The sequence below is a fragment of the Streptomyces sp. NPDC048507 genome (genome assembly GCF_043199995.1).
Classification (GTDB): Bacteria; Actinomycetota; Actinomycetes; order Streptomycetales; family Streptomycetaceae; genus Streptomyces.
Genome location: NZ_JBICWZ010000019.1, coordinates 55,417 through 111,599 on the forward strand (window position 1 = coordinate 55,417; position 56,183 = coordinate 111,599).

Annotated in this window: 44 protein-coding genes (1 of these 44 running past the window's edge); 21 read left to right on the forward strand and 23 right to left on the reverse strand. The window is 73.6% G+C overall.

Features of this window, described 5'->3' with window-relative positions; genetic code table 11:
• Positions 1 to 93: the beginning of a FecCD family ABC transporter permease gene (locus ACGFXC_RS32720; RefSeq protein WP_393718516.1), read on the reverse strand. It extends 1,074 nt beyond the left edge of the window; the window shows 93 of its 1,167 coding nt (coding positions 1-93); its start codon is at positions 91 to 93; its stop codon lies beyond the left edge, outside the window.
• Between the two features lies 1 nt (position 94).
• A complete protein-coding gene (locus tag ACGFXC_RS32725) occupies positions 95 to 1,123 on the reverse strand; it encodes an ABC transporter substrate-binding protein (protein ID WP_393718517.1) in 1,029 nt (342 codons plus the stop codon).
• 128 nt (positions 1,124 to 1,251) lie between these two features.
• Here ACGFXC_RS32725 and ACGFXC_RS32730 point away from each other — a divergent pair, with 128 nt between their 5' ends.
• The 3 genes from ACGFXC_RS32730 to ACGFXC_RS32740 all read left to right on the forward strand — a co-directional run bounded on the left by ACGFXC_RS32730 (position 1,252) and on the right by ACGFXC_RS32740 (position 4,903).
• The gene (locus ACGFXC_RS32730; protein WP_393718518.1) at positions 1,252 to 2,676 is read left to right on the forward strand and encodes an HtaA domain-containing protein; all 1,425 of its coding nucleotides are present in this window, start codon (positions 1,252 to 1,254) and stop codon (positions 2,674 to 2,676) included.
• Positions 2,677 to 2,739: 63 nt separating this feature from the next.
• On the forward strand, positions 2,740 to 4,233 hold the full coding sequence (locus tag ACGFXC_RS32735) for an HtaA domain-containing protein (RefSeq protein WP_393718519.1): 1,494 nt from the start codon (positions 2,740 to 2,742) through the stop codon (positions 4,231 to 4,233).
• Positions 4,234 to 4,252: 19 nt separating this feature from the next.
• Positions 4,253 to 4,903, forward strand: coding sequence for a PhzF family phenazine biosynthesis protein (locus tag ACGFXC_RS32740; RefSeq protein ID WP_393718520.1), 651 nt, complete (start codon positions 4,253 to 4,255; stop codon positions 4,901 to 4,903).
• 62 nt (positions 4,904 to 4,965) lie between these two features.
• Here the strand turns inward: ACGFXC_RS32740 and ACGFXC_RS32745 are convergent, their stop codons facing one another.
• Entirely contained in the window at positions 4,966 to 5,613 is a 648-nt protein-coding gene (locus ACGFXC_RS32745) for a heme oxygenase (biliverdin-producing) (protein WP_393718521.1), read from the reverse strand.
• A gap of 139 nt (positions 5,614 to 5,752) precedes the next feature.
• Positions 5,753 to 6,610, reverse strand: coding sequence for a type I methionyl aminopeptidase (map, locus tag ACGFXC_RS32750; protein ID WP_393718522.1), 858 nt, complete (start codon positions 6,608 to 6,610; stop codon positions 5,753 to 5,755).
• Between the two features lie 58 nt (positions 6,611 to 6,668).
• Here map and ACGFXC_RS32755 point away from each other — a divergent pair, with 58 nt between their 5' ends.
• Positions 6,669 to 6,905, forward strand: a complete 237-nt coding sequence (locus tag ACGFXC_RS32755) for a hypothetical protein (protein WP_393718523.1) — start codon at positions 6,669 to 6,671, stop codon at positions 6,903 to 6,905.
• A gap of 49 nt (positions 6,906 to 6,954) precedes the next feature.
• On the opposite strand, the gene ACGFXC_RS32760 is transcribed toward ACGFXC_RS32755, so the two are convergent.
• Entirely contained in the window at positions 6,955 to 7,560 is a 606-nt protein-coding gene (locus tag ACGFXC_RS32760) for a hypothetical protein (RefSeq protein WP_393718524.1), read from the reverse strand.
• A 107-nt stretch (positions 7,561 to 7,667) separates the two neighbouring features.
• Between ACGFXC_RS32760 and npdG the strand changes: the two genes are divergently transcribed.
• The gene (gene npdG / locus ACGFXC_RS32765) at positions 7,668 to 8,372 is read left to right on the forward strand and encodes an NADPH-dependent F420 reductase (protein WP_393718525.1); all 705 of its coding nucleotides are present in this window, start codon (positions 7,668 to 7,670) and stop codon (positions 8,370 to 8,372) included.
• Positions 8,373 to 8,441: 69 nt separating this feature from the next.
• Here the strand turns inward: npdG and ACGFXC_RS32770 are convergent, their stop codons facing one another.
• Positions 8,442 to 10,544, reverse strand: a complete 2,103-nt coding sequence (locus tag ACGFXC_RS32770; RefSeq protein WP_393718526.1) for a TerD family protein — start codon at positions 10,542 to 10,544, stop codon at positions 8,442 to 8,444.
• A gap of 207 nt (positions 10,545 to 10,751) precedes the next feature.
• Between ACGFXC_RS32770 and ACGFXC_RS32775 the strand changes: the two genes are divergently transcribed.
• Positions 10,752 to 10,937, forward strand: a complete 186-nt coding sequence (locus tag ACGFXC_RS32775; RefSeq protein WP_393718527.1) for a hypothetical protein — start codon at positions 10,752 to 10,754, stop codon at positions 10,935 to 10,937.
• 7 nt (positions 10,938 to 10,944) lie between these two features.
• Here ACGFXC_RS32775 and ACGFXC_RS32780 read toward each other — a convergent pair whose 3' ends face one another.
• Positions 10,945 to 11,745, reverse strand: coding sequence for a site-2 protease family protein (locus tag ACGFXC_RS32780; protein ID WP_393718528.1), 801 nt, complete (start codon positions 11,743 to 11,745; stop codon positions 10,945 to 10,947).
• On the opposite strand from ACGFXC_RS32780, the gene ACGFXC_RS32785 reads away from it, so the two are divergent.
• On the forward strand, positions 11,744 to 15,421 hold the full coding sequence (locus ACGFXC_RS32785; protein WP_393718529.1) for a BTAD domain-containing putative transcriptional regulator: 3,678 nt from the start codon (positions 11,744 to 11,746) through the stop codon (positions 15,419 to 15,421). The two genes, ACGFXC_RS32780 and ACGFXC_RS32785, sit on opposite strands and share 2 nt — an antisense overlap.
• A 63-nt stretch (positions 15,422 to 15,484) precedes the next feature.
• On the opposite strand, the gene ACGFXC_RS32790 is transcribed toward ACGFXC_RS32785, so the two are convergent.
• The 3 genes from ACGFXC_RS32790 to panB form a co-directional block, all read right to left on the reverse strand.
• Positions 15,485 to 16,336, reverse strand: a complete 852-nt coding sequence (locus ACGFXC_RS32790) for an ABC transporter permease (protein ID WP_393718530.1) — start codon at positions 16,334 to 16,336, stop codon at positions 15,485 to 15,487.
• On the reverse strand, positions 16,333 to 17,352 hold the full coding sequence (locus ACGFXC_RS32795; protein WP_393718531.1) for an ATP-binding cassette domain-containing protein: 1,020 nt from the start codon (positions 17,350 to 17,352) through the stop codon (positions 16,333 to 16,335). Before ACGFXC_RS32795 ends, ACGFXC_RS32790 begins: the two co-directional genes overlap by 4 nt.
• Positions 17,353 to 17,450: 98 nt before the next feature.
• Positions 17,451 to 18,311 carry a 3-methyl-2-oxobutanoate hydroxymethyltransferase gene (gene panB / locus ACGFXC_RS32800; RefSeq protein WP_393718532.1) on the reverse strand — a complete coding sequence of 287 codons (861 nt, stop codon included), beginning with the start codon at positions 18,309 to 18,311 and terminating at the stop codon, positions 17,451 to 17,453.
• Between the two features lie 306 nt (positions 18,312 to 18,617).
• Between panB and ACGFXC_RS32805 the strand changes: the two genes are divergently transcribed.
• Together ACGFXC_RS32805 and ACGFXC_RS32810 are read left to right on the forward strand one after the other, a co-directional pair.
• A complete protein-coding gene (locus ACGFXC_RS32805; RefSeq protein WP_393718533.1) occupies positions 18,618 to 19,646 on the forward strand; it encodes an endonuclease/exonuclease/phosphatase family protein in 1,029 nt (342 codons plus the stop codon).
• A gap of 246 nt (positions 19,647 to 19,892) precedes the next feature.
• Complete coding sequence (locus ACGFXC_RS32810; protein WP_393718534.1) at positions 19,893 to 22,169, forward strand: DPP IV N-terminal domain-containing protein; 2,277 nt, start codon at positions 19,893 to 19,895, stop codon at positions 22,167 to 22,169.
• 42 nt (positions 22,170 to 22,211) lie between these two features.
• On the opposite strand, the gene ACGFXC_RS32815 is transcribed toward ACGFXC_RS32810, so the two are convergent.
• Both ACGFXC_RS32815 and ACGFXC_RS32820 read right to left on the reverse strand, forming a co-directional pair.
• Positions 22,212 to 23,963: an NAD+ synthase gene (locus tag ACGFXC_RS32815; protein ID WP_393718535.1), complete on the reverse strand. Its 1,752-nt coding sequence runs from the start codon at positions 23,961 to 23,963 to the stop codon at positions 22,212 to 22,214.
• 127 nt (positions 23,964 to 24,090) lie between these two features.
• Complete coding sequence (locus tag ACGFXC_RS32820; protein ID WP_393718536.1) at positions 24,091 to 25,647, reverse strand: hypothetical protein; 1,557 nt, start codon at positions 25,645 to 25,647, stop codon at positions 24,091 to 24,093.
• A gap of 284 nt (positions 25,648 to 25,931) precedes the next feature.
• Here ACGFXC_RS32820 and ACGFXC_RS32825 point away from each other — a divergent pair, with 284 nt between their 5' ends.
• Together ACGFXC_RS32825 and ACGFXC_RS32830 are read left to right on the forward strand one after the other, a co-directional pair.
• Positions 25,932 to 26,642 (forward strand): DUF998 domain-containing protein, encoded by a 711-nt coding sequence (locus tag ACGFXC_RS32825; protein WP_393718537.1) that lies wholly within the window; start codon positions 25,932 to 25,934, stop codon positions 26,640 to 26,642.
• A gap of 59 nt (positions 26,643 to 26,701) precedes the next feature.
• A complete protein-coding gene (locus ACGFXC_RS32830; RefSeq protein ID WP_393718538.1) occupies positions 26,702 to 27,544 on the forward strand; it encodes an alpha/beta fold hydrolase in 843 nt (280 codons plus the stop codon).
• 9 nt (positions 27,545 to 27,553) lie between these two features.
• Here ACGFXC_RS32830 and ACGFXC_RS32835 read toward each other — a convergent pair whose 3' ends face one another.
• The 3 genes from ACGFXC_RS32835 to ACGFXC_RS32845 form a co-directional block, all read right to left on the reverse strand.
• On the reverse strand, positions 27,554 to 28,231 hold the full coding sequence (locus ACGFXC_RS32835; protein ID WP_393718539.1) for a DUF305 domain-containing protein: 678 nt from the start codon (positions 28,229 to 28,231) through the stop codon (positions 27,554 to 27,556).
• Entirely contained in the window at positions 28,228 to 28,878 is a 651-nt protein-coding gene (locus tag ACGFXC_RS32840) for a DUF3105 domain-containing protein (RefSeq protein WP_393718540.1), read from the reverse strand. Before ACGFXC_RS32840 ends, ACGFXC_RS32835 begins: the two co-directional genes overlap by 4 nt.
• Before the next feature lie 70 nt (positions 28,879 to 28,948).
• Positions 28,949 to 29,395, reverse strand: coding sequence for a hypothetical protein (locus ACGFXC_RS32845; protein ID WP_393718541.1), 447 nt, complete (start codon positions 29,393 to 29,395; stop codon positions 28,949 to 28,951).
• 176 nt (positions 29,396 to 29,571) lie between these two features.
• Here ACGFXC_RS32845 and ACGFXC_RS32850 point away from each other — a divergent pair, with 176 nt between their 5' ends.
• Complete coding sequence (locus ACGFXC_RS32850; RefSeq protein WP_393718542.1) at positions 29,572 to 30,933, forward strand: glutamine synthetase family protein; 1,362 nt, start codon at positions 29,572 to 29,574, stop codon at positions 30,931 to 30,933.
• A 68-nt stretch (positions 30,934 to 31,001) separates the two neighbouring features.
• On the opposite strand, the gene ACGFXC_RS32855 is transcribed toward ACGFXC_RS32850, so the two are convergent.
• On the reverse strand, positions 31,002 to 31,811 hold the full coding sequence (locus ACGFXC_RS32855; protein ID WP_393718543.1) for a DUF6551 family protein: 810 nt from the start codon (positions 31,809 to 31,811) through the stop codon (positions 31,002 to 31,004).
• A gap of 203 nt (positions 31,812 to 32,014) precedes the next feature.
• Here ACGFXC_RS32855 and ACGFXC_RS32860 point away from each other — a divergent pair, with 203 nt between their 5' ends.
• A complete protein-coding gene (locus ACGFXC_RS32860) occupies positions 32,015 to 33,025 on the forward strand; it encodes a hypothetical protein (RefSeq protein WP_393718544.1) in 1,011 nt (336 codons plus the stop codon).
• A 40-nt stretch (positions 33,026 to 33,065) separates the two neighbouring features.
• Here ACGFXC_RS32860 and ACGFXC_RS32865 read toward each other — a convergent pair whose 3' ends face one another.
• The 3 genes from ACGFXC_RS32865 to ACGFXC_RS32875 form a co-directional block, all read right to left on the reverse strand.
• Entirely contained in the window at positions 33,066 to 34,466 is a 1,401-nt protein-coding gene (locus tag ACGFXC_RS32865; RefSeq protein WP_393718545.1) for an HNH endonuclease, read from the reverse strand.
• Positions 34,467 to 34,536: 70 nt separating this feature from the next.
• Positions 34,537 to 36,621, reverse strand: a complete 2,085-nt coding sequence (locus ACGFXC_RS32870; RefSeq protein ID WP_393718546.1) for a PIG-L family deacetylase — start codon at positions 36,619 to 36,621, stop codon at positions 34,537 to 34,539.
• A 265-nt stretch (positions 36,622 to 36,886) separates the two neighbouring features.
• Complete coding sequence (locus tag ACGFXC_RS32875; RefSeq protein WP_393718547.1) at positions 36,887 to 39,250, reverse strand: PIG-L family deacetylase; 2,364 nt, start codon at positions 39,248 to 39,250, stop codon at positions 36,887 to 36,889.
• A 204-nt stretch (positions 39,251 to 39,454) separates the two neighbouring features.
• On the opposite strand from ACGFXC_RS32875, the gene ACGFXC_RS32880 reads away from it, so the two are divergent.
• Positions 39,455 to 42,442 (forward strand): bifunctional [glutamine synthetase] adenylyltransferase/[glutamine synthetase]-adenylyl-L-tyrosine phosphorylase, encoded by a 2,988-nt coding sequence (locus ACGFXC_RS32880; protein ID WP_393718548.1) that lies wholly within the window; start codon positions 39,455 to 39,457, stop codon positions 42,440 to 42,442.
• 20 nt (positions 42,443 to 42,462) lie between these two features.
• Here the strand turns inward: ACGFXC_RS32880 and ACGFXC_RS32885 are convergent, their stop codons facing one another.
• Entirely contained in the window at positions 42,463 to 43,089 is a 627-nt protein-coding gene (locus ACGFXC_RS32885; protein WP_393718549.1) for a TetR/AcrR family transcriptional regulator, read from the reverse strand.
• 120 nt (positions 43,090 to 43,209) lie between these two features.
• Here ACGFXC_RS32885 and ACGFXC_RS32890 point away from each other — a divergent pair, with 120 nt between their 5' ends.
• Together ACGFXC_RS32890 and ACGFXC_RS32895 are read left to right on the forward strand one after the other, a co-directional pair.
• Complete coding sequence (locus ACGFXC_RS32890; protein ID WP_393718550.1) at positions 43,210 to 44,799, forward strand: amino acid permease; 1,590 nt, start codon at positions 43,210 to 43,212, stop codon at positions 44,797 to 44,799.
• Positions 44,721 to 46,301 (forward strand): amidohydrolase, encoded by a 1,581-nt coding sequence (locus tag ACGFXC_RS32895; protein ID WP_393718551.1) that lies wholly within the window; start codon positions 44,721 to 44,723, stop codon positions 46,299 to 46,301. Before ACGFXC_RS32890 ends, ACGFXC_RS32895 begins: the two co-directional genes overlap by 79 nt.
• A gap of 9 nt (positions 46,302 to 46,310) precedes the next feature.
• Here ACGFXC_RS32895 and ACGFXC_RS32900 read toward each other — a convergent pair whose 3' ends face one another.
• The 3 genes from ACGFXC_RS32900 to ACGFXC_RS32910 form a co-directional block, all read right to left on the reverse strand.
• A complete protein-coding gene (locus ACGFXC_RS32900; protein WP_393718552.1) occupies positions 46,311 to 47,195 on the reverse strand; it encodes a phosphatase PAP2 family protein in 885 nt (294 codons plus the stop codon).
• 106 nt (positions 47,196 to 47,301) lie between these two features.
• Positions 47,302 to 48,333 (reverse strand): LacI family DNA-binding transcriptional regulator, encoded by a 1,032-nt coding sequence (locus ACGFXC_RS32905; RefSeq protein WP_393718553.1) that lies wholly within the window; start codon positions 48,331 to 48,333, stop codon positions 47,302 to 47,304.
• A gap of 26 nt (positions 48,334 to 48,359) precedes the next feature.
• Complete coding sequence (locus ACGFXC_RS32910; RefSeq protein ID WP_393718554.1) at positions 48,360 to 49,982, reverse strand: glycoside hydrolase family 13 protein; 1,623 nt, start codon at positions 49,980 to 49,982, stop codon at positions 48,360 to 48,362.
• Between the two features lie 222 nt (positions 49,983 to 50,204).
• On the opposite strand from ACGFXC_RS32910, the gene ACGFXC_RS32915 reads away from it, so the two are divergent.
• From ACGFXC_RS32915 to ACGFXC_RS32935, 5 genes are read left to right on the forward strand one after another with little or no spacing between them, the layout of a single operon-like run.
• Entirely contained in the window at positions 50,205 to 51,479 is a 1,275-nt protein-coding gene (locus tag ACGFXC_RS32915) for an extracellular solute-binding protein (RefSeq protein ID WP_393718555.1), read from the forward strand.
• Positions 51,480 to 51,487: 8 nt separating this feature from the next.
• Positions 51,488 to 52,528, forward strand: coding sequence for a carbohydrate ABC transporter permease (locus tag ACGFXC_RS32920; RefSeq protein WP_393718556.1), 1,041 nt, complete (start codon positions 51,488 to 51,490; stop codon positions 52,526 to 52,528).
• Positions 52,525 to 53,379: a sugar ABC transporter permease gene (locus ACGFXC_RS32925; protein WP_393718557.1), complete on the forward strand. Its 855-nt coding sequence runs from the start codon at positions 52,525 to 52,527 to the stop codon at positions 53,377 to 53,379. The genes ACGFXC_RS32920 and ACGFXC_RS32925 overlap by 4 nt, the downstream gene beginning before the upstream one ends.
• 53 nt (positions 53,380 to 53,432) lie before the next feature.
• On the forward strand, positions 53,433 to 55,037 hold the full coding sequence (locus tag ACGFXC_RS32930; RefSeq protein ID WP_393718558.1) for a glycoside hydrolase family 13 protein: 1,605 nt from the start codon (positions 53,433 to 53,435) through the stop codon (positions 55,035 to 55,037).
• Complete coding sequence (locus ACGFXC_RS32935; protein ID WP_393718559.1) at positions 55,025 to 56,044, forward strand: LacI family DNA-binding transcriptional regulator; 1,020 nt, start codon at positions 55,025 to 55,027, stop codon at positions 56,042 to 56,044. The genes ACGFXC_RS32930 and ACGFXC_RS32935 overlap by 13 nt, the downstream gene beginning before the upstream one ends.
• Positions 56,045 to 56,183 lie beyond the last annotated feature (139 nt).

The following is a 56,183-nucleotide window of genomic DNA, read 5'->3' on the forward strand; positions in this document are numbered from 1 at the left end:
CGGTGCCGTCGCCGGGGCGGCTCCGGGGGCCCGCGCGCCGGGGCCGGCCCCGGCGTCGGCGCCGCCGCGCGGGGGATCGTAGGAGAGGGTCACGTCAGGCACCCTTGCCGTAGAGCTGTGCGACCAGCGAGGACAGCACCTGGTCGGTGCGGGGGCCGTAGTTGAGCAGGACGCCGTCGTCGATGCTGACCACCCTGCGGTCCATCCCGGCCGGGGTCTGGGCCACGCCCGGGATCTTGACCAGGCCGTCGACGCCGCCGACCGATTCGAGGCCCTTCGACATCACGAGCAGCGCGTCGGGCGCGGCGGCGGCCAGGGCCTCGCTGGTGATCGGGGTGAAGTCCTTGCCGAGCCCGGACTCCTTGCCGGTGTCGACGGCTCCGGCCGCCTCCAGCAGCGAGGCGGCGCCGGAGTCGGAGCCGCCCAGCAGGTAGACGGAGGCGGTGCCGCGCAGGTAGAGGAAGGCGACCCGGGGCTTCTTCGCGGACGCCGGGGGGACGTGCGCGCGGGCGGCGGCGAGCCGCTGCGCCGTGCGCTGCGCCAGCTGCTCCCCGGCGTCCTTGACGCCCAGGGCGGCGGCGACCGCGCCGATCCGCCCGGGCACGTCCTCCAGGGACTTGGCGGGGGCGATCACCAGCACCGGGACGCCGGCGGCGCGGATCTGCTGCACGGCCTCGCCCGGACCGGTGGTGGTCTCGGCCAGCACCAGCGTCGGACGCAGCGACAGGACGCTCTCGGCGGAGACGTCGTGTCCACGTGTCACCACCGGCAGGGACGCGGCCTGTTCGAAGGTGGCGGTGATGTCGCGGGCGACGACCTGCCCGCCGAGGCCGAGGGTCTGCACGATCTCGTTGAGGCTGCCGCTCAGCGGGATGACCCGCTCGGCGGAGCCGATGGTGACCTGCGTCCCGTCGGCCGAGGGGACGGTCACCGGCAGGACGGGCCGGGGGACCGCCGCGAGGGGTTCCACCCGGTCCGGGGGCGCGGGGGCGCCGTGGGCGGGGGAAGAGCCTGCGGGAGCGGCCGTCCCCGCGCAGCCCGTCACGGCCAGTGCCAGTGCTGCCACGGCAAGGGCGAGACGGGAAATGCGGGGAACGCGGCGTGACGCGGCGGGCGTAGGCACGAAGGCACCGTCCTGATCGTCCGACTGGGAGCTGGGCTTGGAATTCCGTCGGCACCGGGGGTTCCCCGCTCGACCGGGATAGCTTAGGTTAGCCTAACTTTACTCGCTAGACCCTGGAGGGGACCTTCATGTCCGCAAGACCCGCCCGCGCTCTCGCCGTCGCCGTACTGACGGTCCTGCTCGGGGCCCTGCTCCCGGCCTCCGCCGCGGAGGCGGCGGGCCGCACCGTGCAGGGGGGTCGGCTCGACTGGGGCATCAAATCGTCCTTCCAGAGTTATGTCACGGGCCCCGTCGCGAAAGGCTCTTTCAAGCTGACCGGCGGCGCCGCCACGGCCGGCGGCAGCCTCTTCCGCTTCCACTCGGCGACCGGTTCCTACGACCCCGGCTCCGGGGCCTTCGACGCCGCCTTCTCCGGCGGCGTGACCTTCCAGGGCCACCAGAAGCCGGACGGCGCCTACGAGCTGGACATGACCGTCAGCCGGCCCACCGTCCGGATCTCCGGCGGCAGCGGCACCCTGTACGTGGACGTCTCCAGCAAGGCCAAGGACACCGGCGCCGTCACCACCGAAGCGCAGGTGCCGTTCGCCACGCTCGGCCTCGGCGGGGTGAACATGAAGGGCGGCGGCAGCCCGGTCGCCCTGACCGACATCCCTGCCACGCTGACCGCGCAGGGCGCCAAGTCCTTCGCCGGGTACTACGCGGCCGGCGCCGCGCTCGACCCCGTCTCGCTGTCCGCCGACGTCCTGGCCCCGGCCCCCGACGGCGGCGCGCAGCCCTCGCAGCCGGCGAGCCCGCCCGCGCAGGGCGCGCAGGAGCCGCAGGCGCAGGGCGGCTTCACCGACGCCGCCGTCGACTGGGGCGTGCGCCGCACCTTCCGCGAGTACGTCACCGGCTCCATCGGCCAGGGCAAGTGGACCCTCGCCGAGGGCGCCCGGGACGGTGGCGCACTGTTCCGCTTCCCGCAGGGCAAGGGCACGTACGACGGCCAGAAGGGCACGCTCGACGCCGCCTTCGCCGGCACGGTCCTGTTCACCGGCGCCCATCTGGACCTGGGGCTCGGCAAGCTGAGCGTCAAGGTCGAGAACGGCAAGGGCGTCCTGTCGGCCGACGTGACCACCGGCGGGCAGACCAAGAACGCCGTGCCGCTCGTCGCGTTCGACGCCAAGAACCTGAAGACCGAGGGGAACCTCGTCACCCTGACCGAAGCCCCGGCCACCCTCACCGAGGGCGGCTCCCAGGCCTTCAACTCCATGTACCAGCCGGGCACCGAGATGGACCCCGTCTCCCTCGCCGTCGCCCTGGACGGCTCCGCGCGCCTGCCCGCGCTGCCCGACCTCGGCTCCACGGCGGCCTCCCCGGCGCCGCCCGCCGCCGCCCAGCCCTCCGCCCCCGCCGCCCCGGCCCCCGCCGCGACGCGCGGGTCCTCCTCCGCCACCGGGCTGTACGTCGCCCTCGCCGTGGCCGTCCTGGTCCTGGCCGGCGGCGCCGCCTTCCTGGTGCTGCGCCGGCGCCGTACGGCAGCGGCCCCGGCCGCGCCCACCGACGCGCCGTAACACCCCCGCCTCGTGCGCATTTCTCCGTCCCTCGTTCCCCGTGTCCCCCAGGAGTGCCCAGCCATGTCGTCCCACCGCCGTCCGGCCGTCCTCGCGGCCGCCGTCCTCACCGCCGCCGGCCTCGGCGCCGCCGCCTTCGTGGTCCCCGCCGTCGCGGCGGGCGGCGCACCGGCCGCCGGGGCGGCCCAGTCCGCCGCGGCCCCGATACCGGTGCTCGGCGGCACCCTCGACTGGGGCGTGCTGGAGAGCCTGCGCAGCTACGTGAAGGGCATCGGCTCGGTCACCGCCGAAGACGGCGCCACCGAGGTCCCGGGCGGCTTCCGCTTCGGCCAGGCGACGGGCCAGTACGACGAGGCCGGCGGCAACGTCGTGACCGCGGCCTTCAAGGGCCGGGTCGTCTTCGACGGCACCGCCCACGGCTTCGTCGTCAAGATGGAGAACTTCCGGATCGACTCCGGGACGAAGAAGGTCACGGCCGACGTCACCCGGAACGGCAAGCTGACGCCGAACGTCCCGCTGGCCACCGTGGCCTTCACCGGCCCGGAGATGAAGGACCTCACCACCACCCTCACCCCCGAGTTCGGCGCCGCGTTCGACCGCGCCGCGTACGTCGGCAAGCCGGGCGACAAGCTGACGGTGGCCCTGGAGTTCCCGAAGCCGCCCGTCAGCACTCCGCCGGTCACCCCGCCGGTCACCCCGCCCGTGACCCCGCCGGTCACCCCGCCCGTCACCCCGCCGGTCACGGCGAAGCCCACCGGCTCCGCCCCGGCCGACGGCGTCCAGCCGCTCCTCGCGGGCAAGCTGCGCTGGGGCGTGAAGGAATCCCTGCGCTCCTACGTGACCAGCGTGACCCCGGCGGGCGGGGCGGCGAAGGACGGCGACAGCTTCTCCTTCGCCTTCGGCAAGGGCGAGCTGGACACCAAGAAGCAGAAGCTCAGCGCCGCCTTCGAGGGCAACCTGCGCTTCCAGCACGCCGAGCACGGCGTCGACCTCACCTTCACCCACGTGCGCATCAACACCGAGGGCGACAAGGGCACCCTGGTCCTGGACGTCGTCGCACCCGACGGGACCAAGAAGGACGTCCCCTTCGCCACCCTCGCCCTGCCGAAGACGGACTACACGACGCAGAACAAGGTGCTGGCCCTCGGCGGCGTCCGCGCGGCCCTCACCGCCGAGGGCGCGAACGCCTTCGCGTACAAGGGCAAGCCCATGTACGAGGCCGGCGTGCGGATGGACGACGTCAACCTCTCGGTGGCCCTGGACAAGGACGTCACCCTCCCGCCGGCCGGCACCACGGGCGGCTCCGGCACCACGGGCGGTACGGGCACCACGGGCGGCAGCGGCACCACCGGCAGCGGCACCACCGGCGGTGGCTCGGCCGGCGGTTCGGCCGGCGGCGGCTCCGTCGGCGGCGCGGGCACCGGCACCGGCGGGAACCTCGCCGCCACCGGTTCCGAGATCCCGGCCGGAGCCCTGCTCGGCGCCTCCGGCGCGGTGGTCGCGGCCGGCGCGGGCGCGGTGTTCCTCGCCCGCCGCCGCCGTACGGCCCAGAACTGACCCGTGCTTGAATGCCCGCGTGAACGATCTCGATGTCATCAAGGTCTTCTGCGCGGGTGACGGCCGGTTCGGCAACCTGCTCGGAGTCGTCCGCGACGGCCGGACCTGCCCGCACGACGCGGACCGCCAGGCCCTCGCCGCCGAACTGGGCTACAGCGAAACGGTGTTCGTCGACGACCCCGAGCGCGGGGTCGTCGACATCCGGACCCCCGGGACCCGGATGTCCTTCGCCGGACACCCCCTGGTCGGCGTCGCCTGGCTGCTCGACATCGAGGAGCTCCGGCCGCCCGCCGGATCCGTGTGGGCCCGCGGCGACGGGGAGTTCACCTGGATCACGGCCCGCCCCGAGTGGGTCACCGGCAAGCGCACCCAGCAGTACGCCGACGCCGCCGAGGTCGAGGCGCTGCCCGCCCCGCCGCCCGGTGAGGGCTGGCTGTACGCGTGGGCCTGGGAGGACGAGGCCGCCGGCCGGATCCGGGCCCGGGGCTTCCCGCGGCGCCCCGACGGCGCCATCACCGAGGACGAGGCCACCGGTTCGGCCGCGATCCTGCTGACCGCCGAGCTCGGCCGCGCCCTGAACATCACGCAGGGCGCCGGCTCGCAGATCCTCACCGCCCCGGGCCCCGACGGCACCGTGGAGATCGGCGGCCGGGTCCGCTTCGCCTCCTAGCCCGTCGCATGCGAAGGGGCCGGCCGGTGCGTCCGCACCGGCCGGCCCCTTCGCGCGTACGGCTACGCGCTGAGCGGGAACTCCTCGCCCAGCTCGCGGAAGACCGCGCCGTTGAAGTCGAAGGCGCGCTTGCACTCGTCGATGATGCGCTGCTTCTCCAGGTCGTCCGCCGCGAGCGCGTCCAGCAGTTCGCGGTAGGTCCGCTTGAAGGCGGCCGGGTTGGAGATGTCCGCGAAGACGTAGAACCGCACGCCGTCGCCCTTGCGCTCGAATCCCCAGGTGCGCTCCGCCTTGTCCCGGATGATCTGGCCGCCGGAGAGGTCGCCCAGGTAGCGGGTGTAGTGGTGGGCGACGTACCCGCCCGGCCAGGAGGCCGCGCACTCGGCGACCCGGGCCGCGTACGCCTCGGTCGCGGGCAGCGCCACGACGGACTCCCGCCAGTGCGGGCCGATGAGGTGGGCCAGGTCCCGCTCGATCTCGGCGACGCGCATCAGCTCGGGCTGTATGAACGGCCCCGCCACCGGGTCCTCGCGGAGCGCGTCGGCCGCGTCCTCCAGCGCCCGGTACACGAACCACAGCTGCTCGGTGTAGCGGGTGTACGCGTCGACTCCGAGCCGGCCGCCGAGCAGGTCGCTCATGAAGGAAGAGGTCTCGGCTTCGGTGTGCTGCTCGTGCGAGGCGACACGGATGACCGTGGAGAAGGCGTCCAAGGCGGACCTCCGGAGAAGAGGAAATCGGGCGCGGCGGCACGCCGCCGCCACGCCCGATCCTCCTACTTAGGCTTGCCTAAGTCAATGTGTTCCCGACGTTCTGTCGGTAAAAGAATCCGGGCGCCCGGGCCCGCCCCCCCTAGGGAAGGGTCAGGATCTCCGCCCCGGTGTCCGTCACCACCAGCGTGTGCTCGAACTGCGCGGTGCGCTTGCGGTCCTTCGTGACGACCGTCCAGCCGTCCTCCCACATGTCGTACTCGTGGGTGCCCAGCGTCAGCATCGGCTCGATCGTGAAGGTCATGCCGGGCTCGATGACGGTGGTCGCGTGCGGGCTGTCGTAGTGCGGGACGATCAGCCCGGAGTGGAACGAGGAATTGATGCCGTGCCCGGTGAAGTCCCGGACCACGCCGTAGCCGAAGCGCTTCGCGTACGACTCGATGACCCGGCCGATGATGTTGATCTGGCGGCCCGGCTTGACGGCCTTGATGGCCCGGTTCAGCGACTCGCGGGTGCGCTCCACGAGCAGCCGGGACTCCTCGTCCACCTCGCCGCACAGGTACGTGGCGTTGTTGTCGCCGTGCACCCCGCCGATGTAGGCGGTCACGTCGAGGTTCACGATGTCGCCGTCCTTCAGGACGGTCGAGTCGGGGATCCCGTGGCAGATGACCTCGTTCAGCGAGGAACACAGGGACTTGGGGAAGCCCCGGTACCCCAGCGTCGACGGGTAGGCGCCGTGGTCGCACATGTACTCGTGCGCGACCCGGTCCAGCTCGTCGGTGGTCACCCCCGGGGCGATGTGCTTGGCGGCCTCCTCCATCGCCTGGGCGGCGATCCGGCCGGCGATGCGCATCGCCTCGATGGTCTCGGCCGACTGCACCTCCGGGCCGGTGTACGGCGTGGGCATGGGCTTGCCCACGTACTCGGGCCGGCGGATGTTTCCGGGAACGGAACGGACGGGAGAGAGCTCGCCTGGAACGAGCAGCGACTGGCCAGACATGCAAGCGAGTGTATCCAGCGGGTATGGGGCAGAGTGGCGACAGAGGAAGGAGCCGACGATGGCCCTGTTCAAGAAGCGTCAGGTGGGCAAGCCTGGCGAGTGGTACTACTGCCTGGTCCACAACAAGGTCGAAGAGGGCCCGGAGTGTCCGGCCAAGGACCGGTTCGGCCCCTACGCCACGCGCGAGGAGGCGGGCCACGCCATGGAGACGGCGCAGGAACGCAACCTCGAATGGCAGAACGACCCCAAGTGGAACGACAAGACCCGGGAGGACGAGGGGGGCCCGGCGACCTGAACCGGCGGCCTGAACCGGCGACCTGGACCGCCGCCCGGACCCGCCGCGCTCACCAGCGGCTGGGCGGCGGCGCGGCCAGCTGGTCGGCCAGCCGCGCCAGCCGGTCCCGCAGCCGGCCCGGCCCCCGCTGGGCCGGCAGGCCGTTCTCCCCGGCCGCGGCGCTGACCAGGTGCTGGACCGTGTCCAGGTCCAGCTCCGCGGTGGCCGCGGGCACCGACAGCGCCTCGTGCGCCAGCGTGCCCAGATCCGGGTCCCCGCCGTCCAGGGAGAGTACGGTCGCCCCCGCGCGCCGGGCGTCGTGGACCCGCTCCAGCAGCCCGCCGCCCGGTTCGTCCGGGGCCACCACCAGCAGCGTGTGACCGCGCCGGGCCGCCTCCAGCCGGCCCAGCCCGACCGACAGGTGCGGCGGCTCGCCCGGCCGCACGTGGTGGCGCACCAGCGTCGGCGCCAGCTCCGGCAGCCCCGACCAGGCGGCCTCGTCCACCAGATGGGCCGCCAGGTGCCAGGGCTCGTACTGCTCGGTCCCCACCAGCAGCAGCCGCCCGGCCGAGGGCACCACGGCCCGCCGCAGCGAACCGGCGAACCTCCGGGCCTCACCCGGCCAGTGCGTCCCGGCGAGCACCTCGCGCAGCAACGCGACCCTCACGGCATCCATGGGCGGCATCCTGCCGCACCGCGGGGGCGCCCGGGGGCGGGAACGGCCGCCTCACCCGCCCGGCCCATACCTTCGACTGTGGCGTACTCGGCAGTACCCTCGCCCCCATGACTTCCTCAGACAGCACCCAGAAGCCGCCCGCCAAGGACCCCTGGGACCTCCCGGACGTCTCCGGCCTGGTCGTCGGCGTCCTCGGCGGCACCGGGGACCAGGGCCGCGGCCTCGCCTACCGGCTCGCCCGGGCCGGCCAGAAGGTGATCATCGGCTCGCGCGCCGCCGACCGCGCCCGGGACGCCGCCGGCGAGCTGGGCCTCGGCGTCGAGGGCGCCGACAACGCCGAGTGCGCCCGCCGCAGCGACATCGTGATCATCGCCGTGCCCTGGGAAGGCCACGCCAAGACCCTCGAAGCCCTCCGCGAGGACCTCGTGGGCAAGCTCGTCGTGGACTGCGTCAACCCGCTCGGCTTCGACAAGCAGGGCGCCTACGCCCTCCAGGTCGAGGAGGGCAGCGCCGCCCAGCAGGCCGCCGCCCTGCTCCCCGGCTCCCGCGTCACCGCCGCCTTCCACCACCTTTCCGCCGTCCTGCTCCAGGACGAGACGGTCGAGGAGATCGACACCGACGTGATGGTCCTCGGCGAATCCCGCGCCGACACCGACCTCGTCCAGGCCCTCGCGGCCCGCGTCCCCGGCATGCGCGGCGTCTTCGCGGGCCGCCTGCGCAACGCCCACCAGGTCGAGGCGATGGTCGCCAACCTGATCTCCACGAACCGCCGCTACAAGGCCCACGCGGGCCTGCGCCTCACGGACGTCTAGCCCCGCCGCGGGAGCCCGGGCGGACCCCCGCCCGGGCCCGCCCCCGCCCCCGCCGGCGGAGGCGTGGGCTCAGCCCCGACGGCCGCCCGGACGCTGCCCCTCGACGGCACCCAGGTGCGCCACCACCCCGTGGTAGAACCGCTCCACGGCGTCGTCCACGCTCCGGATGAACCCCGATTCGGCGTTGCCCCGCGTGTTGCCCATCCCCTTGACCAGGGTCAGCCGGAACCCGGTGAACTGCGCACCGTCCCTGGGCAGCAGGTCCGCCGGCTCGGGCCGCAGCCGCTCCAGCGTCCCGCGCGGCCCGTTCGCCCCGTCCACCAGGGTCTCGACGTGCAGGTCCGCCGGGGCCTCCGCGAGCAGCCGCAACAGCCGCTTCACCGTCGACAGCGGGTACGAGCCCGCCGGCGCCGGAATCTCCACCGAGGTGCGGAGCTTCGCCGTGCGCAGGTCCGCCGTCACCCCGATCACCCGGCTCGTGCCGTCGATCCGCAGTTCCGCCACCAGCCGGCCGTCCGCGCACAGCGCCTCGCCCGCGGCCGCCCGCCGCTCCCGCGGACCGCTGCCCCGCCGCGCCCGCTGCACCGGCAGCGCCTTCTGCCCCAGCTCCCCGCCCAGGCGCAGGCACACCTGGCGGATCAGGCGCTCCCAGCTCTCCACGACCTCCACGGCCCGCGGATCGCCGCCGCCGAGGGTCTCGTCCTCGATGCCCTTGCGGACGGGGACCCAGGCGGGCCCCATGTTCTGGAAGCCGTGACAGCCGGAGTTCTCGTGCTGGAGGTACTCCAGCAGCTCCTGGAGCAGCCAGGCGTGGGCGGCGTTGCCCACCCCCTCGTGGCGGATCAGCAGCTGCGCCTGATGGGCCACCTCCGCCCACGACAGGTGCCACAGGGTCACCTTGTGCTTGCGCCGGCCGTCGATCTTGACCTCGACCATCGGGACGCCTTCGAGCGCCACGTCGTTGGAGAGCGTGATCACGGCCTCGTAGCCGCGGCGCGCGGCGATGTCCATGTACTCCTGGACCTGCTCGGCCCGGAGCGGGTTCCCGTTCGTCTTCGTCTCGACCAGCGCCGTCCACAGCTTGCCCGCGCGCTCGACCCGGATCACGCCGTCCGGGCGGCGCGGGCTCTCCCCGTGGGGGAGCGACACCTCGGTGAAGGTCTGCATCCGCCCGGCGGGCGCCCCGAACCCGGCGGTCAGCCTGCGGCCCAGCTCCGGAACCTGCGCCATGACCGACAGCAGCACGGAGGTCGCGCGGACCTCCCGTTCCTTGTCGCTCTTGAGCGAGGGCACCGGGAACAGGCGCGCGGAACGCCAGGAGTCGTTCTCGGCGAGGGACTTGCCGGGCACCTTGGGGAGGGTGACCTTCTTCCTGGTCGTACGGGGACCCCGGCCCCGGCTCTGCGCCGGAACGACGGGCTCCGCCGCGGGCGCGGCCGGCGCGGCCGGCGCGGCCGGCGCGGCCGGCTCGGCGGGCGCGGCCTCCGGCTCCGCGGGCCGCTCCGGCGGGGCGACGGCCCCGGTCCCGGCCTGCGGCTCCGTGGCGGCGGCGGGGGCGGACTCCCCGCCCCCCAGGGCCTTCGGGACCTCCCCGGCCGCCTCCTGGACCTCCTCGGCCTCCTCGGCCTCCTCCAGCACCGCGATGCCGAAATCGGTCGCGAGTCCGGCGAGCCCGGTCTCGTACCCCTGGCCCACGGCCCGGAACTTCCACTCCTCGCCCCGCCGGTACAGCTCCCCGAAGATGAACGCGCTCTCCACGCCCGCGTCCTCGATGGAGAACCCGACCAGCGGTTCCCCGGACCGGTCCGCGACCGTCATCCGCAGGTCGTCCAGGTCCCCGAAGCACGCACCGCCGTACTGGCTGGCCGCGACCACGATCCGCTCCACGCCCGGCGGGACCGCCGTCAGGTCGAGGCCGATGCGGTCCTCGTCACCGTTCTCCGTGGGCGTCTTGCCCAGCAGCTGCACGCTGCCGTCGGCGGCGGCGGGATGGTTGTAGAAGTAGAAGTCGTTCTCGCCGCGGACCTTGCCGTTCCCGTCCAGCAGCAGGACGGAGACGTCCGCGTCCCCCGCCCCCGAGGCGCTGGTCCAGCTCAGGCTCACGACGACCGAGCCCGCGTCCTCGCTGAGGGCGGTCAGGCTGACGTTCGCGCCCTTCTGGATCTCCTGCATGTCGCATCCCCCCACGTGTCCGGACCGCCGCGGTGCGCGGAGCCGGTCCGGGCTGTCGTTCTCCCGCCGACGTGTCCGGCGGGCCCCGGGGGAACCGTAACCAGAAGGCGCGCCCAAGATCAGGTGAAGGCGGAAAAGACCGCCCGTGGGGATGGGGGACACTGGAGGGGATCGACCCCGTCCCGTGTCGCCGAGGAGCCGTGCCCGATGCCCCGCCTTGCCGTGTTCGCCGTTGTCGTCTGCGTCCTCGCCGTGGCCGCCGCCGTGGTCGCCTTCGTGGAGGGCAGCTTCCTCGGCATCATCTGGGTCCTGCTGGCCGGCCTGACGTCCAACATGGCCTGGTTCTACCTGCGCCGGGCGAAGGCGGAGAAGGCGCGCCGGACGGCCGTCTAACGGCCGTCTAACGGCCGGGGGCCGTGCAGAAGACGTCCGTGTCCTGCCAGAAGCGGTACAGGTCCCGGCCGCAGTACGTCTCCAGGTCGGAGACCCCCAGCCCGCGCAGGATCCCGTCGACCGCGCCGAAGAAGAACGCGTTCACCTCCGGGATCCACAGCAGCGCGAACACCCCGATCAGGGCGAACGGCGCCAGCGGCGCCAGCTCGCGCCGGACCCGGTGCGAGAGCCAGGGCTCGATCACCCCGTAGCCGTCCAGGCCCGGCACCGGCAGGAAGTTCAAGATCGCCGCCGAGACCTGGAGCAGGGCCAGGAACGCCAGCGCGAAGCGGAACTCCAGGGGGACCCCGTCGAGGGCGCCCAGCCAGAACGGCGCCGTGCAGATCACCGCGAAGGCCACGTTGGTCAGCGGACCCGCCGCCGAGACCAGGCTGTGCTTCCAGCGGCCCCGGATCCGGTCCCGCTCGATGAACACCGCCCCGCCGGGCAGGCCCAGCCCGCCCAGGATCACGAAGAGCACCGGCAGCACGATGCTCATCACGGCGTGCGTGTACTTCAGCGGGTTCAGCGTCAGGTAGCCCTTGGCGCCGACCGTGATGTCCCCGCCGTGCAGGGCGGTGCGGGCGTGCGCGTACTCGTGCAGGCAGAGCGAGACGACCCACGCGGCCGTCACGAACAGGAACACCGCCAGCCCCGGGCTGGAGGCGTAACCGGTCCACACCGCCCAGCCCGTGACCGCCATGACGGCGACGATGCCGAGGAAGACGGAACTGATCTGCCGCTCGCCGCGGCTGCCCTGGTGACCCATGCGGCGAAACCTATCCCGGCCACCGGTCCGGCGGGGGCGCGGGGCCGGGGACAATGGGCCGGTGCGCTACGCGATCCTCGGCACCACCCAGGCCCTCCGCGACGACGGGAGCACCGTCGCCGTCGGCGGCGCCCGTCTGCGCGCGCTGCTGACCGTGCTCGCCCTGCGCCCCGGCCGGGCGGTACCGGCCGGACTGCTCGTCGACGAGGTCTGGCGGGCGGACCCGCCCGCGGAGGCCGTGCCCGCGCTCCAGGCGCTGGTCGGGCGGCTGCGCCGGGCGCTGGGGCACGCCGCCGTGCGCTCCGCCGACGGCGGCTACCTGCTGGAGGCGGCGCGGGAGGACGTGGACGCGTACCGCTTCGAGCGGCTCGTGCGCGACGCCGCCGGGACGGCGGACCCGGCCGGGGCGGCGGCGCTGTACGACGAGGCGCTCGCGCTGTGGCGGGGCCCGGCGCTGGCCTCCCTGCCGGAGGCGGGCGCGGAGTCCGCGCGGTGGGAAGCCGTACGGATGGACGCGCGCCGGGGCCGGCTGGAGGCGGCCCTGGCCCTGGGCGGGGCGGAACGGGCCCTGCCGGAGCTGGCCGAACTGTGCGCGCGCCGACCGCTGGACGAGCCCTTGCAGGTGCTGCGGATCCGGGCCCTGCGTGCGGTGGGCCGCCCGGCGGAGGCGCTGGCCGCTTACGAAGCCGTGCGCCGCGAGCTGGCCGCCCGCCTCGGCACGGACCCCGGGCCGGCCCTGCGCGCCCTCCACACTGAGCTCCTGACCCCGGCCCCGAGCGCCCCGCCCCCGGCCCGAGTCCCATCGCCCCCGGCCACCCCGCCCCCGGCCACCCCGGCCCCGGCCACCCCGCCCCCGGACACCCCGGACACCCCGGCCCCGGGCACCCCGGGCACCCCGGACACCCCGGGCACCCCGGACACCCCGGCCCCGGGCACCCCGGGCACCCCGGACACCCCGGCCCCGGGCACCCCGGGCACCCCGGACAACCTGGCCCCGGGCACCCTGGCCCCGGGCACCCTGGCCCCGGGCACCCTGGCCCCGGGCACCCCGGCCCCGGGCACCCTGGATCCAGGCACCCTGGCCCCGGGCACTCCGGCCCTGGGCCTTTCGGGAACCCCGGCCCAGGGCACTCCGCCCACCTCCGCCCCGGGCGGGAACCTGCGGGCGCGGCTGACGTCCTTCGTGGGGCGCGAGGAGGACATCCGGGTGCTCGGGGAGGACCTCGCGCGGGCCCGGCTCGTCACGCTGCTCGGCCCCGGGGGCGCGGGCAAGACCCGGCTGTCCCAGGAGGCCGCCGAGCGGCACTCCGCCGGGCCGGACGCCTGGCCCGACGGCGTGTGGCTCGTCGAGCTCGCCCCCGTGGACGACCCCGAGGACGTCGCCGAAGCGACCCTCGCCGCACTCGGCGCCCGCGAGACGAAGCTGCGCGGCGCCACCTCCGAGGAACTGCGCGCCCTCACCGAACGCCCCGGGGAGACCCCGCTCGCCCGGCTCGCCGAACACTGCGCCCGGCGCCGGCTCCTGCTGCTCCTCGACAACTGCGAGCACGTCATCGGCGCCGCCGCCCAACTCGCCGAGCGGCTCCTCACCCACTGCCCCGGCGTGCAGATACTCGCCACCAGCCGCGAACCCCTCGGCGTGCCGGGGGAGCTGCTGCGCCCCGTGGAGCCCCTCCCCGACCCCGTCGCGCTGCGGCTCTTCGCCGACCGGGGGGCCGCCGTCCGCCCCGGCTTCACCCCCGCCGACGATCCGGCCGCCGCCGCCGAGATCTGCCGCCGCCTGGACGGTCTGCCGCTGGCCATCGAGCTGGCCGCGGCCCGGCTGCGGCTGCTCACGCCGCGTCAGATCGCCGACCGGCTCGACGACCGGTTCCGGCTCCTGACCGGCGGGAGCCGTACCGTGCTGCCCCGGCAGCAGACGCTGCGGGCCGTCGTGGACTGGTCCTGGGAGCTGCTGGACGCGCCCGAACGGGCGGTGCTGGCCCGGCTGTCCGTGTTCGCCGGCGGCTGCGACCTGGCCGCCGCCGAAGCCGTCTGCGCCGAGCCGGACGGCGTCCTGGACGTGGCCGACGTCCTCGGTTCCCTCGTCGACAAGTCCCTCGTCCTCGCCGAACCCGACGAGGCCGCCGACGGCATGCGCTACCGCCTGCTGGAGACCGTCGCCGAATACGCCGCCGAACGCCTCGCGGAGAGCGGCGGCGACCGCACCGCCACCGAGCGGCGCCACCTCGTCCACTACCGCGAACTCGCCCGCACCGCCGAGCCCCTGCTCCGCGGGCACGGCCAGCGCGCCGCCGCGGGACTGATCACCACCGAGTACGAGAACCTCCGTACCGCCCTGCGCCGCGCGGCCGCCGCCCACGAGGCCGACGAGGTCCTGTGCCTCGTCCACTCCCTCGTCTGGTACTGGTTCATGCACGACCTGCGCGGCGAGTCCGGGCACTGGGCCGACCTCGCCGCCACCCTCGGCCCCGACCCCTTCGCCCCGCCCGCCGCCCCCGCCCCGCCCGTCCACGAGCGCCTCGTGGACACGCCCCCGCCCTACGCGGGCGAACTGCGCACCGAGGCCTGGCGCGGCATCCAGATGATCCGCCTCGCCTCCCGCGAACAGGGCAGCGACGGCTGGCAGACCCCCGAGGTCCGCGCCCAGGTCGACGCCGTCCTCAGCGTCTACCGGCCGGGCCTGCCGCAGACCTGCCGCCCGCCGGCCGGCCTGTGGATCTACGCCGTGATGATCGCCGGTGCGCCCGGTGTCCTCGGCCGCGTCCTGGACGCGACCGTGGACGCCGCCCGGGCCCTCGGATACGCATGGGAACTGGCCTCCGCGCTGCAACTGCGCGCCAACGTCCTCGCCAACCGGGCCGAGTGGGTCGGCGACGCCGCCCGCGACGCCGACGAGAGCCACGCCCTCTTCCGCGCCCTGGGCGACGACTGGGGCTGCGCCGAGGCCCTGTCCGCGCGCGCCGAGTCACACGAGAAGACGGGGGCCTACGACCTCGCCACCCAGGACTACCGCGCGGCGATCGAGCACGCCGAACGCCTCGGCGCCAAGGCGCAGGTGACGGTGCTCCGGGTGCGGATGGCCGGGACCCTCGCCGAGAGCGGGCACGACGCCGAGGCGGAGGAGATCCTCACCGAGGTCATCGCGCTCGGCGGCGACACCGAGGCCGTTCCCGCCGCCCGGCTCTTCTTCGCGGGCGTCCTGGGCCGCAGTGGCCGCCTGCGCGAGGCCCGTGCCCAGCTCGACGCGCTGCGCGTGGAGTTCTCCGTGGGGGCCTACGCCGTCTTCGACGTGTTCCGGCTGGGCACCACGGCCTGGCTGGACAACCGGGAGGGCCGCCACGCGCAGGCGCTGGCCACCGTCCGCGCCGCACTGCCGGCCGCCCTCGACCCGCTCGCGCTGATGGTCGCCCCCCAGCTGCCCGCCACCTTCCTGCTGGCGGCCGCCGTCTCGCTGGCCTCGCCCGGCGCCGCCGGCCGGCCGCGGGACGCCGCCCGGCTGCTCGGCGCCTACCGCGCCCAGCTGCCGGCCGCACACGTCCCGCCCGCCTCCGAACGCGAGGACGCCGCCCGTGCCGAGGAGCTGGCACGGGCGGCACTGGGCGATACCGGGTACGGGGCCGCGCACGCCGAAGGCGGCGGCCTCACCCTGGAGGAGGCCACCGCCCTCATCTGATCCGGCACCGTCCCCGCACGGGGCCCGTCCGGGACGCGATCCGAACGGACCGGCCGCCCCGGATCAGGTCTTCTGGCGGAACTTGCGGACGGCGAGCGGCATCGTGACGGCCGTCAGCGCCACCGACCAGGCCAGCGTGATCCACACGGAGTTCCCCAGCGGGGTGTCGTTGATGAGGCCGCGGGCCGCGTCGGCCAGGTTCGACAGCGGGTTGACGTCGGTGAAGCTCTGGAGCCAGCCCGGCATCGTCGTCGGCGGGGCGAAGATCGAGCTGCCGAACTGCAGCGGCATCAGGACCAGCATCGCCATGCCCTGGACCGCCTGGGAGGTCTTCATGGTGAGACCCAGCAGGATGAAGATCCACATCAGCGAGGCGCCGAAGACGGCCGACAGACCGATGGCGAAGAGCAGGTCCAGCACGTTGGACTTGATCGACAGGCCGAGCAGGAAGCCCATGCCGAGCAGGATCGCGATGGCGACCATCATCCGGCCCAGCTCGACCACGATCTTCGCGATGAGCACCGAGGAACGGGCGATCGGCATGGACCGGAACCGGTCCATCACGCCCTTCTTGAAGTCGTCGTTGACACCGGTGCCGACGCCCATCGCGATGTTCATGCCCATCATGGCCATCAGGCCCGGGACGACGTAGTTGACGTACTCGCCCTGGTTGCCCTTGCCGGAGATCGCGCCGCCGAAGACGAACACGAACAGCAGCGTGAAGATGATCGGCATCAGCAGGACGTCGAACATCGACTCCGGGTCCTGCTTGATCTGGAGCATGTTGCGGCGCGCCAGGGCGCCGATGTGGCGGAGGTTGCCCCGCAGGCCGATCCGCCCCTCGGCGGCCGGCGGCGGACCGGAGACCGGCGAGGGCGCCGGCGTCGTGGGCTTCGTCGTGGTTACGGTGCTCATGCCGCGACCTCCTCGGTCTGCTCGGTGGGAAGGGAGTCCTGGACGGTGGGCTTCTGGCCGGTGATGGACAGGAACACCTCGTCGAGGCTGGGCAGGTAGGTGCCGATGTCGCCGATCCCGTACCCGCGGGCGGCCAGCAGGCCGACGACGGCGGTCAGCTGCTCGTCCGCCAGGATCGGCACCAGCAGCGCCCCCTCGTCCGGCACGGCCTGGGAACCGGCCACGCCGTCCAGGCCGTTCTCGGCGAGGGCGCGGGCCATGCCCGGCAGGTCGGCCGGGTCGACGGGCCGGATCCGCAGGGTGCGGCCGCCGACGCGCGCCTTCAGCTCGTCCACCTTGCCGCTGGCGATGACCTTGCCGCGGTCGATGACCGTCAGCTCGCTCGCGAGCTGCTCGGCCTCCTCCATGTACTGGGTGGTGAGCAGCACGGTGGCCCCCTCGGCGACCATCCGCTGCACCTCGTCCCACACCTCGTTGCGGGTACGGGGGTCCAGACCGGTGGTCGGCTCGTCCAGGTAGAGGACGGCCGGGCGGCCGATCATCGAGGCGGCCAGGTCCAGCCGGCGGCGCATGCCGCCGGAGTAGTGCATCACGGCCTTCTTCGCGGCCTCGGTCAGGGAGAACCGCTCCAGCAGTTCGTCGGCCCGGCGGCGCGCCTCCTTGCGGGGCAGGTCCAGCAGCCGGCCGATCATGTAGAGGTTCTCCCAGCCGGAGAGCTTCTCGTCGACCGAGGCGTACTGGCCGGTCAGGCCGATGGTGCGGCGCAGCTGGCGGGGCTGGCGGACCACGTCGTAGCCCGCGACCCGCGCGGTCCCGGCGTCCGGGGTGATCAGGGTGGACAGGCAGCGCACCAGGGTGGTCTTGCCCGCGCCGTTGGGGCCGAGGACACCGAGGACGGTGCCCTCCCGTACGTCCAGGTCGACCCCGTCGAGGGCCTTGGTCTCGCCGTAGTGCTTGACCAGTCCCCGTACCTCCACGGCGTGGGGGGTGTTGTCGTTTCGCGTCATGTCCACCATGGGACCACCCGCCACTGACAACGCTCCGACAAACGACCGACAGCCGGCCGACAGCCCGTGGAACGGGGCGGCCGGCCGGCCGTCGGAGCCGCCGCGCCCTAGTGGAAGGCGTGCTCCGCCTGCGGGAACGTTCCGCCGACCACGTCCTCGGCGAAGGCCTTCGCCGCGTCGCCCATGGTCGCGCGGAGGTTCGCGTACTGCTTGACGAACTTCGGCATCTTCCCGCCGGTCAGGCCCATCATGTCGGTCCACACCAGCACCTGCGCGTCGCACTCCGAGCCCGCGCCGATGCCGACCGTCGGAATGTGCAGGGACCGGGTGACCTCGGCGGCCAGCTCGGCCGGGACCAGCTCCAGCACCACCGCGAAGGCGCCCGCGTCCTGCGCCGCCTTCGCGTCGCGCAGCAGCCGGTGCGCGGCCTCGTCGCTGCGGCCCTGCACCCGGTAGCCCATGGCGTTCACGGACTGCGGGGTCAGGCCCAGGTGCGACATGACCGGGATGCCGGACTGCACGATCAGCTCGGTCTGGGCCAGCGAACGCTCGCCGCCCTCCAGCTTGACCGCCCCGACCCCGGCCTCCTTGACCAGCCGGGTCGCGCTGCGCAGCGCCTGCACGGCGCCTTCCTGGTACGAACCGAACGGCAGGTCGCCGACGATCAGGGCCCGGCTGGTGCCCCGTACGACGGCCGCCGACAGCAGGGTCATCTCGTCCATCGTCACGGGGACGGTGGTCTCGTAGCCGAGGTGACAGTTGCCCATGGAGTCACCGACGAGCATGACCGGAATGCCGGCCTCGTCGAACACGGACGCCGTCATGGCGTCGTAGGCGGTGAGCATGGGCCACTTCTCGCCGCGCTCCTTGGCGAGCGCGAGGTCGCGGACGGTGATGCGCCGGGTGCCCGAGCCTCCGTACAGCGTGGCGGAGGCGGCTTCGCGGGCAGGCGAAACGGCGTGCGTCATTGCAACTGCTCCTAGTGTCATCTCGAGGCGCCCTCACGGCGTCCCCGGACTCATCCACCATGGTGGCACCCTCCCGGCCGCGGGCGGAAGTGGCCGTGATCCGACGCGCTGACCCGTACGTCACACTCCTGGCGGGATTCGAGGCGCGCACAGGCCAATGTGCGCGTTTCGTGACAAGCGGAACCCGAGCCGCACGGCCGTTCGTCCTCCGGAAAGAAGGGCCGCGAGGACGGCACGTAAGGCCCCGTACATCGCCTAGGGTCAAGGGGCGGGGACGGAGCGCGAGCACGGCAGCGAGGACATGGCATGGCACAGGCGTACATGACGGAGACGGGGAACGGCGGCTCCGAGCCCGGCTCCTCCGGATCCGGTCTCCGGCGCCGGCTGGCCGAACTGCGGCGGGACCCCGGCATCTGGCGGCGCGGGATCGTGACCGCCGCGCTCGCCGCGCTGATCTCGCTCGTCATGATCTTCCACGCGGAGCTGCCCAACGACATCGGCAACCTCGGCAGCCTCACCGAGACCTTCCTGCCCTGGCTGGGCGTGGCCGTGCCGCTGCTGCTCGTCGCCGCCGTGGTCCGCAAGTCCGCCACCGCGCTGATCGCGATACTGCTGACCGCCGCGGTGTGGGTGAACCTCTTCGGAGGACTGATCACCGACAAGTCCGCGGGCGGCGGCAACCTCATGGTCGCCACCCACAACGTCGACGCCGACAACCCCGACCCGCGCGGCACCGCCGAGTCCGTCGCCAAGTCCGGGGCCGACGTGCTCGCGCTGACCGAGCTCACGGGGGACGCCGTCCCCGTCTACGAGAAGGCCCTGGCGGGCACGTACAAGTACCACGCGGTCGAGGGCACCGTCGGCGTGTGGAGCAAGTACCCGCTGACCTCCAGCAGGCCCGTCGACATCCGCCTCGGCTGGACCCGCGCCATGCGCACCACCGCGGCCACCCCCTTCGGCGAGGTCGGCGTCTACGTCGCCCACCTGCCCTCGGTCCGCGTCAAGCTCAACGCCGGGTTCACGGCCAACCAGCGCGACAACAGCGCCGACGCGCTGGGCGCCGCCCTGGCCAGCGAGGGCCTCAAGAAGGTCGTCCTGCTCGGCGACCTCAACGGCACCATGAACGACCGTGCCCTGTCCGAGGTCACCTCCCAGATGCGCTCCACCCAGGGCGCGGCGGGCCACGGCTTCGGCTTCAGCTGGCCCGCGCAGTTCCCGATGGCCCGCATCGACCAGATCATGGTCCGCGGGATCAAGCCGGAGGCCTCCTGGACCCTGGCGCGCACGGGCAGCGACCACCTCCCGGTAGCGGCCCGCCTGACGGTCCGCCCGTAGCGGCGCGTCCGCCCGTCCCGCGGGCCGAGGGCCCCGGCCGCTCCCACGAGCGGCCGGGGCCCTCGGCGTGCGCCCGCCGGGACGGCCGCGGCCGCCCGGGCGCCCGCGACCGGTGAGCGTCGCGCACCGGTGAGCCCGGCGCACCGGACCGTAGACGAAGTCGATCTTGTTCCGCGCCCGGGGGGCGAGGAGAGTCGCCCCATCCCCTCCGCCGCGCTGGACCGACACCGAGGACGTACACGAAGCATGAGCACCACTGAGGACTACCAGGCCGCGGAACTGCTCTTCCGCCGTCCCGTCCGTCCCGGCGAACTCGTCGTCGGGGACAAGGTCCGCCCCCAGTGGACCGACGGCGGCGCCCGGTTCTGGTACGCGGTGGGCGACGGCGCCGGCCGCCGGTTCGTCCGGGCCGACCCGGCGGCGGGGACCCGTGAACCGGCCTTCGACCACGACCGCCTCGCCGCCGCGCTGGCCACCGCCTCCGGGCACCGGGTCGACCCCCGGGCCCTGCCGTTCGCGGGCATCGAGCTCACGGAGGACGCCGTGGCGTTCTTCGCGCTCGGCGAGTACTGGCGCTGCGCCCTGGACGGCTACGTCTGCGAGCGGGCCGCGTTCACGCCGCCGGGCAGCCCGCTGGACGTGCCCTCGCCGGACGGCCGCACCGCGGTCTACCGGCAGGGACACGACCTGTGGGCGCGCTCCCTGTCCGACGGCCGCACCTGGGCCCTGACCACCGACGGCGCCCCCGACCACCAGTACGGCCCCGGCCCGGACGCCACGGCCAACCAGACCCTGCTGCGCAAGATAGGCCTGCCCCACCTGCCGCCCGCGGTGGCCTGGTCGCCCGACTCGACGAAGGTGCTCGCGCACCGGACCGACGAGCGAAGCGTCCGCCGGACCCACCTCGTCGAGGCCCGGCCCGCCGACGGCGGCGCCCCCCTCACGCACAGCCAGCGGTACGCCCACGCCGGGGACGAACACCTGCCGCTGGCCGAACTGGTCGTCCTGGACCCCGCCGCCGGCACGGTGGTCCGCGCGCAGGCCGAGCCGCTCCTGATGCCGTCGATGTCGCCGGTCACCGCCAAGTGGGCCTGGTGGGCCCCGGACGGCTCGGCGGTCTACTACCTCGCCCGGCCCCGCGACCTGCTGACGCTCACCCTCAACCGGCTGGACCCGGTCACCGGTGAGGTCACCACGGTGATCACCGAGTCCGGGGACACCCGGGTGGAGCCCAACCAGTGGATGTACGAGCCGCCGATCGTGCGGCTGCTGGCCGACGAGGTGCTCTGGTACTCGCAGCGGGACGGCTGGGGCCACCTGTACCGGTACGACCTGCACACCGGCGCCCTGCTCGGGCAGGTCACCTCCGGGGAGTGGGCGGTGCGCCAGATCCTGCGCGTCGACGAGGCGCAGCGGACGGTGTACTTCACCGCCTCCGGGCTGGTCGAGGAGGATCCGTACCGGCGGACCGTGTGCCGGGCGGGCCTGGACGGCTCCGGCTTCGCGGTGATCACCGACGACGGGCTGGACCACGTCGTCACCCTGCCGGAGCACCAGGAGTACTTCCTCGACTCCGCTTCCACCGTCGACACCCCGCCGGTGACCCGCGTCCGTGACTGGACCGGGCGGGTGCTGGTCGAGCTGGAGCGCGCCGACATCGCCGGGCTCACCGCCACCGGCTGGACCGCGCCGCAGCGGTTCCGCGTCAAGGCCGCCGACGGGGTGACGGACGTCTACGGAGTGCTCTACCGGCCGCGCGGGTTCGACCCCTCCCGGCGGTATCCGGTGGTGGACACCCTCTACCCCGGCCCGCAGGTCAACCGGGTCGCGCCCTCCTTCGACCCCGGCGCGACGGGCCTCGACGCGGAACCCCTGGCGGCCCTCGGCTTCGTGGTCGTCGCCCTGGACGGACGGGGCACCCCGGGCCGGAGCAAGGACTTCCACGACGCCTCGTACGGCCGCCTGGCCGACGCGGGCGGCCTGGCCGACCACGTGGCGGCGCTGCGCCAGCTGGCCGAGACCCGGCCGTGGATGGACCTGGACCGGGTGGGCGCGTTCGGCCACTCCGGCGGCGGGTTCGCCGCGGCGCGGGCGGTGCTGGACTTCCCCGGCACCTACAAGGCGGCGGTCGCCCTCTCCGGCTCGCACGACGCCCGCCACTTCAACCCCGGCTTCGTGGAGACCTACGACGGCGCCTACCGCCCCGAGGTCTGGGCCCGCACCTCCAACGTGGACCTCGCGGACCGGCTGACGGGCAAACTGCTGCTCGTCCACGGCGAGATGGACGACCAGGTCCACCCGGACCACACGCTGCGGCTCGCCGACCGGCTCGTCGCCGCCGACAAGGACTTCGAGCTGCTCATCGTGCCCGGCGCCGAGCACACCTTCATCGACTGCCTGACCTACGTCCGCAAGCGCTCCTGGGACTTCCTGGTGCGCGAGCTGACGGGCACCCCGCCGCCCGCGTACCGCCCCGCCCCCATCGCCCTGGGCCCCGAGCTGCTCGGCGAACTGTTCGCGTGAGCCCCCGCCGCGGGCCCCGCGCCGGGGCCCGCGGCGGGCGGTTCAGCGTTCGCGCCAGCCGTTGGTGACGGGCAGCCGGCGGTCCTTGCCGAAGCCCTTCGCGGAGATCTTGGTGCCCGGCGGATACTGGCGCCGCTTGTACTCGGCGGTGTCCACCATGCGCAGGATCCGCGCGACCAGCTCGCGGTCGAACCCGGCCCCGGCGATGGCCTCCAGCCCCTGGTCGCGGTCCACGTACAGCTCCAGGACCGCGTCGAGCACCGGGTAGTCCGGCAGCGAGTCCGTGTCGACCTGGCCCGGTCGCAGCTCGGCGCTCGGCGGCTTCACGATGGAGTTCTCCGGGATCGGCGGGGTCTCGCCGCGCTCCTCGGCGGCCCGGTTGCGGTGCCGGGCGAGCCGGAAGACGTCCGACTTGTACACGTCCTTGATCGGTCCGTAGGCGCCGACGGAGTCCCCGTAGAGGGTCGAATAGCCGACGGCCAGCTCGGACTTGTTGCCCGGGGCCAGCACGATGTGGCCCTCCTGGTTGGACAGCGCCATCAGCATCGTGCCGCGCAGCCGGGACTGGAGGTTCTCCTCGGCGAGGCCGTCGAGGCCCAGCGCACCCATGTACGCGTCGAACATCGGCTCGATGGACACGGTCCGGAAGTTCAGGCCGGTCCGCTCGGCGAGCTCGGCCGCGTCGCCCCTGGAGTGGTCCGAGGAGTACTTCGAGGGCATGGACACGCCGTACACGTTCTGCGCGCCGATCGCGTCGCAGGCGAGGGCGGCGACGAGCGCGGAGTCGATGCCGCCGGAGAGCCCGATCAGGACGGAGCGGAAGCCGTTCTTGCGGACGTACGCGCGCAGGCCCACGACGAGCGCGTCGTAGACCTCCTCCTCGGCCTCCAGCCGGTCGGCGTAACCGCCGGGGACCACGGGCTCGTAGGGGGCGAGCGGCTCCTCGGAGAGGATCACGCGGTCGATGCGCAGGCCGTCGTCGACGGTGCCCGCGGGGGCGGCGGGGAGGGCGGCCGGGAGGTCCAGGTCCACCAGGACGCAGCCCTCGGAGAACTGCGGGGCGCGGGCGATGACCTCGCCGGAGGCGTCGACGACGATCGAGTCGCCGTCGAAGACCAGCTCGTCCTGGCCGCCGATCATCGCGAGGTAGGCGAGCGTGCAGCCGGCCTCCCGGGCCCGCTTGCGCACCAGTTCCAGGCGGACGTCGTCCTTGTCGCGCTCGTAGGGCGAGGCGTTGACGGAGACCAGCAGTCCGGCCCCGGCGGCGCGGGTGGCGGGGACCCGGCCGCCCTCCTGCCAGAGGTCCTCGCAGATGGCCAGGGCCACGTCGACGCCGCGCACCCGGATCACGGGCTGGGTGTCGCCGGGGACGAAGTACCGGAACTCGTCGAAGACCCCGTAGTTGGGGAGGTGGTGCTTGGCGAAGCGCAGCACCACCTCGCCCCGGTGCAGGACGGCCGCCGCGTTCTCGGGGGAGCCGGCCGGCCGGCCCAGGCGGGGCGCCGCCTGCTCGCTGCGGTCGAGGTAGCCGACGACGACCGGCAGCTCGCCGAACCCCTCGTCCGCGAGCCGCCGCGCGAGGCCGTGCAGGGCGGCGCGGGAGGCCTCGACGAAGGAGCCGCGCAGGGCGAGGTCCTCGACGGGGTACCCCGTCAGCACCATCTCCGGGAACGCCACGAGGTGGGCGCCCTGCTCGGCCGCGTGCCGGGTCCAGTGGACGATGTTGTCGGCGTTGGCGGCGATGTCGCCGACGTGCGAGTCGATCTGATTCAGCGCGAGACGAAGTTGAGGCACGGGACCCAGTCTAATCGTCTTTCTGACGCGATGTCCTGGATCCCGTGCCGCCGGGGTGTTCGCGGATGCCCGTACGGGGTGCCCGGGGGTGGCTGCCCGGACGGGGCGGCTGCCCGGGCGGGGCGGCTCAGCCGACGGGGCCGGTGAACCGCGCGGCGGGGCGCAGCAGGCCGGGGGAGAGCGCGGCGCTGATGCTCCGGGTGCCCTCGGGGACCTCGAAGGCGGCGGTGCCGGTGGCGGACTCGCCGGGCCGGATCGTGCCCTCGATGCGCTTCGGGGTCCGCACGTCGAAGACCAGCTTGCCCTCGCCGCCCTTGTCGTCCCGGACGGTGGGCATCGCGTAGATGACCTCGTGGGGGGAGGTCGAGCCGTTGGTGATGGTGAAGGAGATCAGCACGGCGTGGCCGACGTCGAGGTACTCGCTGGCCGACACGTACTCCTTCGGGGCGGACAGGGTCACCTTGATGCCGTCGGGATAGGTGTAGGTCTGGCCGAAGGGGATCGGGGCGGGGGCGGGGTCCGCGGACGGGTGCGGGCCGGGGGTGCCGGGCCCGCCGGGGGTGCCGGGGGTGCCGGGTCCGTCGAACTCCTCGTCCCAGTCCTCGTCCCAGCCCGGGCCGTAGGGGTCTTCCCGGGCCTGGTCGAAGGTGTCCTCCGCGCGGTCGAGGACGGCGGCGGTCAGCAGGAAGCCGCAGGCCGACACGCCGAGGCTGACGATGCCGAGCACGAGGCCGACGACGGCCATCGTCCGGCGCGGGGCGCCGGAGCGGGTGCGGACCAGGGCGCCGATGGCGAGGCCGGTCCCGATGAGCCCGGCCAGGGTCCCGGCCCAGAACACGAACGGCACGATGCCCAGCACGACGGCCGTCAGCCCGAGCACGAGGGCGGCGACGGCGAGCCCGTTCGCCGGCGCGGCGCCGCTCCCGGCGGGGTGCGCGGGGTATCCCGGATGCCCCGCGTACCCGGGCGCGGCCCACCCGTACCCGGGTACGCCGGGTCCGGACCCGCCGTACCCGGGCCCGCCCCCGACGGGCGCGAAGCCGCCGGGGGCGAAGCCGCCGGGGGCCGGTGCCGCGAAGGGGTTCGGGTTCTGCCCGTCGGCGGGTGCCGGCCCGGTGGGGACGGGGGCCGGGGACGGCGGCGCGAAGGGGTTCTGCCCGGCGCCGGGTGCCGCCCCGGCGGGGACGGGGGCCGGGGACGGCGCCGCGAACGGGTTCTGCCCGGCCGGGGCCTTCAGGAGGGAGGGCCCCGGGGTGGGGGCGCCGCCCCCGCCGGGCGGTTCGGGCGTGCCGCCGGCGTCCGCCCCGGCGGCGTCGGGCGGGGTCACCGCCGAGGCCTGCGCGGGAGCGTCCGGGGTGGCGTCGGCGGGAGCACCCACCGGGCCTGCGGCCGAGGCGCCCGAGGGGTCTGTGACCCGGGTGTCCGCCGGACCGTCCGCCGGGGTGCCCGTGGGGTCTGCGACCGGCAGGTGCGGCGCGTCGGCCGGGTCGCCCGCCGGGCCCGCGACCGGGGTGCCTGCCGACCCCGCGACCGGGGTCTGCGCCGAGGGGTCCGCGGCCGGGGCGGCCGGGGTGTCCGGCGGGGCGACGGCCGGGGCTGTGCGGGTGTCCTCCGGGGGCGGGGGCGGGGTCGGTATGCCGGAGGGCGCGGGGTCGGGCGGGGTGGGGTTCGGGGGCGTGCTCATGCCTGGCGGAGTCCCTCGGGAGGTGCGGCGTACGGCGTACGGGGGCGGCGTCAGACTGCCACGGGCTCCGCCCGCCTCCAACCGGAAATGCCGCCCCGCGTCCGGTACGGGGCGGTATGGGCGAGTCTGATCCGCCGGGCGGGAACGCGGGCGCCGCCCGGCACGTCCTCACAGGGGAGGGACCCGGCCGGACGGCCCGCGGCGCGCCCCGGTGGCCCGCCCCCGGCGGCGGCTCCGCGCCGGGCCCCGCGTCCGAACCGGTTCTGCTTAGGATCAGTCCCACCATGCGTACACATGCCGCGAAGGGCAGCGGCCGGGCAGGCGCCCGTGCCGTCGCCGTCCTCATCGGCCTCGGCGCCGCCGCCTACACCGCCTGGGTGCTGGAGGTCGTCCTCTCCACCGGCCTCAACCCCATCGAGACCTACGTCAGTGAACTCGCCGCCCAGGACCAGCCCCTCGGCGGCCTCTTCCGGGCCACCGACTTCACCGCCGGGCTGCTCGCCTTCCTCGGCGGGCTGCTCGCCCTGGCCCGGCTGCTCCGGCACCCCGAGTCGCGCCGCCCGTGGGCGGTCGCCGGCTGGGCCGGGGTCGCCCTCTTCGGTGCCGCCACCGCCGCCGACGCCTGGCTCCCGCTCAGCTGTCAGCCCACCGTGGACCCGGTGTGCGCCGCCCGCGAGACCGCCGGCCTGGTCCCGGCCACCCACCAGGCCCACGCCGTCAGCAGCAGCCTCGCCATGACCGGCGCGCTCGTCGGGATAGTGGCCCTCACCGTCGCCGCCCGCCGCTACGGATGGTTCGCGCCGCTCGCCCGCTTCGGTCCCGCCCTGGTCGTCCTGGAACTGCTGGCCACCGCCTGGACCCTGACCGCCATCGCCCTGTTCACCGCCGGGCACGGGACGTGGGCGCTCGGCGCGGGCCAGCGCCTCCAGGTGCTGCTGGTGGCGATCTGGCTCGGGGTGCTGGCCCTCTCCGTCCACCGCGAGCGCCGCACGTGACGGCCCCGCGGCCGCGCCCCGCCCGCGCCCGCGCCCGGGTCCCCGTCCCCGGTCGTGTCGTGCGCGTCGACGGGGTGCCGCTGCACGTGGTCGTCGAAGGGAGCGGGCCCGTCGTGGTGCTGAGCGCCGGGCTCGCCATGGCCTGGTTCGACTGGGACCCGGTCGCCGCCCTGCTCGTCGCCCGCGGGCGCACCGTGGTCCGCTTCGACCGCCCCGGGCACGGGCTCAGCGCCCCCGCCCCCACCCCGCCGGGAGCCGCCGACGAGGCCCGCCGCATCGCCGCCCTGCTCGACGCGCTCGGGCTCGACGGCCCCGTCACCGTCGCCGGACACTCCCTCGCCGGGTTCCACGCCGAAGCCTTCGCCCGGCTGTACCCGGCCCGTACGGCGGCGCTCGTACTGGTCGACTCCAGCGTCGAGGAAACCCCGAGAGCCCTGCTCCCCTCCGCGCTGCGCACCGGCGCCGCCCGCGCGCTCGGCCGGGCCGTCACCGCCGCCGGGCTGCCGGCCGCGCTGGGACCCGCCGCCCGGCGGGCCGCCGTCCGCGCCTCCCGGGCCGGCCGCGCCGCGGACCCGGCCGCGCGGGACCTCGTACGCCGCTGCTACCGCACCGGCCGGGTCTGGCGCGGGGCCCTGCTGGAGAACGCCCGCTACCCCGACACCGCCGCCGAGGTACTGGCCCTGCGCGCGGCCCGCCCGCTGGCGGCCCCCGCCACGGTCCTCGTCGGCCACGGCGGGGGCACCGGCCGCGCCGCCCGGCGCTGGCTCGCCCGTCAGGCGGCCCTCGCCGACCGGATCGGAGCCCGCTTCGAGGTGGCCGAACCCGCCGGACACCTCGTCATGCTGGACCGCCCGGACCAGGTGGCCCGGGCGCTCCTGCACGCGGCGGCGGCCGCCTCCTGACGGCGGCCGTCACCCGCGCGGGGCGGCCCCGCGCTGCCTCAGCATGTCCGCCATCAGGGTGAGCTCCGACTGCTGCGCCGCGACCATCCCCTGCGCCAGCGACCGCTCGGCCGGCGTCCGGCACTGCACCGCGCACCCCTGGGCCATGGCGACACCGCCCTTGTGGTGGTCGGTCATCAGCTGGAGGTACAGCACCTCCGCGTCCCGGCCGTTCGCCGCGCCCAGCCGGTCCAGCTCCTCCTTGGTCGCCATGCCCGGCATCAGCGCCCCCGGCTTCGCGGCGCCGTGCCCGGCGTGTCCCGCGTGCTCGCCGCCCCCTTCGGCGGCCTGCATCCAGGACATCGGCGGCTCGTCGGCCACCACCTTCGGCAGCCCCCACAGGTCCAGCCAGCCCAGCAGCATGCCGCGCTGGTTGGCCTGGGTGTTGGCGATGTCGTAGGCGAGGCCGCGCACCGGCTCGTCCTGGGTGCGGTCGCGGACGATGAAGGACATCTCCACCGCCTGCTGGTGGTGCACCGCCATGTCACGGGCGAAGCCCGCGTCGGGGGAGTACAGCGCCGGCGCCTTCGCGGACCCGGCGGCGTCGGCCCCGCCAGGGCCGCCGTTCGCGGTGGCGACCGTGGCCCCCACCGCGAAGAGCACCGCGAGGACGACGGCCGCGCCGGCCGCCCAGTACGTACGGGTCACTTGTCGGCCAGCCCGTTCGTGCAGGCGGCGCCCGGCTCGGGGGTCTGCGCGCCCTGCACGTACTTGGTGAAGAACTGCGCCACCCGCGGGTCGTCCGCCTTGTCCACCGTCAGCTGCTTGCCCCACGCGCTCAGCATGATCGCGCCGGCCTGCTCCTTCACGGGGCTCATCAGCGTGTACGGGGTCTTGCCGACCTTCCCGGCGAGCGTCTCGACGTCGGCCGGGGCCGCCTTCTCGTTGTAGGTCACCCAGACCGCGCCGTGCTCCAGCGAGTGCACGGCGTTGACCTCGGGGATCGCGTTCTTGTAGACGTCGCCGTTGCAGTTCATCCAGCGGGGGTTGTGGTCGCCGCCGACCGGCGGGTTCATCTCGTACTTCACCGGGGTGTCGACGTGGTTGCGGCCGAGCTTCTTCACGTCCCAGTCGCGCTCGCCGGACACCGGCGCCTTGCGGGCCGCGGCGGCGTCCTCGTCCTTCTGCTTCTGCTCGATCAGCAGCCACGAGCCGAAGCCGACGAGCCCGGCGACGATGACGGTCGAGATGCCGATGGCGAGGAACTTGTTGCGCCGGTCGCGTGCCTTTTCGGCGCGGCGCATTTCGGCTATGCGGTTCTGCCGGGAGTTGTTTTCGGACGTCCTGCTGGCCATGTGCCCTGGTTCCTTCTGCTGAGGGGGGTGTCGGAATGGAGCCGGTGGTGCGCTCGGCGCGCCGCGGCCGTCACGTCCGCAGCACCTGGAGGACGTACAGGCCGGGTGCGCGCGCCGGTGTCCCGGGCGTCCCGACCGGACCCGCCGCGGCGGCCGGGCGGGCGGCGGGCGCCGCGCCGGCCGGCGGCAGGGCCACGGCGGGCGGCGGCGCGGGCAGCACGGCCGGGGTCACCCGGGCCAGCGGGGAACAGCCGGGCAGGTCGTACGGGGACACGCAGGCGACGCGCGCCACCTGCCCCGCGGCCCGGACCCCACCGCCCTGCACCGGGCCCGGGGCGGCGTGCGCCCGCTCCCCGGCCCGCGTCCCGCCGTCCCCGTGCCCGCCCACGCCGCTCACGGGACGCACGCACAGGAACGCCACGCCGGCCGCCACGCCGAAGGCGATCAGCAGCAGGAGGGCAGCCCGCCGGACGGGATGCCCGTGGCTCCCGTCGCGCGCGTGCTTCCAGCCCCCCATGGGCGCAGATGGTAATGCTCATGACGCCTCGGTGGTCAGTGCGGGGGTGTCATCGGCTTTCGGGGGTGCGTAATGTGGCGGAAACCACCAATGGCGATACTGGGCGGGCCCGACTGTGCCCCCCCGGTCCCTCGGGGCGGTGGTGCACAGATCGTCTGAACTGCGAGGATGAAGGCATGGACAAGCAGCAGGAATTCGTCCTCCGGACGCTCGAGGAACGCGACATCCGCTTCGTGCGCCTGTGGTTCACCGACGTGCTGGGTTTCCTCAAATCCGTCGCGGTCGCCCCCGCCGAGCTGGAGCAGGCCTTCGACGAGGGCATCGGCTTCGACGGCTCGGCCATCGAGGGCTTCGCCCGGGTCTACGAGTCCGACATGATCGCCAAGCCGGACCCGAGCACGTTCCAGATACTGCCGTGGCGCGCCGAGGCCCCCGGGACCGCCCGGATGTTCTGCGACATCCTGATGCCGGACGGCTCCCCGTCCTTCGCGGACCCCCGCTACGTCCTCAAGCGCATCCTCGCCAAGACCTCCGACCTGGGCTTCACCTTCTACACCCACCCGGAGATCGAGTTCTTCCTGCTCAAGGACAAGCCGCTGGACGGCTCCCGCCCGGTGCCGGCGGACAACTCCGGCTACTTCGACCACACTCCGCAGAACGTCGGCATGGACTTCCGCCGCCAGGCGATCACCATGCTCGAATCCATGGGCATCTCGGTCGAGTTCAGCCACCACGAGGGCGCCCCCGGCCAGCAGGAGATCGACCTGCGCTACGCCGACGCCCTCTCCACGGCCGACAACATCATGACGTTCCGCCTGGTGATGAAGCAGGTGGCCCTGGAGCAGGGCGTCCAGGCCACCTTCATGCCGAAGCCGTTCTCGGAGTACCCCGGCTCCGGCATGCACACCCACCTCTCCCTCTTCGAGGGCGACCGGAACGCGTTCTACGAGTCGGGCGCCGAGTACCAGCTCTCGAAGGTCGGCCGCTCCTTCATCGCGGGCCTGCTGCGCCACGCGGCGGAGACCGCGGCGGTCACCAACCAGTGGGTCAACTCCTACAAGCGCATCTGGGGCGGCTCCTCCCGCAGCGCGGGCGCGGGCGGCGAGGCCCCCTCGTACATCTGCTGGGGCCACAACAACCGCTCGGCGCTGATCCGCGTCCCGATGTACAAGCCGGGCAAGACGGGTTCCTCCCGGGTCGAGGTCCGCTCGATCGACTCGGGCGCCAACCCCTACCTCACCTACGCCGTCCTCCTCGCGGCCGGCCTCAAGGGCATCGAGGAGGGCTACGAACTCCCGGCGGGCGCCGACGACGACGTCTGGGCCCTCTCCGACGCGGAACGCCGCGCGATGGGCATCGAACCCCTCCCGCAGAACCTCGGCGAGGCCATCGCCCTGATGGAACGCAGCGAACTGGTCGCCGAAACCCTCGGCGAGCACGTCTTCGACTTCTTCCTGCGCAACAAGAAGCAGGAATGGGAGGAATACCGCTCGGAGGTAACCGCCTTCGAACTCCGCAAAAACCTCCCGGTGCTGTAGCGCCCCGCCTCCACCCGCGGCGCCCCCGGTCACCGACCGGGGGCGCTGCGCCGTGCCGAGCGCGAAGGCTAGTTGCCGATGCGGTTCTCCTTGCGCCGGCCCTTGTCCCACTCGGTGACGATCAGGGTGTAGCACGTGCTGATGCGCGATCCCGTGCCACTGTGGCGCGTGCCGCCGGCAGAGGCGAGAGCCGTGATGTTGGCCCGCCAGCGGAATGCGGGATCCTTTCTGCCGATCTTGTCGGAAAGCACCCTGTCGTCGATGTCGTCGCCGTGCTTCCCGATGAACATGCCGATACCGCCCAGGAGCATCCCGTCCCAGGTCTCCTTGGTGCGCCCCCAGGCGTCCTCGGCCACCTTCAGCGTGCGCTCCAGTGTTTCCGGGCCGTAGGTGTCGGTGATCCGAAGGACGCCGGCGACGGCGCCCACCAGGTTCGTCCCCGTGGACCCCATGGCGAGGTTCCGCTTCCGCAGTGCGGAGTCCGTATCCACGAAGAGCGGGATGCCCGCCGTGAGTCCGATCTTGTACTCGTCAAGCGGTGTCGGCTTGCTCGACTCCCGGTTCTTGATCAGGAAGAGGACCGCCTCCTGCTGCTGATCCAACCCGTGGTGAACCTCTGCCACGATCTCCGGGATCCCGGTGAGCTTGCAGACGTGCCACCGGTGCATGCCGTCGACGATGTACCGATCGCCGTTGCTGCGCTGGGAGACGACTATGGTGCCCAGCGCCTCGGGGACGAGGTTGTTGGCCATACTGCGCGCGCGGGGCTCGTTCAGCACGCGCTGGGCCTTCTCGTCGATCTTGAGGTGCTCCACGGGGATGCGAACCCCGTGGTCCACCTGGTGTTCCGGCAGCTCGTAAGCGTACTTCTTGGGCATGGCTGTACCCCCACTGCATCGCGCTCAGGATGTTGGCGGATCGCCGGGTATGGGATGCGATGCAAGATCAAGAAGTACACCGCCGGGTACATTCGATGAGTAGATCAATCCAGGACAATCTTGTCCCGTTTCGGTCGTCGCGCGGCCTCCTGCAGTCGCTCCCGTTCGATGCCCTCGGGTCGTGGGCGGGCTATCTTCGCGGGATGGCGACTCTTGAACTCGTTCCGGGCCTGATCACGACGCGCGAGAAGGTGGCGGAGGCCTTCGGTGGCTCCATCTACAGCGGGGGAATCGTTCCGGCCGTAAGGTCCGGCATGGTGTTCGTCTACTCCGATCCCCAGGTCGGCGAAAAGTTCGGCTACACCTTCGACGGTCGGGCGGAGGACGACGACTTCGGCATCTTGTACCTGTACACCGGTGCAGGCAGCACCGGGCACCAGGAGTTCGTCCGCGGCAACAAGACGCTGTTGGACACGGCCGCGAACGATCGGCAAGTTCACCTCTTCGTCGCGCACAGTAGGGTCCCGGGCAAGAAGGAAGTCCGACAGCGCTACGTCGGAAGGGTGGTCCTCGATTCCGAAGCGCCCTACGAGGAGCGTTGGAGCCCCGTCGAGGACGGTACGTCGCGCAGGATCATCGTCTTCAGGTTTCGGGCGGCGGCGGGGGCGGAGCTCTTGCTCTTGGAGCAGGATGCGCTGAAACCGGCGGCCCGCACGTCCGTCATTGAGCTCCCGAAGGAGCCCGCCCCGCCGAAGGTCCCGCGGCAGGCGGGTACCAAGGACAGGAAGACCGAGCAGCACAGTGCGTCGGAGACCACCGCGTACGTCTCCGGCGGCAGCCGCATGGTCCGGCGGCGTGAAGGACAGTTGGTGAAGGCCTTCGAGGCGCACCTGGAGAAGGCCGGTCACGCCTTCAAAAGCTTCCAGATCATCGTTGAGGGAGAGGCGGGCGCGTTGAGGCCCGACGTCTACGACGCGACCGACCACGTCCTGTACGAGGCGAAGGGGCAGGCCACCCGCGACAACGTCCGCATGGCGATCGGCCAGTTGGCGGACTATCGGCGGCACATCGGAAACGTCGAGGCGCTACGTGTCGCAGTGCTCCTGCCGAGTGCACCCAGTCCGGACGTCCGGGACCTCCTCGCAGCGCAGAGGATCGCGCTCGTGTACCAGACCAAGAGCGGATTCGAGGGCTTCCCCCTTCCCGAATGCTAGCCACGAGGAGCTGTACCCGAACGCCGGACGGGTGCCGTGATCAGGCCGAGAGATCGCTGGCGAAACGGGCATGCCGCTCGCCGGCGATCTTCAACAGGGCATGGCGGAGCCGACGTCGATTGCTGCCCCGCGTCTTGAGCGCATGGCAGTTGGGACACAGAGCAATCATCGTCTCGGGGGTATCGGCGCCGTCGCGTGCCAGATCGTTGACGTGGTCCACTTCGAGCAGAGGGGCGCCCTTGTCCGTGCGTTCGAACGAATGGCCCAAGCACGTCTCGTTCTCGCAGCGGGCACCGCTCCTGAGGAGCACGGCGTCGCGGGCGGCGCGAGACCGGTAGAAGCGCTCCACCTGGGCCGTCGTGGAGCGGCTGGACCGCGACTTGGAGATCGCATGAGCAGCCGACGTGAGGCGTCGGTACCGCTCCTGGTCGGACAGCGGTTCGACGACGTCCGGCGCTGGAACCTCCTCCGTGTAGTCACACACGCTGCCGTCGTCTTCGGCGAGGGCGGCGAGTACGTCCTCGGGCCATGTCTCGCGGAAGGGCGACGGGACGGGTACGAGGATCCACTCGAACGCCCGGCGGGGCACCCCGTCGTCGCCGTCGCTCCAACGCCGGCCCAACTGCACGATCACTGCCCACGTGGCGAAGCTCCACGTCCCGCCGGCAGGCTTGTGCCAGTACCGAAGGGCCCGCTCCTGATTCTGGTACTGCTGCATCGAACTGTTCCCGGCCTTCAGCTCCTGGTCGCCCCTGAGTCCGTCGCCGATGTAGGTGATCCAGTCGGTCTCGGGGATGCGGCTGTCGGGATACGGGCCCTTGTCGTCCGAATAGACGGTCAGGATCCGATCCTTGAGCGGGGTGATGCCCATGACGTCATTGCCGCCGTAGACGCGCGCGATCTCCTTGCGGCTGGCGAACGACTCTCCGACGCGCGGACGCAGAGCGGTATCGACGCGCCCTCCCAGGAGGTCCGACAGCCCGACGGCATCGATCAGGCCGGACGGGAGAGTGTCGAAGAATCGCAGCAAGAGGCTGCCCGCCACCTGCGCGGCGAGGCCGCGGTCGCTCGACAGGAGTTCGAAGTCCTCCGGAAGCAGCCCCGCCACGGGGTCGGTCGAGTTGAGCGCGCTCAGGGTCGGTCGTCGCCCTTTGCTGGTGAGTGCAAGGTCCTTGTCGTTGGAAACCTCCCACAGATGGTTCCGCTGCAAGGCCCAGAAAGGATAGACCACCTGCTGTTCGCCGGGAGGCGCACCGGCATAGGTGATCAGCAGCGGCTCGAGAGCTTCCCGAACAGTGGACCAGCGGTGTTCACGCGGACTGCCCCCTACCACCTGGCCGATGGCCCACAGCATCAGGAGCGGCCGGTGCAGGGCCTGCTCGCCCCCACGGACCGCGGGCTTCAGCTCGCCGACCCGTCTGATCAGTTCCTTCTCGATCACGGACACAGGACCACCTCACTCGTCAACTCTCGGTCGTATCAGAGCACAGACCACTGACAACGCGGTCCGCTCACCCGGTGGGTGGGGGGACGGCCGGGTGCCAGGTGGGGGTGGGGGTCGTGGGGCGGGAGGTCGTCGTGTGGAGGCGGGCGTCGAGGCCCAGGACGGCGGTGACGGTGGTGGTCGCGGGGGTGAGGACCGCCGCCGGGGCGCCCGCGTAGAGCATGCGGGACTCCGCCCAGGCGGGCGGCCCGCCGAACGCGGCCGCCGCGACCGTCCCGGAGTCGGCCCGCCCCGTCAGGACGCGCCCCGCCACGCCGACCGCGCCGTAACCCGCCCGGCCGCCGGACTCGGCGAGGGCGGTGACCCGCGGGGCGCCCGGACCCGCCGTGACCAGCGCGCTGCGCACCGCCCCCGAGTCGGGGCGCCGGAAGTAGAGGCGGACGCCCGCGCCCTCCCGGGCCGCCGACAGCGGGACCGTGGTCGCGGGGAGCGCGGTGGGGAAGGGACCGGCGAGCGGGGCGTCGGGGGCGGGCTGCGTCCAGGCCAGCACCGAGCGGGTGGTGGTGGCGTAGACGTGGCGCCGCCCGGCCGCGTCCGTGAGGGCGACGGGGTCGCTCTGCAGGTCCCCGCCGCCCAGCCGCTCCCAGTCGGCGCAGGCCCCCGACGGCTGCTGGACGCGGGCGCGCAGGGTGCGCCGGGTGTCGCGGAGGTAGACGGTGAGCCGGCCGTCGGCGTCGGCGACGGCCACGGGGGCGCTGATGGCGGACGTGCCGCCCTCGTCGCCCGGCTCCGGGGTGCCGAGCGACTGCCAGGGCCCGAACGGGCCGTCGGGCGCGGACTGGACGGCGTACACCACCTCGCGCCGGTAGTCGGCCGGCCGGGACCCGAGGACGGTGCGGGTGGCGAGGACGGTGATGCGGCCGTCGGGCAGGCGGGCGGCGCAGGCGCCGGAGTCGATGCCGGTGCCGGGCAGCAGCGCGGGCCCGGTCCAGGCCCCGGCCGGATCCCGGGACCACACCGCCATCCGGCCGTCCAGCGCGGCGAAGGCCCAGAGCCGGCCGGGCGTGCCCTCGGCGAGCCAGGAGGTGGTGTCGGCGCGGGCGTAGCGCAGCGACTGCGCCCAGTTGCGGCCGGTGGGACTGCCGGCCACCTTGCGGTCCCCGCAGCCCGAGGGGCTGCCGCAGTAGTCGGTGCGGTCCTGCCAGGCGTACGTCCTCAGGAAGCCGATCTTCGTGGCGGCCGTCTGCGGATCGAGCGCGTGGGGGAGGGTGCCGTTGTGGTAGCCGAGGTAGTTCTGGACGCAGAAGCGCGGCCGGTCCGTGACGTCCTGCGCGTACTGCGCGGTGGCGGCCTGCACGAAGCGGGCGCCGTACATGTGGTCCTGGTGGTCGGTGTACTTGCCGGTGTCCTCGTACCGGTTCGGCGTCGGGTCCTGCATGCGTATCGTCGTCGGCCGGTAGCGCTCCAGGATCCCGGCTATGGACCGGACCAGCTGGTCCCTGGTGTACGTGAACGCCTGCCCGACCGGGGTGCCGGTGGTGAGCTGGGCGCCGAGCGCCGGTATCGCGCCGTTCCACAGGCCGCGCAGGCTGTCGGGGTTCTCGCCGGCCGGGCTGCGGGCCTCGCGCAGCTGGAGCCAGACGAGGTGGACCTGGGGCCGGGCCACGAGGACGTCGAGTTCCGCCTGCCCGCCGCCCGCCGTGGGTATGACCGTACGGGTCCACGCGCTCGTGCGGTCGCCGGTGGCCATCTGGGCGTAGGCGGAACGGATGCCGTTCTGCCGGGCCTCCGCGTACCGGGCGCGGTCGGCGGGCTGCGCCGGGTCCCTGGCCTCGCCGCCGTGCGCCTCGTTGCGGCCGTCGGCCTCGCCGGAGGTGAGGTAGGCGGTGGTGAGCGGGAGCCCGGCCAGCAGGGACCGGCTGAGGTCGGGGTTCATGAAGAACAGGTCGTCGTCGGGGTGCGCGACGATCTGCACCACCGAGCCGGCGGTGGTGCTGACGGGGAGGGCGGCGGCCGGCCCGCCGGCCCCGTCGGCCTGGGTGGCCTCGGCCGAGGTCTGGCGGCCGGCAGCGATGGAGAGTACGCCGGTGGCGCCCACGGTGAGCATGGGCACCACGGCCGCGAGCAGGAAACGGCGGCGGGATACGGGCATCGGGTCACGCCTCGGGTCGTACCGGACGGGCGGGAAGGACCGCTGTGCAGTCAGTGAGAGGCGGAATCGGGGCAGTTGGTTCACCGCTTTCCGCGGATGACGGATCTCTTGCGGAGATGACCGGTTGTGAAACAGGGGGAGCGGAAAGCAAACAACACCCCGGGAAGGGGTGTTGAGGGGCGATATGGCGTGAATGAGCGCGTGTGGGAGCGTACGGCCCCCCTGCGACCCCCCTGCGACCTTCCTGCGCCCCCCTGCGACCGCCCTACGGCGCCGAGTTGCGCGGCCCCACCGGCTGCCAGGGGGACAGGTGCGCGTCGGCGGAGTCCGCCGAGGAGGTGACGTACAGCCGGGCATCGAGCCCGACCACCGCCAGGCTGACCATGTTCTTCCCGGTCATCGTGCTGGACGGGGCCCCGGCGAACAGCAGCGGCGAGCGCCGCCACGGCAGGTCGGAGCCCAGGTCCGAGCCGAGCTGCCCGCCCGCCGCGCGGCCCGCGAGCACGTGCCCGCTCGCCGTCACCGAGCCGAAGCCCTGGAGTCCGCCCAGATCGGTGAGGTTGTTGACCTTCAGGCCGCCGTCGCCGGTGATCAGGGCGGTGCGGACGTTGCCGGAGCCGGGCTTGCGGAACCACAGCCGCACCCCGCCCTCGCGGCCCTCCGCCGTCAGCGGGAGCGTGGTCTCGGGCAGTCCGGTGGCGGTGGGCGGCCCCAGCGGGGCGCCGGGCCCGGGCTGCGCCCAGCCGGTCACGGTCCGGGTGGTGGCGGCGAAGACCATCCGCCGGCCGGCGCCGTCGGTCGCGGCGGCCGGGGTGCCGTGCAGGTCGGCGCCGCCGTGGTTCTCCCACGGCCCCCAGCCGCCGTCGGCCCGCTGGACGCGGCCGCGCAGGCCGGCGGCGCCGTCGCGCACGTACACCGCGGCCAGCCCGGTGCCGTCGACGGACACGGCGGGGGCGCTGATGTCGGAGGTCCAGGTGTCGTCGGAGGCCTCGGGGGTGCCGAGGGACTCCCACGCCCCGAACTCGGCGGAGCCGGGGGCCCGCTGGACGGCGTACACGACCTCGCGCCGGTAGTCGGCGGCCCGGGCGCCGAAGGAGGTGCGGGTGCCGTAGGCGGCTATCCGGCCGTCGGGCAGGGTGACCGTGGAGATGCCCTGGTCCATGCCGGTCCCGGGGAGCAGGACGGGGCCGCTCCAGCTGCCGATCAGGCCGGTGCGGTGCCAGACGGCCACCTGGCCGTCGAGCACCTTGAAGGCCCACAGGCCCTGGTCCCGGTCGGAGGCGAGCCAGGACGTGCTGGTGCCGCGGGCGTAGTTGATGGAGTCGGTCCAGCGGTTGCCCGAGGGGTGGTCGGCGACCTTGAGGTCCCCGCAGCCGGCGCTGCTGCCGCAGTGGTTCGTCCGGTCGAGCCAGGCGTAGGTGTCCAGGATGTCCAGCTTCTCCCTGGCTTCGCCCGGGTCCAGGGCGCTGGGCAGGGAGCCGTTGAAGTAGCCGATGTAGTTCTGCACGCCGAAGTGCGGGCGGTCGTGGACCTCGCGGGCGTAGGCGTCGGAGGCCATCTGCACGAACCGGGCCCCGTAGAAGTGGTCCTGGTGGTCGGTGTAGCGCTTGGTGTCCGGGAAGCGGCCGGGGGTCGGGTCCTGCATCCGGATCGTCGTCGGCTTGTACCGGGTCAGGATCCCCTCGATGGTCCGGACGACCTGGTCCTTCGTGTACGTGAACCGCTGCTTGACGGGAGTGCCGGAGGCGAGCATCGACTCCAGGTGCGGGACCCGGCCGTCCCACAGGCCGTGCAGGCTGTCGGGCGCGTCGCCGTAGACGTTGCCGGCCTCGCGCAGCTGCAGCCAGACGAGGTTGACCTCGGGCTTCGCGACGAGGACGTCGACCTCGGCGTGGCCGCCGCCGTCGGTCGGGACGACGGTGCGCCGCCAGGCGCTGCTGCGGTCGCCGGTGGCCATCTTCGCGTAGGCGGCGCGGATGCCGTTCTGGCGGGCCTCGGCGTACGCGGGCTTGTCGGCCGGGGTGGAGTGCTCCTTGGCGACGCCCGCGTTGATGCCGTCGGCCTCGCCGGAGGTGAGGTAGACCGAGGTCACGGGGTGGCCGGTGGCGATGGAGTACCCGAGGTCCGGGTTCATGAAGTACAGGTCGTCGTCGGGGTGCGCGACGATCTGCAGGACCCGGCCGGGGTCGGGGGCGCCGGCCGTGGTCGCGGTGGTGAGCCGGGAGTCGGGGCCGGTGGGGGCCTCCAGGGCGGCGAAGGCCTCGTTGCCGCGCAGGACGAGCATCCCGGCCGCGGCGGCGGCCGCGAAGGCGGCGACGGCCTTGACCGTCCGGGCCCGGTGGCGGGCGTGGTGCGCCGGACGGTGGTGCGCGGCCCGCCCGCCGAGGTGCGGGTACGCGGCCTGCCGGGGGACCGGAGCCGCCCCACCGGAACCAGCCGCCCCACCGGAACCAGCCGCCCCACCGGAACCACCGTGCGGTGCGCTCGCGTCGGGGAGGGTGAGGGGCGGCGCGGGCTCGGGCCGTGGTGCCGCGGCGGTCGAGTGCCGCTGGGGAACCGGGGTGGCGGGACGGCGCGGGCCGGGTACGGAAGGCGGCGTCGGAGCGGAGAACGGGCGTCCTTCGGACATGGGGCTCCTCGCAACCGGTCGCACGGGGACCGGGCCCCTGACGCATAGATCTATAAGTATTCAGAAAATCTGATAATCCGCCTCATGATATTCGCCACGACACGCCGGTGAGTCGAACGCCTGCTCCGGCTAGGCTCGCCCCAGGCCGGCCACCACCGGCAGCGCCGGCCGACCACCGGCGGCGAGCACTCGGGAGGCGGCGGGATGACAGTCCCGGGACGCAGGAGCAGCACCTTCATCCGGCTGCTGCGCAGCGGTTTCACCGATCCCTCCACCGCGGCCCGGCTCCTCGACGCCGACGCGCTGGCCGCCGTACGCGCCGATCCGGTCCTGCTCGACGCCCTCGGCGCCACCGCCGACCCCGACCTCGCCCTGCTCGGCCTGGTCCGCCTCGCCGAGGCCCAGACCCCCGAGGAACTGCCCCGCCTCCTCGACACCCTCGTCAGCGCCAAGCCGCTGCGCGACCGCCTGCTCGGCGTCCTCGGCGCGTCCGAGGCCCTCGCCGACCACCTCGCCCGCCACCCCCGCGACTGGCAGGCCCTCGTCACCTACGAGGCCGCCGACCTGCACCCCGGCCTGGCCGAGTTCGAACAGGGCCTCGCCGACGCCGACGATCCCGTCGCCCTGCGCGTCGCCTACCGCCGCTGCCTGCTCTCCATCGCCGCGCGCGACGTCTGCGGCACCACCGACGTCGCCCAGGCCGCCGCCGAACTCGCCGACCTCGCCACCGCCACCCTCCGCGCGGCCCTGCGCATCGCCGCCGCCGCGGCCCCGCAGGACGCGCGCCAGTGCCGGCTCGCCGTCATCGCCATGGGCAAGTGCGGCGGCAACGAGCTCAACTACGTCTCCGACGTCGACGTCATCTTCGTCGGCGAGGCGGCCCCCGGCACCGACGAGGGCAAGGGCGTCCAGGCCGCCACCCGCCTGGCCTCCCACCTCATGCGGATCTGCTCCGAGACCACCGTCGAGGGCACCATCTGGCCCGTCGACGCCAACCTGCGCCCCGAGGGCCGCAACGGCCCCCTGGTGCGCACCCTCGCCTCCCACCTCGCCTACTACCAGCGCTGGGCCAAGACCTGGGAGTTCCAGGCCCTGCTCAAGGCCCGCGCCGTCGCCGGGGACGAGGAGCTCGGCGCCGAGTACATCGCCGCCATAAGCCCGCTGGTCTGGCAGGCCGCGGAACGCGAGAACTTCGTCGCCGACGTCCAGAAGATGCGCCGCCGCGTCGTCGACAACATCCCCGCCGCACAGATCGACCGCGAGCTGAAACTCGGCCCCGGCGGCCTGCGCGACGTGGAGTTCGCCGTCCAGCTGCTCCAGCTCGTGCACGGCCGCAGCGACGCCACCCTGCACTCCGGCAGCACCCTCGACGCCCTGCACGCCCTCGCCGCCGGGGGCTACGTCGGCCGCGCCGACGCCGCCCAGCTCAACGACGCGTACCGCTTCCTGCGGTCCATGGAGCACCGCATCCAGCTCTACCGGCTGCGCCGCACCCACCTCGTCCCCGAGGACGAGGCCGACCTGCGGCGCCTGGGCCGTTCCCTGGGCCTGCGCACCGAACCCGTCGCCGAGCTCAACAAGGCCTGGCGCCGGCACGCCTCCGCCGTCCGCCGCCTGCACGAGAAGCTCTTCTACCGGCCGCTGCTCGACGCCGTCGCCCAGCTCACCCCCGGCGAGACCCGGCTCTCCCCCCGCGCGGCCGGCCAGCGCCTGGAGGCCCTCGGCTACGCCGACCCCGTCTCGGCCCTGCGCCACCTCGAAGCCCTCGCCTCCGGCGTCAGCCGCAAGGCCGCCATCCAGCGCACCCTGCTGCCCGTCATGCTCGGCTGGTTCGCCGACTCCGCCGACCCCGACGCCGGGCTCCTCAACTTCCGCAAGGTCTCCGACGCCCTCGGCAAGACCCCCTGGTACCTGCGGCTGCTGCGCGACGAGGGCGCCGCCGCCGAGAACCTGGCCCGTGTCCTGTCCGCCGGGCGCCTCGCCCCCGACCTGCTGATGCGGGCCCCCGAGGCCGTCGCCCTGCTCGGTGACGCCGGCGGGCTGGAACCGCGTACCCACGAGGCGCTCGAACAGGAGGTGCTCGCCGCCGTCGGCCGCGCCGAGAGCGGCGAGGCGGCCGTCACCGCCGCCCGCGGGGTCCGCCGCCGCGAACTGTTCCGGACCACCGCGGCCGACATCATCTCCTCCTACGGTACGGAGGACAGCCCGGCCGAAGAGGACCCCGGAGCCCTCGTCGACCGGGTCGGCGACGCCGTCTCCGAACTCACCGCCGCCACCGTCGCCGGAGCCCTGCGCGCGGCCGTCCGCGACCAGTGGGGCGAGACCCTGCCCACCCGCTTCGCCGTCATCGGCGTCGGCCGCTTCGGCGGCCACGAACTCGGCTACGGCTCCGACGCCGACGTCCTGTTCGTCCACGAACCCCGCGAGGGCGTCGACGAACAGGAGGCCGCCAAGGCCGCCCAGTCCGTCATCGCCGAAATGCGCAGGCTCCTCCAGCTGCCCACCGCCGACCCGCCGCTGCTCATCGACGCCGACCTGCGCCCCGAGGGCCGCTCCGGCCCGCTCGTGCGCACCCTGTCCTCCTACGCCGCCTACTACCGCCGCTGGTCCCTGACCTGGGAGAGCCAGGCGCTGCTGCGCGCCGAACCCGTCGCCGGGGACGAGGAGCTGGGGCGGCGCTTCATCGAGCTGGTCGACCCGCTGCGCTACCCCGTCGAGGGCCTCGGCGAGGACGCGGTACGGGAGATCCGCCGGCTCAAGGCCCGGATGGAGGCCGAACGGCTGCCGCGCGGCGCCGACCCCACCCTGCACACCAAGCTCGGCCGCGGCGGCCTCAGCGACGTCGAGTGGACCGTCCAGCTGATGCAGATGCGGCACGCCTGGGCCGAACCGGGCCTGCGCACCACCCGCACCCGCCGGGCGCTGGCCGCCGCACACGCCGCCGGGCTGATCCCGACGGAGGAGGCGCAGGTCCTCGACGAGGCCTGGGTGCTCGCCACCCGCGTCCGCAACGCGGTCATGCTGGTCCGCGGCCGGGCCGGGGACACCTTCCCGACCGAGGTCCGCGAACTGGCGGCGGTCGGGCGCTACCTCGGCTACCCGGAGGGCCGGGTCGGCGAGATGCTGGACGACTACCGCCGTACGACGCGCCGCGCCCGCGCGGTGGTGGACGACCTGTTCTACGGGGCCTGACCCCTCACGGGCCCGACCCCCTACGGGGCCCGCCCGTCCGCGGGCCCCGGGGCGCCGCGCAGGGTGGCCGCGCAGGCCAGCAGCGCCGCCAGGGCCAGGTCGAACGCCGCGTCGGCCCGGCCCGGGCCGCCCGCCGCCAGGGCCCCGGCCAGCAGCGGGGTGTGCTCCGAGGGCTCCCACATGGCCTCGGGCGCCGCCAGGTCCAGGGCCGAGCCCAGGATCAGGTTCTCCAGGCCGGTCAGCAGCGGCATCACCCGCTCCTCGGGGAACCCGGCCGTGCGCAGCAGCGCCACCGCCCGCTCGTACTGGGCGAGCACCCTCGGCTCCCGCACAGGGGTCGTCATCAGCAGCGGGATGGCGCGCGGGTAGGCGGCGAAGGCGGCCCGGTAGGACCGGGCCCAGGCCTCCAGCGCCCGGTCCCAGGGCTCCAGCTCCAGCGCCGCGTCGTCGATGGCGGCGCACACCCGTTCGCGTACGAGCTCCACCACCCCGGCCCGGCCGTCCACGTGGTGATACAGCGAAGCGGTCTGCACCCCGAGTGCCCGGGCGATCTGCGGAACGCTGAACTCTCCTTGCTCGGCGACCAGTTGCAGGGCCGTGGTGGCGATCCGCTCCCGGTCCAGCAGGGGGGTGCGCGGCCGTGCCATGGGTGTTCTCCCTCGTCCAGGTCTTCCCGTCGCCCAAACGGGAGGCTACATTGCCGCGAACCGAAAGCCTTTAGGTTTTTGCTTCCCCGCCGCCTGCCGTTCGCAGAAGGGTGCCTCCGCATGCCCGAAACGCCCGAGCAGTACAGACCGCCGGCGCCCGCCGCCCGGCGCCCCGCCGCCCAGCGCTCCGACCCGCTGCGCACCGGCGCCCTCGGGACCGCCGACATCTCCTTCTTCGTCGTCTCCGCCGCCGCCCCCCTCACCGTCATGGCCGGCGTCGCCCCCGTCGCCATCCTCCTCGGCGGCATCGGCGCCCCCGCCGGATACCTCCTCGCCGGGCTCACCCTCACCGTCTTCGCCGTCGGCTTCACCACCATGAGCCGCCACGTCACCAGCGGCGGCGCCTTCTACGCGTTCATCGCCCGCGGCCTCGGCAAGCGCGTCGGCATCGGCGCCGCCCTGCTCGCCCTCATCGGCTACAACGGCATGGAGATCGGCGTCTACGGCCTCCTCGGCACCACCACCGCCGACACCGGCCGCGCCCTCGCCGGGCTCGACATCCCCTGGCTGCCCGTCTCCCTGGCCGGGCTCCTGCTCATCTGGTACGGCGGCTTCCGCTCCATCGACTTCGGCGCCAAGCTGCTCGGCGTGCTGCTCGTCGCCGAGACCGGGATACTCGTCCTCCTGGCGGGCGGGGTCCTGATCAAGGGCGGCGCCCACGGCCTGTCCGCCGGCTCCTTCGCCCCCGGAGCCGTCCTCGTCCCCGGCACCGCCGCCGTCCTGGCCTTCGCGTTCGCCGCCTTCACCGGCTTCGAGTCCACCGTCATCTACCGCCGCGAGGCCCGCGACCCCGACCGCACCGTCCCCCGCGCCACCTACATCGCCGTCGCCTTCCTCGGCCTCTTCTACGCCTTCGTCGTCTGGACCGTCATCCAGGCCTACGGCGCCGAGGAAGTCACCGCGGCCGCCGCCCAGGACCCGGGCGGCCTCTTCTTCACCGCCATCGGCACCTACGTCGGCCCGTGGGCGGCGGACCTGATGCACCTCTTCATCGTCACCAGCGTCATCGCCTCCCTCCTCGCCTTCCACAACGCCATCAACCGCTACGTGCTCGCCCTCTCCGAGGAGGGCGTGCTGCCCGCCGCCCTCGGCCGCGTCCACCCCCGCCACCGCTCCCCGTACCTGGCCGGAGCCGTCCAGACCGCCCTCGGCGCCGTCATCGTCCTCGGCTTCGCGCTCGCCGGCGCCGACCCGTACCAGCAGCTGCTGCTCTGGGTGAACACACCCGGCATGATCGGCCTCATGGCGCTCATGCTGCTCGCGGCCGTCGCCGTACCCGTCTACTTCCGGCGCACCGCCCACTCCGAGGGGCCGTGGCGGACCGTGATCGCGCCCGTCACCGCCGCCGTGCTGCTCGCCGTCGCGATCTGCCTCGTCGTCTCCAAGGTCGGCCTGTTCACCCAGGCCTCCCCGACCGTCAACACCGTCCTCGTCGCCCTCGTCCCCGCCGTCTTCCTCGCCGGGCTCCTCCTCGCCGGACGGCTGAAGTCCCGCCGCCCCGAGGTCTACGCCCGCTTCGCGGAAGACCGCCCCGCCGAAGACCGCCCCGCACCCCGCCAAGGAGAAGCACCGTGCCCGCTGCCGACACCGTCCTCACCGGAGCCCGCGTCCGCACCCTCGACCCCGCCCGCCCCGAGGCCGGCGCGGTAGCCATCGCCGACGGGCACGTCGTCGCCGTCGGCCACGACCGCGACGTACGCGACTGGCGCGGACCCGGCACCCGCGTCGTCGACCTGGCCGGCGCCACCCTCACCCCCGGCCTCACCGACGCCCACAGCCACCCGGTCTGGGGCATCGAGATGGCCACCGGAACCGACCTCTCCGCCGTCCGCGACCTCGACGGGCTGCGCACCGCCCTGCGCACCGCCGAGCGCACCGGCGGCTGGGTACTGGGCCACGGCCTCGACCACAACGCCTTCGGCGGCCACCCCGTCGACCGGACCGCGATCGAGGACGCCCTCGCCGGCGCCCCCGCCTTCCTGCGCCTCTACGACGGCCACTCCGCCCTCGCCAGCGGCCCGGCCCTCGCCGCCGCGGGCATCACCGGCCCCCGTACGTTCACCCAGCGCTCCGAGATCGTCTGCGACGACGACGGCCGCCCCACCGGGCACCTCGTCGAGCACGCCGCCATGGCCCTGGTCTCCGCCCTCGCCCCCAAGCCCGGCCCCGCCCAGCGCCGCGGCCGGCTGCTGGCCCTGCTCGCCGACATGGCCGCCACCGGCCTCACCGGAGCCCACGTCATGGACCTCGGCGACGGCGACGTCCCCGCGCTCCTCGCCGGCCTGGAGTACGAGCACGACCTCCCGCTGCGGCTGCGCCTGGCCCCCTGGTGCATGCCGGGAGCCGACGACGACGAGCTCGCCGCCCTGATCGCCCTCCAGGAGACCGCCGGGCGCCACTGGCGGGTCGGCGGCGTCAAGTTCTTCATGGACGGCACCGTCGAGGGCGGCACCGCCTGGCTGGAACACGCCGACTGCCACGGCCAGGGCACCGAGGCCTTCTGGCCGGACCCGCGCGCCTACTCCCGGGCCGTCGCCGTCCTCGACGCGGCCGGGGTGCGCACCGCCACCCACGCCATCGGCGACGCCGCCGTCCGCCACGTCCTCGACACCGTCGCCGCCCTGGGGCCCCGGGCCCGCATGCGGCACCGGATCGAACACATCGAGACCGTCCCCGACGACCAGCTCGGACGGTTCGCGCAGCTGGGGGTGATCGCCTCCATGCAGCCCCCGCACACCGCCTACACCCGGGCCGACCACACCGACGAGTGGTCCAAGCGGCTCGGCGGCGAACGCGCCGGACGGGCCTGGCGCTGCCGGGACCTGCGCGACGCGGGAGCCGTCCTGGCCCTCGGCTCGGACTGGCCCATCGCCCACCACGACGCCCGTCAGGTACTCGCCACCGCCCTGCGCCCCCGCGGCGCGGCATCCGGCGGCCGCTTCCTGACCGGGCTGATGGCCCTGGAGGGCATGACCTCGCACGCGGCGCTCGCGGCGGGGGAGGAGGCGGTGGCGGGCCGGATCGCGCCCGGGGCGCGCGCGGACCTCACGGCCTTCACCGTCGACCCGGTCACCGCGGACCCGGACGAGCTGGCCGAGGCCCCCGTACGCCTGACCGTCTCGGGCGGCCGGATCACCCACGGGGAGGGCTGAGGCGGGGAGCTACCGCCGGAAACGGTTCAGCAGGGCCGCCGCGGGATGCGGCTCGGTGTCCACCGGCCGGCGCGGCAGCCGGTGCGGCAGCGAGCCGTACCACAGGCGCGAGACGGCGTACCCGAAGGCCAGGCACATCATGCCGCCCACCGCGTCCAGCCAGAAGTGGTTCGCGGTGGAGACGATGACGACGAGGGTCGCCGCCGGGTAGAGCAGGCCCAGGATCCGCGCCCACGGCGCCGACGCCACCGCGAAGATCGTCAGCCCGCACCAGAGCGACCACCCTATGTGCATGGACGGCATCGCGGCGTACTGGTTCGACATGTGCTTGAGGTTGCCCGAGGCCATCGAACCCCAGGTGTGGTGGACCAGCACGGTGTCGACGAACCCGCCGCCGTTCATCAGCCGGGGCGGCGCGAGCGGGTAGAAGTAGTAGCCGACCAGGGCCACGCCCGTGGTGGCGAAGAGGACCAGCCGGGTCGCCGCGTAACGCCCCGGATGGAACCGGTAGATCCACACCAGCACGCCGATCGTCACGACGAAGTGCAGCGTGGCGTAGTAGTAGTTCATCCCCACGATCAGCCACGTCACCGAGTTCACGGCGTGGTTGACGGAGTGCTCCACCGCGATGCCCAGCGCGCGCTCGACGCTCCAGATCCAGTCGGCGTTCGCGAGGGCGGCCGCCTTCTGCTCCGGGACCGCGTTGCGGATCAGCGAGTACGTCCAGTAGCTGACCGCGATCAGCAGGACCTCGAACCAGATGCGCGGCCGGCGCGGCAGCCGCAGCCGGGTGAGGAGGGTGCGCCGGGACTCCGGACGGGCCTCGCCCTCGGTCACGGGGGGTGACGAGAGGTCCGTCCGGGTTTCCAGTGTCTTCACGCTCGATTCACCCATGGGGAGAGAGTCTGCCAGATGCGTTCTCGCCTCCGATCATCCCTCGGGACGGTCTTCGGCGCCCGCCCTCCGCCCTGCGGACTACGCGCGGTCCCGGGGGAGCGGGCTACGCGCCGCGGCGCTGCCCCGGGCCGGAGGCGGTGGACCCGCGGACCACCAGCTCCGGGAGGAAGACGAACTCGCTGTGCGGGGCCGGCGTACCGCCGATCTCCTCCAGCAGCGTGCGCACCGCCGCCTGCCCCATGGCCTGCACGGGCTGGCGGATGGTGGTGAGCGGCGGATCGGTGAACGCTATGAGCGGGGAGTCGTCGAAGCCGACCACCGACACGTCCCGGGGGACCGCGAGGCCCTGCTGGCGGGCGGCCCGGATCGCGCCGAGGGCCATCATGTCGCTCGCGCACACGACGGCCGTGCAGCCCCGGGCGATGAGCGCGGCCGCGGCGGCCTGCCCGCCCTCCAGCGTGTACAGGGAGTGCTGGATCAGCTCCTCGGTCCCGGCCTCGTCGAGCCCGAGCCGTTCCTTCATCCCGAGCCGGAAGCCCTCGATCTTGCGCAGCACCGGCACGAACCGCTTGGGCCCGACGGCGAGGCCGATGCGGGTGTGCCCCAGCGCCGTCAGGTGGGTGACGGCGAGCTGCATGGCGGCCCGGTCGTCGGGGGAGACGAAGGGGGCGCGCACCTTGTCGGAGAAGCCGTTGATGAGGACGTACGGGACGCCCTGGCCGCGCAGTTGGTCGTAGCGGCCCATGTCGGCGGTGGTGTCGGCGTGCAGCCCGGAGACGAAGATGATCCCGGAGACCCCGCGGTCGACCAGCATCTCCGTCAGCTCGTCCTCGGTGGACCCGCCGGGCGTCTGCGTGGCCAGTACGGGGGTGTACCCCTGCCGGGTCAGCGCCTGCCCGATGACCTGCGCGAGCGCCGGGAAGATGGGGTTGTCCAGTTCGGGGGTTATCAGTCCGACGAGCCCCGCGCTGCGCTGGCGCAGCCGCACGGGCCGCTCGTAGCCGAGCACGTCGAGCGCGGCCAGCACGGATTCACGGGTGCCCGCGGCCACACCGGGCTTGCCGTTGAGCACGCGGCTGACTGTGGCTTCGCTGACCCCCGCCTGGGCTGCGATGTCGGCTAGCCGTGCGGTCACGGGATTGGACTGTACCGGTCCCCGGCTCACAAAGCCCACCACGTGCACGAATCCGCGGGCAGCAGCACGGTGCGGCCGTCCGTCTCCACGGGGGAGCTGGAAAGGACCGGACGGCCGGGCGCGGGCATGTCGAGGGCGGTGGGCCGGGTGTTGACGGTGCAGGCGAAGTGGGGCCGGGTGAACAGGAGCGTGCCCTCGGGGGAGGGGAGCCAGGTCATCGGGCCCGCGTCCGGGGAGCCGAGGCCGGGCAGGGCGCGGCGCAGCTCCAGCGCGGCCCGGTACAGCTCCAGCGTGGAGTGCGGGTCGCCGGTCTGCGCGGCCACGCTCAGGGGGGCCCAGTCGGCCGGCTGCGGCAGCCAGCTGCCGCCCGGCCCGAACCCGTACGGGGGCCGGTCGCCGGTCCAGGGCAGCGGGATCCGGCAGCCGTCGCGAAGCCCCTCCTGGCCGGTGGTGCGGTGGAAGGCGGGGTCCTGGCGGACCTCGTCCGGCAGGTCGGTGACCTCGGGCAGCCCGAGTTCCTCGCCCTGGTAGACGTACGCGGACCCGGGCAGGGCCAGCATCAGCAGCGCCGCCGCCCGCGCCCGGGCCAGCCCCCGGGCGCCGCCGCCGTAGCGGGTGACGTGCCGCACCACGTCGTGGTTGGACAGCACCCAGGTGGTGGGGGCCCCGACGGAGGCGGTGGCGGCGAGGGACTCGTCGATGACGGTGCGCATCGCGGCCGGGTCCCACGGGCAGTTCAGGAAGCGGAAGTTGAAGGCCTGGTGGAGTTCGTCGGGCCGGACGTACAGCGCGAGCCGCTCCGAGGTGGGCGCCCAGGCCTCGGCGACGCCGATGCGCCCACCCCCGTAGGAATCGAGGAGGCGGCGCCAGGAGCGGTGGATGGCGTGGACGCCGTCCTGGTCGAAGAAGGGGAGCGGCTCGGTGCCGATCAGGGTGGCCTGCGCGCCCCGGCCGATGTCGGGCAGGCCGGGGGCCTTGACCATGCCGTGGGCGACGTCGACGCGGAAGCCGTCCACGCCCAGGTCCAGCCAGAACCGCAGGACGGAGGAGAACTCCTCCGCCACCTCGGGGTGGTCCCAGTCCAGGTCGGGCTGTTCGGGGGCGAACAGGTGCAGGTACCAGGAGCCGTCCGGGACGCGCGTCCAGGCCGGGCCCCCGAAGACGGACTCCCAGTCGTTGGGCGGCTGGGCGCCGGCCGCGCCCCGGCCGGGGCGGAAGAGGTAGCGCGCACGGGCGCCCGGCTCGTCGGCGAGGGCCGCGCGGAACCAGGGGTGCCGCTCGGAGGTGTGGTTGGGGACCACGTCGACGATGACCCGCAGGTTCAGCTCGTGCGCGGCCCGGACGAGGTCGTCGGCGTCGGCGAGGTCTCCGAAGAGGGGGTCGACGGCCCGGTAGTCGGCGACGTCGTAGCCGCCGTCCGCCTGCGGGGAGACGTAGAAGGGGGTCAGCCACACGGCGTCCACGCCGAGGCGGGCCAGGTGGGGGAGGCGCTCGCGCACCCCGCGCAGGTCTCCGACGCCGTCGCCGTCGCTGTCGGCGAAGGAGCGCACGTACACCTGGTAGATGACGGCATCGCGCCACCAGCCGCCGCTCGCGGTGGAGTTGCTGGAAGAGCTTGCAAGCGGGTCGGCCGTCAACTCGTGGGTCATATCGGGGTCAACGCGAGCACACGCCCCCTGGTTGCGGGCCCGGGGCATCGAAGGGGACTCGAACTGACGGCAAACCGCGGCAACCGTACGGACACACGGATGTAACGATCAGCTCCGCTTGCAGAAAATTGCCGCAAGGTCTTTCGGTCGGCTTTCAGGCTTGTTACGTTCCTGGCAACTCGGGACCGCGAGGGCGCGTCCGGGATCATCGAAGGAGTTCATATGCGGCGTGGCATAGCGGCCACCGCGCTGGTCGCGACCCTGGCGCTCGCGGCGACGGCCTGCGGCGGTGACACCAAGGGCGACGACGGGAACACCCAGGCCGGCGGCGAGCTCTCCGGCACGGTCACCTGGTGGGACACCTCGAACGACGCCGAGAAGGCGAGCTTCCAGAAGATCGCCGAGGCCTTCACGGCGAAGCACCCGAAGGTCAGCGTCAAGTACGTCAACGTGCCGTACGGCGACGCCCAGAACAAGGTCAAGAACGCCTTCAGCAGCGGCTCCGAGGCCCCGGACGTCATCCGCGCCGACGTCGGCTGGGTCGCCGACTTCGCCTCGCTCGGCTACCTCGACGAGGTCCCGGCCGACACCGCGAAGAAGGTCGACGCGGAGTTCCTGCCGCAGGCCGCCGCCAGCGGCAAGTACGAGGGCAAGACCTACGCCGTCCCGCAGGTCATCGACACCCTCGGCCTCTTCTACAACAAGAAGATGCTGGCCGACGCCGGAGTCCAGCCCCCCAAGACCCTGGAGGAGCTGAAGACCGCCGCCGCCGCCATCAAGGCGAAGACCGGCAAGACCGGCCTCTACCTGCGCGGCGACGACTCGTACTGGTTCCTCCCCTTCATCTACGGCGAGGGCGGCGACCTGGTCGACGCCAAGACCAAGACGGTCACCGTCGACAACGCCGCCGGGGTCAAGGCCTTCAAGGCCGCCCGCGACCTGGTCACCTCCGGCGCGGCGGTCACCAACGCCACCGACGGCTGGACCAACATGCAGACCGCCTTCAAGTCCGGGGAGGCCGCCATGATGATCAACGGCCCCTGGGCCGTGGCCGACAGCTACGCGGGCGACCAGTTCAAGGACAAGGCCAACCTCGGCGTCGCCCCGGTCCCGGCCGGCTCCGCCAAGGCCGGCGCCCCGCAGGGCGGCCACGACCTCGCCGTCTACGCCGGCTCCAAGAACACCGCCGCCGCGCACGCCTTCGTCGAGTACATGACCTCGCAGGAGGTCCAGGTGCAGTCCGCCAAGGAGCTCAGCCTGCTCCCCACGCGCACGGCCGCCTACGAGCAGCCCGACGTCAAGGCCAGCGAGATGGTCCAGTTCTTCAAGCCGGCCGTCGACAAGGCCGTCGAGCGCGCCTGGATCCCGGAGAACGGCTCCCTCTTCGAGCCGCTGAAGGTCGAGTACACCAAGGCCGTCACCGGAGCGTCGAGCCCCGAGGACGCGGCCAAGGCGGCGGGCACCGAGTTCCGCAAGATCCTCAAGGGCTGGAAGTAACGACGACGATGGCTGCCGACACCAGCCGGTCGGTGGCGAAGGCCGCGGGCGCGGACGCCGGGGAGACCTCCGGCGCCGCCCGCGGCCCCAGCCGCCCGACCGCCACCGCACCTCCCCGGGCGGGCCGCGGCCTCGCCCGGGCCCTCGCCACGCACTGGTACGCCTGGACGATGATCGCCCCGGTCGTCCTCGTCCTCGGCGTGATCATCGGGTGGCCGCTCGTCCGGGGCGTCTACCTGTCGCTCACCGACGCCAACGAGCGCAACGTCTCGCGCACCATCGGCGTCCGCCACATCGAGGCGACGTACGCGTTCGTCGGGCTGGACAACTACACCGCCGTGCTCGGCGACCCGGTCTTCTGGCAGCGGCTGGTGTGGACCGTGGTGTGGACCGTCGCCTGCGTCTCGATCACCTTCGCCCTCGGCCTCGGCCTGGCCACCATGCTCAACCGGCGGTTCCGGGGCCGCGCCGCCTACCGGATGGCGCTCATCCTGCCCTGGGCCGTCCCCGGCTTCGTCTCCGTCTTCGCCTGGCGGTTTCTCTTCAACCGCGACAACGGCATCCTCAACAAGGTCCTCGACGGCGGCGGCATCTCCGCCGTGCCCTGGCTCGACGACCCCACCTGGGCCAAGTTCTCCGTCATCGCCGTCAACGTCTGGCTCGGCATCCCCTTCATGATGGTCGCCCTGCTCGGCGGACTGCAGTCCATCCCCGGCGAGCTCTACGAGGCCGCCGAGATGGACGGGGCCGGCCCCTGGCAGCGCTTCCGGCACATCACGCTGCCCGGACTGCGCGCCGTCAGCATGACGGTGGTCCTGCTCTCCACCATCTGGACCTTCAACATGTTCCCGGTGATCTTCCTGCTGACGCGGGGCGGCCCCGGCGACTCCACCGAGATCCTGGTGACCCAGGCCTTCCGCGAGGCCTTCATCGCGAGCCCCCGCGACTTCGCCGGCTCCGCGACCTGGGGCGTCCTCATCCTCGCCCTGCTCATGATCTTCGCGCTGGTCTACCGGCGCTCGCTGCGCAAGCAGGGAGAGGTGTGGTGACCGTGACCACCAAGCCCGTCCGCGCCCGCGGCCACCGCTCCCCGCTCGCCTCGGCCGCACTGCACGTCACGCTGCTGGCCGCCTCCGTCATCGCCGTCTTCCCGGTGCTGTGGATCCTGCTGACCTCCCTCAAGCCCGCGAAGTACGCCATCACCACGGACTTCGTGAAGGAACCCAACCTCGGGAACTACCGCTACCTGCTGGAGGACAGCCACTTCCTCAGCTGGTTCGCCAACTCCGTCCTCGTCGCCGGCGTCACCACCGTCCTCGGCGTGTTCATCGCCGCCACCACCGGATACGCCGTCAGCCGCTTCAAGTTCCCCGGCATGAAGCCGCTCATGTGGACCCTGCTCATCACGCAGATGTTCCCGATGGCCATCCTCATCGTCCCGCTCTACAACCTGATGGGCGACCTCGGACTGCTCAACCAGCCCCTCGGCCTGATCATCACGTACCTCACCATCGCCGTGCCGTTCTGCGCCTGGATGATGAAGGGCTTCTTCGACACGATCCCGATCGAGATCGACGAATCCGGCCGCGTCGACGGACTCAACCCCTTCGGCACCTTCTGGCGGCTCATCCTCCCGCTCGCCAAGCCCGGCCTCGCCGTCACCGGCTTCTACGCCTTCATCACCGCCTGGGGCGAAGTCGCCTACGCCTCCGCCTTCATGGTCGGCGACGAGAACCTCACCCTGGCCGGCGGCCTCCAGACCTTCGTCACCCAGTACACCTCCAACTGGGGTGCCATGAGCGCGGCTTCCGTGCTCATCGCGATCCCGGCGGCGGTCTTCTTCCTCTTCGCCCAGCGGCACCTCGTCGCCGGTATGACGGCGGGCGCGACCAAGGGCTGACCACCCGCGCCCGCCCCCTTCCGCTCGACCGGCCCGATCTCTTCAAGGACGACATGACCCAGCACCTCGCCGAAACGCTCTCCACCCCCACCGGCACCCAGCCCGGCTGGTGGAGAGAAGCGGTGATCTACCAGGTCTATCCGCGCAGCTTCGCCGACTCCGACGGGGACGGCATGGGGGACCTCGAAGGCATCCGCAGCCGCCTGCCCTACCTCAAGGAGCTCGGCGTCGACGCCGTCTGGCTGAGCCCCTTCTACGCCTCCCCGCAGGCCGACGGCGGCTACGACGTCGCCGACTACCGGGCCATCGACCCCATGTTCGGCACCCTGCACGACGCCGACGCCGTGATCCGCGAAGCCCACGCGCTGGACCTGCGCATCATCGTCGACCTCGTCCCCAACCACTGCTCCGACCAGCACGAATGGTTCAAGCAGGCACTCCGCGAAGGCCCCGGCAGCCCGCTGCGCGAACGCTTCCACTTCCGGCCCGGCCGGGGCGCGGACGGCGAACTGCCGCCCAACGACTGGGAGTCCCTCTTCGGCGGACCCTCCTGGACCCGCGTCGCCGACGGCGAGTGGTACCTCCACCTCTTCGCCCCCGAACAGCCCGACTTCAACTGGGACCACCCCGCCGTCCAGGACGAGTTCCGCTCCGTCCTGCGCTTCTGGCTGGACCTGGGCGTGGACGGCTTCCGCATCGACGTCGCCCACGGCCTCGTCAAGGCCCCGGGCCTGCCCGACCTCGGCCGCAGCGAACAGCTCAAGCTCCTCGGCAACCAGGTCCTGCCCTTCTTCGACCAGGACGGCGTCCACGCGATCTACCGCTCCTGGCGCACCGTCCTCGACGAGTACGCCGGAGACCGCATCGGCGTCGCCGAAGCCTGGACCCCCAGCGCCGAGCGCACCGCGCTCTACCTGCGCCCCGACGAGCTCCACCAGGCCTTCAACTTCCACTACCTGGGCACCGGCTGGGACGCCGAAGCGCTGCGCGGCGCCATCGACGAGTCCCTCGACGCGATGCGGCCCGTCGGCGCGACCAGCACCTGGGTGCTGTCCAACCACGACGTGGTGCGGCACGTCACCCGCTACGGCGGCGGCGCCCGGGGGCTGGCCCGGGCGCGGGCGGCGGCGCTGCTGATGCTGGCCCTGCCCGGGTCCGCGTACGTCTACCAGGGCGAGGAACTCGGACTGCCCGAGGTCACCGACCTGCCGGACGAGGTCCGCCAGGACCCCGCCTTCCACCGCGCCACCGGCCAGGACGGACTGCGCGACGGCTGCCGCGTACCGATCCCGTGGTCCGGTACCGAGGCTCCGTACGGCTTCGGCGCGGGCGGCAGCTGGCTGCCGCAGCCCGAGGGCTGGGCGGCGCTGAGCGTGGCCGCGCAGACGGGAGAGCCCGGATCCACGCTGGAGCTGTACCGCACCGCCCTGCGGATCCGGCGCGAGCGGGCCGAGCTGGGCGCGGGCGACGCGGTGCAGTGGCTGCCCGCGCCGGCCGGGGTGCTGGCCTTCCGCCGGGGCGGCTTCGTCTGCACGGTCAACACGACGGGGGAGCCCGTACGGCTGCCCGCGCCGGGGACCGTACTGCTGGCCAGCGGGCCCCTGGCCGGGGACCCCGACCTGCTCCCGGCCGACACGGCGGTGTGGTGGCAGGGGTGACCTCCCCCCTCAGGCTGACGGACATCGCCGCGCAGGCCGCGGTCAGCGAGGCGACCGTCAGCCGCGTGCTCAACGGCAAGGCGGGCGTGGCGGCCGGGACCCGGCACAAGGTGCTGGCCGCCATGGACCTGCTGGGCTACGAGCGGCCGGTCCGGCTCAAACGGCGCAGCAACGGGCTGGTCGGGCTGCTCATCCCGGAGCTCACCAACCCGATCTTCCCGGCGTTCGCCCAGGTCATCGAGCAGGCCCTCGCCGGGCACGGCTACACGCCGGTGCTGTGCACGCAGACCCCGGGCGGCGCCACCGAGGACGAACTGGTCGAGCAGCTGGAGGAGCGGGGGGTCACGGGGATCGTCTTCCTGTCGGGGCTGCACGCGGACGCCTCGGCCGACCCGGCCCGCTACCAGCGGCTGGCGGCGCGGGGAGTGCCGTTCGTGCTGATCAACGGGTTCAACGAGGGGATCAGCGCGCCCTTCGTGTCCCCGGACGACCGGGCGGCCGCGGAGATGGCCGTACGGCACCTGGAGGAGCTGGGCCACCGCCGGATCGGCCTGGCGATCGGGCCCACGCGCTACGTCCCGTCGGCGCGCAAGGAGCAGGGCTTCCTCGCGGCCCGGCCCGGGGCCGCCGCCGAAGGGCTGGTGCAGCGCACGCTGTTCACCGTCGAGGGCGGCCACGCGGCGGGCGGCGCCCTGCTGGACCGGGGCTGCACGGGGGTGGTCTGCGCGAGCGACATGATGGCGCTCGGCGTCGTCCGCGCGGCCCGCGAACGGGGGCTGCGGGTCCCGGAGGACGTCTCGGTGGTCGGCTTCGACGACTCCCCGCTCATCGCCTTCACCGACCCGCCCCTGACCACCGTCCGCCAGCCGGTACGCGCGATGGCCACGGCGGCGGTGGGCGCCCTCCTGGAGGCGGTCGCGGGCACCCCGGTCCAGCGCACGGAGTACGTCTTCCAGCCGGAACTGGTGGTACGCGGCTCAACGAGCCAGGCGCCAGAGGGGGGCTGAGGGGGGGGCGGGGTCGGGGGAGGGCGGGGTCCACGGGAGCGGTGTCAGGGAGGGTTTGGTGGTCTCCCGTCAGTCTCATCGTCCTTCCGCGTCGGGCCGGCCCGTCAAGGGCGCTCCTTCGTCGCGTCGCTTCGCGATG

Coding starts and splice junctions, on each gene's coding strand:
- ACGFXC_RS32885 (WP_393718549.1), bottom strand. CDS start 43,089: ATGGCACGGCCGCGCACCCCCCTGCTGGACCGGGAGCGGATCGCCACC.
- ACGFXC_RS32920 (WP_393718556.1), top strand. CDS start 51,488: ATGGCTGCCGACACCAGCCGGTCGGTGGCGAAGGCCGCGGGCGCGGAC.
- map (WP_393718522.1), bottom strand. CDS start 6,610: ATGTCTGGCCAGTCGCTGCTCGTTCCAGGCGAGCTCTCTCCCGTCCGT.
- ACGFXC_RS32795 (WP_393718531.1), bottom strand. CDS start 17,352: ATGGTGGACATGACGCGAAACGACAACACCCCCCACGCCGTGGAGGTA.
- ACGFXC_RS32775 (WP_393718527.1), top strand. CDS start 10,752: ATGCCCCGCCTTGCCGTGTTCGCCGTTGTCGTCTGCGTCCTCGCCGTG.
- ACGFXC_RS32810 (WP_393718534.1), top strand. CDS start 19,893: ATGAGCACCACTGAGGACTACCAGGCCGCGGAACTGCTCTTCCGCCGT.
- ACGFXC_RS32770 (WP_393718526.1), bottom strand. CDS start 10,544: ATGCAGGAGATCCAGAAGGGCGCGAACGTCAGCCTGACCGCCCTCAGC.
- ACGFXC_RS32805 (WP_393718533.1), top strand. CDS start 18,618: ATGGCACAGGCGTACATGACGGAGACGGGGAACGGCGGCTCCGAGCCC.
- ACGFXC_RS32855 (WP_393718543.1), bottom strand. CDS start 31,811: ATGCCCAAGAAGTACGCTTACGAGCTGCCGGAACACCAGGTGGACCAC.
- ACGFXC_RS32850 (WP_393718542.1), top strand. CDS start 29,572: ATGGACAAGCAGCAGGAATTCGTCCTCCGGACGCTCGAGGAACGCGAC.
- ACGFXC_RS32875 (WP_393718547.1), bottom strand. CDS start 39,250: ATGTCCGAAGGACGCCCGTTCTCCGCTCCGACGCCGCCTTCCGTACCC.
- npdG (WP_393718525.1), top strand. CDS start 7,668: ATGACTTCCTCAGACAGCACCCAGAAGCCGCCCGCCAAGGACCCCTGG.
- ACGFXC_RS32860 (WP_393718544.1), top strand. CDS start 32,015: ATGGCGACTCTTGAACTCGTTCCGGGCCTGATCACGACGCGCGAGAAG.
- ACGFXC_RS32840 (WP_393718540.1), bottom strand. CDS start 28,878: ATGGCCAGCAGGACGTCCGAAAACAACTCCCGGCAGAACCGCATAGCC.
- ACGFXC_RS32825 (WP_393718537.1), top strand. CDS start 25,932: ATGCGTACACATGCCGCGAAGGGCAGCGGCCGGGCAGGCGCCCGTGCC.
- ACGFXC_RS32760 (WP_393718524.1), bottom strand. CDS start 7,560: ATGGATGCCGTGAGGGTCGCGTTGCTGCGCGAGGTGCTCGCCGGGACG.
- ACGFXC_RS32870 (WP_393718546.1), bottom strand. CDS start 36,621: ATGCCCGTATCCCGCCGCCGTTTCCTGCTCGCGGCCGTGGTGCCCATG.
- ACGFXC_RS32790 (WP_393718530.1), bottom strand. CDS start 16,336: ATGAGCACCGTAACCACGACGAAGCCCACGACGCCGGCGCCCTCGCCG.
- ACGFXC_RS32755 (WP_393718523.1), top strand. CDS start 6,669: ATGGCCCTGTTCAAGAAGCGTCAGGTGGGCAAGCCTGGCGAGTGGTAC.
- ACGFXC_RS32915 (WP_393718555.1), top strand. CDS start 50,205: ATGCGGCGTGGCATAGCGGCCACCGCGCTGGTCGCGACCCTGGCGCTC.
- ACGFXC_RS32785 (WP_393718529.1), top strand. CDS start 11,744: ATGCGGCGAAACCTATCCCGGCCACCGGTCCGGCGGGGGCGCGGGGCC.
- ACGFXC_RS32845 (WP_393718541.1), bottom strand. CDS start 29,395: ATGGGGGGCTGGAAGCACGCGCGCGACGGGAGCCACGGGCATCCCGTC.
- ACGFXC_RS32900 (WP_393718552.1), bottom strand. CDS start 47,195: ATGGGTGAATCGAGCGTGAAGACACTGGAAACCCGGACGGACCTCTCG.
- ACGFXC_RS32820 (WP_393718536.1), bottom strand. CDS start 25,647: ATGAGCACGCCCCCGAACCCCACCCCGCCCGACCCCGCGCCCTCCGGC.
- ACGFXC_RS32930 (WP_393718558.1), top strand. CDS start 53,433: ATGACCCAGCACCTCGCCGAAACGCTCTCCACCCCCACCGGCACCCAG.
- ACGFXC_RS32910 (WP_393718554.1), bottom strand. CDS start 49,982: ATGACCCACGAGTTGACGGCCGACCCGCTTGCAAGCTCTTCCAGCAAC.
- ACGFXC_RS32890 (WP_393718550.1), top strand. CDS start 43,210: ATGCCCGAAACGCCCGAGCAGTACAGACCGCCGGCGCCCGCCGCCCGG.
- ACGFXC_RS32880 (WP_393718548.1), top strand. CDS start 39,455: ATGACAGTCCCGGGACGCAGGAGCAGCACCTTCATCCGGCTGCTGCGC.
- ACGFXC_RS32735 (WP_393718519.1), top strand. CDS start 2,740: ATGTCGTCCCACCGCCGTCCGGCCGTCCTCGCGGCCGCCGTCCTCACC.
- ACGFXC_RS32730 (WP_393718518.1), top strand. CDS start 1,252: ATGTCCGCAAGACCCGCCCGCGCTCTCGCCGTCGCCGTACTGACGGTC.
- panB (WP_393718532.1), bottom strand. CDS start 18,311: ATGACGCACGCCGTTTCGCCTGCCCGCGAAGCCGCCTCCGCCACGCTG.
- ACGFXC_RS32780 (WP_393718528.1), bottom strand. CDS start 11,745: ATGGGTCACCAGGGCAGCCGCGGCGAGCGGCAGATCAGTTCCGTCTTC.